The 57,671-nt window shown below is 58.2% G+C and carries 50 protein-coding genes and 1 pseudogene (1 of these 51 running past the window's edge); 35 read left to right on the top strand and 16 right to left on the bottom strand.

The features are described 5' to 3' along the window. Nucleotides 1-1,425 carry the 5' portion of a glycerol-3-phosphate 1-O-acyltransferase PlsB gene (gene plsB / locus QN377_RS02925; protein WP_095001294.1) on the bottom strand. 1,074 nt of this gene lie to the left of the window's left edge, so 1,425 of the gene's 2,499 nt are visible here — the first part of the coding sequence; it begins with the start codon at nt 1,423-1,425; the stop codon falls past the left edge of the window. 239 nt (nt 1,426-1,664) lie between these two features. Between plsB and QN377_RS02920 the strand changes: the two genes are divergently transcribed. After that, complete coding sequence (locus QN377_RS02920; RefSeq protein ID WP_095001295.1) at nt 1,665-1,874, top strand: cold shock domain-containing protein; 210 nt, start codon at nt 1,665-1,667, stop codon at nt 1,872-1,874. A 127-nt stretch (nt 1,875-2,001) separates the two neighbouring features. Here the strand turns inward: QN377_RS02920 and QN377_RS02915 are convergent, their stop codons facing one another. The 4 genes from QN377_RS02915 to QN377_RS02900 all read right to left on the bottom strand — a co-directional run bounded on the left by QN377_RS02915 (nt 2,002) and on the right by QN377_RS02900 (nt 7,107). Continuing rightward, complete coding sequence (locus QN377_RS02915; protein WP_095001296.1) at nt 2,002-2,379, bottom strand: hypothetical protein; 378 nt, start codon at nt 2,377-2,379, stop codon at nt 2,002-2,004. Between the two features lie 80 nt (nt 2,380-2,459). Further along, nucleotides 2,460-3,269 carry a putative RNA methyltransferase gene (locus QN377_RS02910; RefSeq protein ID WP_095018175.1) on the bottom strand — a complete coding sequence of 270 codons (810 nt, stop codon included), beginning with the start codon at nt 3,267-3,269 and terminating at the stop codon, nt 2,460-2,462. Further along, on the bottom strand, nt 3,269-4,420 hold the full coding sequence (gene dapE / locus QN377_RS02905) for a succinyl-diaminopimelate desuccinylase (RefSeq protein WP_095001298.1): 1,152 nt from the start codon (nt 4,418-4,420) through the stop codon (nt 3,269-3,271). The genes QN377_RS02910 and dapE overlap by 1 nt, the downstream gene beginning before the upstream one ends. A gap of 95 nt (nt 4,421-4,515) precedes the next feature. Continuing rightward, complete coding sequence (locus QN377_RS02900) at nt 4,516-7,107, bottom strand: glycosyltransferase (RefSeq protein WP_322212477.1); 2,592 nt, start codon at nt 7,105-7,107, stop codon at nt 4,516-4,518. 276 nt (nt 7,108-7,383) lie between these two features. On the opposite strand from QN377_RS02900, the gene tcdA reads away from it, so the two are divergent. Continuing rightward, nucleotides 7,384-8,202: a tRNA cyclic N6-threonylcarbamoyladenosine(37) synthase TcdA gene (tcdA, locus tag QN377_RS02895; protein ID WP_095001300.1), complete on the top strand. Its 819-nt coding sequence runs from the start codon at nt 7,384-7,386 to the stop codon at nt 8,200-8,202. Between the two features lie 121 nt (nt 8,203-8,323). Here the strand turns inward: tcdA and QN377_RS02890 are convergent, their stop codons facing one another. Genes QN377_RS02890 through QN377_RS02875 form a run of 4 tightly spaced genes read right to left on the bottom strand, consistent with a single transcriptional unit; the run spans nt 8,324 to nt 11,421 of the window. Next, nucleotides 8,324-8,728 (bottom strand): SufE family protein, encoded by a 405-nt coding sequence (locus QN377_RS02890; protein WP_095018174.1) that lies wholly within the window; start codon nt 8,726-8,728, stop codon nt 8,324-8,326. Then, entirely contained in the window at nt 8,725-9,930 is a 1,206-nt protein-coding gene (locus tag QN377_RS02885) for an aminotransferase class V-fold PLP-dependent enzyme (RefSeq protein WP_095018173.1), read from the bottom strand. Before QN377_RS02885 ends, QN377_RS02890 begins: the two co-directional genes overlap by 4 nt. Nucleotides 9,931-9,988: 58 nt before the next feature. Continuing rightward, nucleotides 9,989-11,023, bottom strand: a complete 1,035-nt coding sequence (gene dapD / locus QN377_RS02880; RefSeq protein ID WP_095001303.1) for a 2,3,4,5-tetrahydropyridine-2,6-dicarboxylate N-succinyltransferase — start codon at nt 11,021-11,023, stop codon at nt 9,989-9,991. Between the two features lie 35 nt (nt 11,024-11,058). Beyond that, entirely contained in the window at nt 11,059-11,421 is a 363-nt protein-coding gene (locus tag QN377_RS02875) for an ArsC family reductase (protein ID WP_095001396.1), read from the bottom strand. A gap of 229 nt (nt 11,422-11,650) precedes the next feature. Between QN377_RS02875 and QN377_RS02870 the strand changes: the two genes are divergently transcribed. Continuing rightward, nucleotides 11,651-13,297, top strand: coding sequence for a Na+/H+ antiporter (locus QN377_RS02870; RefSeq protein WP_095001304.1), 1,647 nt, complete (start codon nt 11,651-11,653; stop codon nt 13,295-13,297). Nucleotides 13,298-13,402: 105 nt separating this feature from the next. Here QN377_RS02870 and dapC read toward each other — a convergent pair whose 3' ends face one another. The 3 genes from dapC to map are packed head-to-tail and all read right to left on the bottom strand — an operon-like array spanning nt 13,403 to nt 18,241. Then, entirely contained in the window at nt 13,403-14,602 is a 1,200-nt protein-coding gene (dapC, locus tag QN377_RS02865; RefSeq protein WP_095001305.1) for a succinyldiaminopimelate transaminase, read from the bottom strand. 26 nt (nt 14,603-14,628) lie between these two features. After that, nucleotides 14,629-17,331 carry a [protein-PII] uridylyltransferase gene (locus QN377_RS02860; RefSeq protein ID WP_095020566.1) on the bottom strand — a complete coding sequence of 901 codons (2,703 nt, stop codon included), beginning with the start codon at nt 17,329-17,331 and terminating at the stop codon, nt 14,629-14,631. A gap of 55 nt (nt 17,332-17,386) precedes the next feature. After that, entirely contained in the window at nt 17,387-18,241 is an 855-nt protein-coding gene (map, locus tag QN377_RS02855) for a type I methionyl aminopeptidase (protein ID WP_095001307.1), read from the bottom strand. Nucleotides 18,242-19,108: 867 nt separating this feature from the next. Between map and rpsB the strand changes: the two genes are divergently transcribed. The 23 genes and pseudogenes from rpsB (at nt 19,109) to ispD (ending at nt 45,233) form a co-directional block, all read left to right on the top strand. After that, nucleotides 19,109-19,852: a 30S ribosomal protein S2 gene (rpsB, locus tag QN377_RS02850; protein WP_016781981.1), complete on the top strand. Its 744-nt coding sequence runs from the start codon at nt 19,109-19,111 to the stop codon at nt 19,850-19,852. 206 nt (nt 19,853-20,058) lie between these two features. Next, nucleotides 20,059-20,928, top strand: a complete 870-nt coding sequence (gene tsf / locus QN377_RS02845; RefSeq protein ID WP_095001308.1) for a translation elongation factor Ts — start codon at nt 20,059-20,061, stop codon at nt 20,926-20,928. 208 nt (nt 20,929-21,136) lie between these two features. Continuing rightward, complete coding sequence (gene pyrH / locus QN377_RS02840; RefSeq protein WP_003440426.1) at nt 21,137-21,880, top strand: UMP kinase; 744 nt, start codon at nt 21,137-21,139, stop codon at nt 21,878-21,880. Further along, entirely contained in the window at nt 21,877-22,434 is a 558-nt protein-coding gene (frr, locus tag QN377_RS02835) for a ribosome recycling factor (protein WP_016781983.1), read from the top strand. Before pyrH ends, frr begins: the two co-directional genes overlap by 4 nt. A 15-nt stretch (nt 22,435-22,449) precedes the next feature. Continuing rightward, a complete protein-coding gene (gene uppS / locus QN377_RS02830; RefSeq protein ID WP_095001309.1) occupies nt 22,450-23,205 on the top strand; it encodes a polyprenyl diphosphate synthase in 756 nt (251 codons plus the stop codon). Then, a complete protein-coding gene (locus QN377_RS02825; RefSeq protein WP_095001310.1) occupies nt 23,205-24,011 on the top strand; it encodes a phosphatidate cytidylyltransferase in 807 nt (268 codons plus the stop codon). The genes uppS and QN377_RS02825 overlap by 1 nt, the downstream gene beginning before the upstream one ends. Next, the gene (gene ispC / locus QN377_RS02820) at nt 24,008-25,195 is read left to right on the top strand and encodes a 1-deoxy-D-xylulose-5-phosphate reductoisomerase (RefSeq protein WP_095001311.1); all 1,188 of its coding nucleotides are present in this window, start codon (nt 24,008-24,010) and stop codon (nt 25,193-25,195) included. Before QN377_RS02825 ends, ispC begins: the two co-directional genes overlap by 4 nt. 43 nt (nt 25,196-25,238) lie before the next feature. Continuing rightward, nucleotides 25,239-26,591 carry a sigma E protease regulator RseP gene (gene rseP / locus QN377_RS02815; protein WP_095018172.1) on the top strand — a complete coding sequence of 451 codons (1,353 nt, stop codon included), beginning with the start codon at nt 25,239-25,241 and terminating at the stop codon, nt 26,589-26,591. A gap of 75 nt (nt 26,592-26,666) precedes the next feature. Beyond that, on the top strand, nt 26,667-29,027 hold the full coding sequence (gene bamA / locus QN377_RS02810) for an outer membrane protein assembly factor BamA (RefSeq protein ID WP_095001313.1): 2,361 nt from the start codon (nt 26,667-26,669) through the stop codon (nt 29,025-29,027). Nucleotides 29,028-29,071: 44 nt separating this feature from the next. Continuing rightward, on the top strand, nt 29,072-29,575 hold the full coding sequence (locus QN377_RS02805) for an OmpH family outer membrane protein (RefSeq protein WP_003440444.1): 504 nt from the start codon (nt 29,072-29,074) through the stop codon (nt 29,573-29,575). Between the two features lie 2 nt (nt 29,576-29,577). After that, nucleotides 29,578-30,632, top strand: a pseudogene (gene lpxD, locus QN377_RS02800) (UDP-3-O-(3-hydroxymyristoyl)glucosamine N-acyltransferase). A gap of 109 nt (nt 30,633-30,741) precedes the next feature. Further along, nucleotides 30,742-31,182, top strand: a complete 441-nt coding sequence (fabZ, locus tag QN377_RS02795; protein WP_016781990.1) for a 3-hydroxyacyl-ACP dehydratase FabZ — start codon at nt 30,742-30,744, stop codon at nt 31,180-31,182. Continuing rightward, nucleotides 31,179-31,955 (top strand): acyl-ACP--UDP-N-acetylglucosamine O-acyltransferase, encoded by a 777-nt coding sequence (gene lpxA, locus QN377_RS02790; protein ID WP_095001315.1) that lies wholly within the window; start codon nt 31,179-31,181, stop codon nt 31,953-31,955. Before fabZ ends, lpxA begins: the two co-directional genes overlap by 4 nt. A 2-nt stretch (nt 31,956-31,957) precedes the next feature. Continuing rightward, nucleotides 31,958-33,088: a lipid-A-disaccharide synthase gene (lpxB, locus tag QN377_RS02785; protein WP_095018170.1), complete on the top strand. Its 1,131-nt coding sequence runs from the start codon at nt 31,958-31,960 to the stop codon at nt 33,086-33,088. A gap of 11 nt (nt 33,089-33,099) precedes the next feature. Next, a complete protein-coding gene (rnhB, locus tag QN377_RS02780) occupies nt 33,100-33,708 on the top strand; it encodes a ribonuclease HII (RefSeq protein ID WP_095001317.1) in 609 nt (202 codons plus the stop codon). 78 nt (nt 33,709-33,786) lie between these two features. Beyond that, nucleotides 33,787-37,308, top strand: coding sequence for a DNA polymerase III subunit alpha (dnaE, locus tag QN377_RS02775; protein ID WP_095001318.1), 3,522 nt, complete (start codon nt 33,787-33,789; stop codon nt 37,306-37,308). 184 nt (nt 37,309-37,492) lie between these two features. Then, nucleotides 37,493-38,440, top strand: coding sequence for an acetyl-CoA carboxylase carboxyltransferase subunit alpha (locus QN377_RS02770; protein WP_016781995.1), 948 nt, complete (start codon nt 37,493-37,495; stop codon nt 38,438-38,440). Between the two features lie 130 nt (nt 38,441-38,570). Further along, nucleotides 38,571-39,887, top strand: a complete 1,317-nt coding sequence (gene tilS / locus QN377_RS02765) for a tRNA lysidine(34) synthetase TilS (RefSeq protein WP_095018169.1) — start codon at nt 38,571-38,573, stop codon at nt 39,885-39,887. A 272-nt stretch (nt 39,888-40,159) separates the two neighbouring features. Then, the gene (locus tag QN377_RS02760; RefSeq protein WP_029611550.1) at nt 40,160-41,791 is read left to right on the top strand and encodes a CTP synthase; all 1,632 of its coding nucleotides are present in this window, start codon (nt 40,160-40,162) and stop codon (nt 41,789-41,791) included. 5 nt (nt 41,792-41,796) lie between these two features. After that, nucleotides 41,797-42,642 (top strand): 3-deoxy-8-phosphooctulonate synthase, encoded by an 846-nt coding sequence (gene kdsA / locus QN377_RS02755; RefSeq protein WP_016781998.1) that lies wholly within the window; start codon nt 41,797-41,799, stop codon nt 42,640-42,642. A gap of 153 nt (nt 42,643-42,795) precedes the next feature. Then, entirely contained in the window at nt 42,796-44,085 is a 1,290-nt protein-coding gene (gene eno, locus QN377_RS02750; protein ID WP_095001321.1) for a phosphopyruvate hydratase, read from the top strand. 168 nt (nt 44,086-44,253) lie between these two features. Continuing rightward, nucleotides 44,254-44,532, top strand: a complete 279-nt coding sequence (ftsB, locus tag QN377_RS02745; protein WP_016782000.1) for a cell division protein FtsB — start codon at nt 44,254-44,256, stop codon at nt 44,530-44,532. Next, entirely contained in the window at nt 44,529-45,233 is a 705-nt protein-coding gene (gene ispD / locus QN377_RS02740; protein ID WP_095001322.1) for a 2-C-methyl-D-erythritol 4-phosphate cytidylyltransferase, read from the top strand. Before ftsB ends, ispD begins: the two co-directional genes overlap by 4 nt. Before the next feature lie 115 nt (nt 45,234-45,348). On the opposite strand, the gene QN377_RS02735 is transcribed toward ispD, so the two are convergent. Next, nucleotides 45,349-46,254: a LysR substrate-binding domain-containing protein gene (locus QN377_RS02735; RefSeq protein WP_095001323.1), complete on the bottom strand. Its 906-nt coding sequence runs from the start codon at nt 46,252-46,254 to the stop codon at nt 45,349-45,351. A 108-nt stretch (nt 46,255-46,362) separates the two neighbouring features. Between QN377_RS02735 and QN377_RS02730 the strand changes: the two genes are divergently transcribed. The 8 genes from QN377_RS02730 to rpoS all read left to right on the top strand — a co-directional run bounded on the left by QN377_RS02730 (nt 46,363) and on the right by rpoS (nt 53,545). Then, nucleotides 46,363-47,475: an S-(hydroxymethyl)glutathione dehydrogenase/class III alcohol dehydrogenase gene (locus tag QN377_RS02730; RefSeq protein WP_016782003.1), complete on the top strand. Its 1,113-nt coding sequence runs from the start codon at nt 46,363-46,365 to the stop codon at nt 47,473-47,475. A gap of 84 nt (nt 47,476-47,559) precedes the next feature. Beyond that, nucleotides 47,560-48,411 (top strand): S-formylglutathione hydrolase, encoded by an 852-nt coding sequence (gene fghA, locus QN377_RS02725; RefSeq protein ID WP_176464271.1) that lies wholly within the window; start codon nt 47,560-47,562, stop codon nt 48,409-48,411. Between the two features lie 43 nt (nt 48,412-48,454). Then, on the top strand, nt 48,455-48,928 hold the full coding sequence (gene ispF / locus QN377_RS02720) for a 2-C-methyl-D-erythritol 2,4-cyclodiphosphate synthase (RefSeq protein WP_095001325.1): 474 nt from the start codon (nt 48,455-48,457) through the stop codon (nt 48,926-48,928). Next, complete coding sequence (gene truD, locus QN377_RS02715) at nt 48,925-49,983, top strand: tRNA pseudouridine(13) synthase TruD (protein ID WP_095001326.1); 1,059 nt, start codon at nt 48,925-48,927, stop codon at nt 49,981-49,983. Before ispF ends, truD begins: the two co-directional genes overlap by 4 nt. Then, nucleotides 49,971-50,720, top strand: coding sequence for a 5'/3'-nucleotidase SurE (gene surE, locus QN377_RS02710; RefSeq protein ID WP_095001327.1), 750 nt, complete (start codon nt 49,971-49,973; stop codon nt 50,718-50,720). The genes truD and surE overlap by 13 nt, the downstream gene beginning before the upstream one ends. Before the next feature lie 41 nt (nt 50,721-50,761). Continuing rightward, entirely contained in the window at nt 50,762-51,397 is a 636-nt protein-coding gene (locus QN377_RS02705; RefSeq protein ID WP_169916772.1) for a protein-L-isoaspartate(D-aspartate) O-methyltransferase, read from the top strand. Between the two features lie 209 nt (nt 51,398-51,606). Further along, the gene (locus QN377_RS02700) at nt 51,607-52,434 is read left to right on the top strand and encodes a peptidoglycan DD-metalloendopeptidase family protein (RefSeq protein WP_095001329.1); all 828 of its coding nucleotides are present in this window, start codon (nt 51,607-51,609) and stop codon (nt 52,432-52,434) included. A 106-nt stretch (nt 52,435-52,540) separates the two neighbouring features. Further along, nucleotides 52,541-53,545, top strand: coding sequence for an RNA polymerase sigma factor RpoS (rpoS, locus tag QN377_RS02695; protein WP_095001330.1), 1,005 nt, complete (start codon nt 52,541-52,543; stop codon nt 53,543-53,545). A 629-nt stretch (nt 53,546-54,174) separates the two neighbouring features. Here the strand turns inward: rpoS and QN377_RS02690 are convergent. From QN377_RS02690 to QN377_RS02680, 3 genes are read right to left on the bottom strand one after another with little or no spacing between them, the layout of a single operon-like run. After that, the gene (locus QN377_RS02690; RefSeq protein WP_095001331.1) at nt 54,175-55,224 is read right to left on the bottom strand and encodes an alkene reductase; all 1,050 of its coding nucleotides are present in this window, start codon (nt 55,222-55,224) and stop codon (nt 54,175-54,177) included. 20 nt (nt 55,225-55,244) lie between these two features. After that, nucleotides 55,245-56,411, bottom strand: coding sequence for an MFS transporter (locus QN377_RS02685; RefSeq protein WP_095001332.1), 1,167 nt, complete (start codon nt 56,409-56,411; stop codon nt 55,245-55,247). Nucleotides 56,412-56,421: 10 nt separating this feature from the next. Next, nucleotides 56,422-56,724, bottom strand: a complete 303-nt coding sequence (locus QN377_RS02680; RefSeq protein WP_095001333.1) for an ArsR/SmtB family transcription factor — start codon at nt 56,722-56,724, stop codon at nt 56,422-56,424. A gap of 154 nt (nt 56,725-56,878) precedes the next feature. Here QN377_RS02680 and QN377_RS02675 point away from each other — a divergent pair, with 154 nt between their 5' ends. Further along, a complete protein-coding gene (locus QN377_RS02675) occupies nt 56,879-57,466 on the top strand; it encodes an ACP phosphodiesterase (protein WP_322212490.1) in 588 nt (195 codons plus the stop codon). The last annotated feature ends 205 nt before the right edge of the window (nt 57,467-57,671 follow it).

Here is a 57,671-nt window from a genome sequence, read left to right as displayed (position 1 = left end):
GAAGTTGACTGCGACCTGACCGAACTTCTGTTTTTTCAGCGCACCGATCACTTTGAAAATGTCAAAAATCGACTCTTTTTTCTTGCTGGCGCCGCGCAACTCACCCAGGTAGGTGCGGCCTTCAAGAACGCGTTCGTAACCGATGTATACGGGTACGAACACGATCGGCGTGCGTGATGAACGCAGGAAACTGCGCACGGTGATGGCCAGCATCCCGGTTTTCGGTTGCAGCATGCGTCCGGTGCGCGAGCGGCCACCTTCGACGAAGTACTCTACCGGGAAACCCTTGGTGAACAGGGTGTGCATGTATTCGTTGAACACCGAGGTGTACAACGGGTTGCCCTTGAAGGTGCGGCGCATGAAAAATGCCCCGCCACGGCGTAGCAGCGGGCCCAGCACCGGCATGTTCAGGTTGATCCCGGCGGCAATGTGCGGCGGGGTCAGGCCGTTGCGAAACAGCAGATAGGACAGCAGCAGGTAGTCGATATGGCTGCGGTGGCACGGCACATAAATGATCTCATGGCCCTGGGCGACCTTTTGCACGCTCTCGATCTGGTTGACCTTGACCCCGTCGTAAATCTTGTTCCAGAACCAGCTCAGCAGCACTTCAAAAAAACGGATCGCGGTGTAGGTGTAGTCCGAGGCGATTTCATTGGCGTAGCGCAGCGCAAGGGCACGGGCCTTGTCGGGCGAAATATTCTCGCGCTCGGCTTCATCGAGGATCGCCTGGCGCACGGAAGGCTCGTTGACCAGGCCCTTTACCAGCGTACGCCGGTGCGACAGGTCGGGGCCGATGGTCGAGATTTTCAGGTTGCGAAAGTGCACCCGTAAAATGCGCTGGGCCATGCGCACGGTGCGTTCGTGGCCCTTGTTGAGGTCGACCAGCTCTCGCATATGGATAGGGGCCGAGAACTGCACGCGGGTTTTACGGCCCAGAATCAGGATGCGCAGCATGCGCCGCAAACGCCCGGTCACGGCCCAGCTGTCGGCGAACAGCAGTTTCCAGGGGCTGGACTCGCTGTCGGGGGACTGGCCCCAGAATACGCTGACCGGGATGATTTGCGCGTCTTCCCCCGGGTGCTGGCTCAAGCCGTCAACCAGTCGGGTCAATACCGGCGGTGCGCCACGCTTGTCCTGACGCCCCAGCCAGTCCGGCTCGGGGGTCAGGTAGAAGAAGGCAGCTGGCTCTATCATCTCGCCTACGGCAACTGGCAGCACCGGGCGCGGCAGGCCGGCTTTGGAGCACTCGGCGTCGACAACGGCCAGCTCGGTCAGCGAGGGCGATTGCAGTACATAGAACACCGGTCGGCTGCGATCCAGGTTCAGGGTCAGCGAAGACTGGTTGATGGTCTCCGAGCGCACCCACAGGTACAGCAAGCGACGCAGGGCGCCAAATACAAGGCGGCGGAATGGGGAGGGGGTCATACGGCTTCTGCGTTAGTGAATTAAACGAGCGTTTACTCGGTCGGGTAGTTTGCAGTATCAGCGCAAAATCGGCAAAAAAGCGCTGAACTAATATTGATTGAGTGTTTTTTTGCCTGACCTATACTCGGTGGTCTTTCGCGATACTGCGTCAGACAGAGTTTTGCAGAGTCAGGTTCAAACGATAGTTCTCAAAGGGCCAGTTAACGAGCCCGATCAATAATAAAAAGGGGGGATGTTCCATGACTGCACGTGTAACGGGCAATGTGAAGTGGTTTAACGACGCAAAGGGCTACGGCTTTATCCAGTGCGAAGACGGGGCTGATGTGTTTGTGCATTACCGTGCCATTCGCGGTGAAGGCCATCGCAGCCTGGCCGAAGGTCAGCAGGTCGAATACACCCAGGTCTCGGGCGCCAAGGGCCTGCAGGCCGAGGATGTAGTGGGGTTGTAAGGCACTGCTTGCCCTCCCTGTGGGAGCGGGCTTGCTCGCGATTGCATCAGCGCATGTGCACATAGACACCGCGTCGGTCGCATCGCAGGCAAGCCAGCTCCCACAAGGGATCTATGGCCGGTCCGAATCAGGAACCGGTTTTCCAGGTGATTTCTTCCTGGCCGTCTTCGCTGATGCGGATCCAGCGGTCGGCGTCTGCCTCGCCCTGTTCTTCAACCCAGCTGCCCGGCGCGCAGCGCACTTCGATGTGCAATGCCTCAAAAGCAGCCTTGGCGCAGGCGATGTCGTCTTCCCACGGCGTCTGGTCACTGTCCAGGTACAGGCTATTCCATTTGCCTACAGCTTTTGGCATCCAGGTTACGGGCACGTTGCCGGCCATGCACTTCCAGGTTTCGCCTTTCTTTTTCCATTCCGTGCACGGTCCCAGCACGTTTGCCAGCCAGGCTTCGACGTCTTTGTAAGTGACGGCTTCTTTCAGGTAAATCTCGATATCGGGTTGGCGCATGGATGTCCTCACTGCGTGTCTGAAAAATCCATTCGCGGATTAGTCGGGCCAAGGGCATGTGCACCTGGCCGTAAAATGGGTTATTGAAGTACGAAGTAATCGTAGCGCATCGACACGGTCACCACTAAAGGCTCGGGGTGCTCGATGACCTCGGCGCGCCGCTCGGCACTGGCACGCCAGCCGTGAGGGGTCATGGCCAGCAGGTTGGCGCGATCCTGGGGTTCGCTCAGGCTGAGGGTGAACTCCAGTGTTTCACTGTGCTGTAGCGACATGCCTTCGGGCACCAGGGCCAGATGCTTGTCGTCGGCGTAATCCCGGACTTCGTCGTACAGGCGTTCGCGCAATTCCATCAAGTGACCGCGGGTCGGGCCTACACGCATCAGGCCGCCACCGGGGGTGAGCAGGCGCTTGGCTTCGAGCCAGTCCAGCGGGCTGAACACACTGGCCAGGAACTGGCAGCTGGCGTCAGCCAGTGGCACGCGGGCCATGCTGGCGATCAACCAGGTCAGTTGCGGGCTGCGTTTACAGGCACGCTTGACCGCTTCGCGGGAGATATCCAGCGCGTAGCCATCGGCGTTGGGCAGCGCGTCGGCGATTTGCGCGGTGTAGTAACCCTCGCCACAGCCGATGTCGAGCCAGCGCTGCGGCGCGCGTTCGGCGGCCAGTTCGGCCAGGCGTTTGGCCACAGGGGCGTAATGCCCGGCGTTTAGAAAGTCGCGGCGGGCTTCAACCATAGCCTGGTTGTCGCCTGGGTCACGGCTGTTCTTGTGTTGCACCGGCAGCAGGTTCAGGTAGCCCTGGCGGGCACGGTCAAAGCGATGGCCGGCAGGGCACACCACACCATTGTCTGCCGCGTTGAGCGGCTCGGAGCAGATCGGGCAGGCGAGCATCAGGCGAGCAACTTGATCAGGGTCTGATAGTAGATTTCGGTCAACACGTCGAGATCGCTGGCCAGCACCCGTTCGTTGACCTGGTGAATGGTCGCGTTGACCGGCCCCAGCTCTACCACCTGGGTGCCCAGGGTCGCGATAAAGCGACCGTCGGATGTGCCACCGCTGGTGGAAGCCTTGGTTTCGCGACCGGTCACCTGCTTGATGCTCGACGACACGGCATCCAGCAGCGCCCCCGGCTCGGTCAGGAACGGCAGGCCGGACAGCGCCCAGTCGATGTGCCAGTCCAGGCCGTGCTTGTCCAGGATGTCCGCGACGCGCTTTTGCAGGCCCTCAACGGTGGACTCGGTGGAGAAGCGGAAGTTGAACACTGCAACCAGATCACCCGGGATGACGTTGGTCGCGCCTGTGCCTGAGTTGAGGTTGGAAATCTGGAAGCTGGTTGGCGGGAAAAAGGCATTGCCGTTGTCCCAATGCTCGGCGGCCAGCTCGGTCAGCGCAGGCACGGCCAGATGAATCGGGTTCTTGGCCAGATGCGGGTAGGCCACATGGCCTTGAACGCCGCGAACGGTGAGCTTGGCCCCCAGAGAACCGCGACGGCCGTTCTTGACCACATCACCCACCAGGGAAGTGCTCGACGGCTCGCCGACGATGCACCAGTCCAGACGCTCGTTACGTGCGGCGAAACGTTCGATCACGGCCTTGGTGCCGTGATGGGCCGGGCCTTCTTCGTCACTGGTGATCAAAAATGCGACCTTGCCCTTGTGGTCCGGGTAGTCGCAGACAAAGCGTTCAGCGGCCACCAGCATGGCTGCCAGGCTGCCTTTCATGTCGGCCGCGCCACGGCCGCAGAGCATGCCGTGCTCATCGATCAGCGCGTCGAACGGGTCGTTCTGCCAGGCCTGTACCGGGCCGGTCGGTACCACGTCAGTGTGGCCGGCGAAGCACAGCACCGGGCCTTCGTGTTTGCCGTGGGTGGCCCAGAAGTTGTCGACGTCTTCGATGCGCATCGGCTCAAGCATGAAGCCGGCATCGCCCAGGCGCTGCATCATCAGCTTCTGGCAGTCAGCGTCGATCGGCGTCACGGAAGGGCGACGGATCAGATCGCAGGCGAGTTGCAGGGTCGGCGAAAGGTCGGCGTGGGCCGTCATGGTAGGGACTCCGAAGCGGGACACAAGGCACAAAAGGGCGGTTATCTTAAAGCAAAACGGCGGCCAGAGGCCGCCGTTTAGTGGTTGCAGTCGATTTATGCAGCGGGTTGCTCTTGTGCTTCTTCGACCGGTTTAGGCAACGAAGACATAAAGGCCATGATCAGCGCTGCCAGATACGGCAACGATTGCACCAGCAGCATCACCACCCAGAAACGCATGTCGTTGCTCGGCAGGCCTTGTACGAAGAAAATCCCCACAGCCGCGCCCCAGAGCAGCAGCATGATGAACACCTCTTCGCGGGCTTCCGAGATCGCTACCCAAAAGCCGTGGTTATCGGCGTTTTTAGGCGTCCGGAAGAACGGGATGCTGGTGGTGAAGAACCCGTACAGCACGGCTTTGGCGATGGTGTGGGACAACGCCAGCCCGGCCAGTGCCGCGGCGAAGGCGTCCTTGAGGTTGACCCCCACTGCACGGCGGTACAGGAAAATGATCTTGCCCACCTTGAACACAAATAGCGCCAGTGGCGGAATGGCGAAAATCAACAGTGGCGGGTCGACCCGCGTTGGCACGATGATCATCGCCGCCGACCACAACAGGGCACCGACAGTGAAGAAAATATTCATGCCGTCGGCCACCCATGGCAGCCAGCCTGCGAGGAAGTGATAGCGCTGGCCACGGGTCAGCTCCGTGTCTTTGCCCAGCAACAGGCTGGAGGTGTGACGCTTGATAATCTGAATCGCACCGTAGGCCCAGCGGAATCGCTGTTTCTTGAAGTCGATAAAGGTATCGGGCATCAGGCCCTTGCCATAGCTGTTGTGGGAATACGCGGCGGAATACCCTTTTTCAAATACCCGCAGGCCCAGTTCGGCGTCTTCACAGATGCACCAGTCTGCCCAGCCCAGTTCTTCGAGCACTGAACGGCGGGTCATGGTCATGGTGCCGTGCTGAATGATCGCATCGCGGTCGTTACGGGTGACCATGCCGATATGGAAAAAGCCCTTGTATTCGGAGTAGCAGAGCTTTTTGAAGGTGCTTTCGTTCTGGTCGCGGTAGTCCTGTGGCGATTGCACGATGGCGATTTTCGGGTCGGCAAAGTGCGGCACCATATGCTTGAGCCAGTTGCGGTCCACGCAGTAATCAGAGTCGATCACGGCAATCACTTCGGCATCCGGCGCGGTATGCGGGATCAGGTAGTTCAGCGCGCCGCCCTTGAAACCGGCCAGGGGCGCGACGTGGAAGAACTTGAAGCGCGGGCCGAGGGTGGCGCAGTAATCGCGCACCGGCTCCCAGACTGCCGGGTCCTTGGTGTTGTTGTCGATGATCAACACTTCGAAATCGGGGTAGTCGAGGTTGGCCAGGGCGTCGAGGGTCTGTTTGACCATCTCCGGCGGCTCGTTGTAGCACGGCACATGGATCGAGACTTTCGGACGGTAGGCATCGTCGGCTTCTACCGGTAAAAACTCCCTTCGCCGCTTGCGAATCCATACTGCTTCGGCCAGTTCATGGGCCTCGGTGAGCAGCACGATAAACACCCCGAGCGCACCTAAGCCAAGCAGAAAGCCCACAGTCAGGCTGAACCAGGTGCTGTATTGCTGGCTGTAGTCATAGGCGATCCACACCAGCACCGAGCCGCAGAGGAAAGCGGTAAAGGTCAGGAAGGTGCGGCCACGCTGGCGCAGGGCAGAACCGTCGATCAGCAGCAGTGCCAGCGACAGCAGGCCCATGACCACCGAGCCGATGGCCAGTACGCGCCACTGTGGAATCGCCACCACCGGCCCCTCAAAATTGAATTTTTGCTGGCGGGCAGCGTTGTACACGCCCCAGTACGCGCCCACTGAACCTTCGTCGCTGGCCTTCCACGGCTGGTCGAAGGCTTCGATCACAAAATAGTTGTAGCCCCGGCGGTTGAGGGTATTGACCAACGTACGCAGATAAATCGCCTGGTCGGCCGGGGTAGCGTCAGCGCCACCGCGCATGCGGCCATTGCTCGGCCAGCCAACTTCCGACAGCAGCAGCGGTTTTTTCGGGAACTTTTTTTTCAGGTCGCGGGCACGGTCCAGGACGAATTCGCCGGCCTTGTCCACCGGGATAAATTCCCAGTAGGGCAGGATGTGCGCGGCGATCAGGTCAACGTGCTTGGCCAGTTGCGGGTACTTTTCCCAAATATGCCATTGCTCGGACGTGGTGACCGGCACCTTGACCGCGGCACGCACCCGATCCAGCAGCACGATCAGGTCTTCGGGCGTGATTTCTTCGCGGAACAGGGCTTCGTTGCCCACCACAACCCGCACCACGCTGCGTGAGTTGTTGGCCAGCTCGATGGCTTTCTGGATTTCCCGCTCGTTGCGCTCCAGATCAGGGCTGATCCAGATCCCGATGGTCACGCGCAGGCCGAATTCTTCGGCCAGCTTGGGAATGTCGCCCAGGGTGCCGTCAACCGAGTAAGTCCGGATGTTGTCGGTCAGCTTGCTGATGATTTCCAGGTCGCGACGCATTTCGTCGTCGGTCGGGTACTGGTCTTTCTGTGGGTACTGCCCTTGCTGGAACGGCGAGTACGAAAAACCGGAGATTTGCTCGGGCCAGTTGGGCGCAGAGACCGGGCGATTGATCAGCGCCCAGAAGCCTGTGAAGAGCGCGGCGATGGCCAGGACCACCACCAGATTGAGTCCAAATTTACGCGATGACATAACTATTTCGGGTTCCAAAGGGAGTGGAACGAAGATCGGTCGGCGGGTGCCAAACGGCGCGCATCCTACACTGTGCTTTGACCAATCGTATAGCGGACGGAATTGAGTCTGGCGTTTGGCACTTACAGCCGACTTAAGTTCTTTCTTTATTAGTTGTAGCTCTTATCTTCTTCCGTAGCAGGCTATTAAAGCAGGCTTGGTCGCATAGCTTGTAGGAAAGATACTCAATGCAATGTAAGAACCCTATAATGCGCGCCGGTTTTTGGGGTGTTGGTCATGAGTACAGAAGATCCACGTTTTGCCGGTGTAGCCCGGTTATATGGGCTGGAAGGCCTTGAACGACTGAAGGCGGCGCATGTGGCGATCGTCGGTGTAGGCGGCGTCGGGTCGTGGGCAGCGGAAGCGATTGCGCGCTGCGGTGTCGGCGAAATTTCGCTGTTTGATCTGGATGACGTGTGCGTCAGCAACAGCAACCGCCAGTTACACGCCTTGAGTACGACCATTGGTCGGGACAAGGTTGAGGTGATGGCCGAACGCCTGCGTCAGATCAATCCTGACTGCAAGGTTCATGAGGTGGCCGATTTCGTGACGCGCGAAACCATGGCCGACTACATCACCCCCGATATTGATTGCGTGATCGACTGCATCGACAGTGTGAATGCCAAGGCGGCGCTGATTGCCTGGTGCAAGCGGCGCAAGATACAGATCATCACCACCGGTGGCGCGGGCGGGCAAATTGACCCGACGCTGATTCAGGTCTGTGACTTGAACCGTACCTTCAATGACCCTCTGGCCTCCAAGGTGCGTTCGACCTTGCGCCGCGATTATGGATTTTCGCGCACCATGACCCGTCACTACAGCGTGCCGTGTGTGTTTTCCACCGAGCAGCTGCGCTACCCAAAGCCGGACGGCAGCATTTGCCTGCAGAAGAGTTTTGTCGGTGACGGGGTGAAGCTGGACTGTGCTGGCGGGTTTGGCGCAGTGATGATGGTGACGGCCACCTTCGGCATGGTGGCGGCGACCAAGGCGGTGGACAAGATCGTGGCGGGCGTGCGCCGGCCTTCGGAGAAGGTAAAGCCTGCACCACAGGAATAAGGCTCGCCTCGGACCTGGCCTGTGGGAGCGGCCTTGCTCGCGATAGCACCGGCGCGGTGTTTCAGATGAACCGAATCGCCCGCATCGCGAGCAAGCCCGCTTCCCCAGGGGGCGGCAATGGTCAGGCTGCCAATTCCCGCATCCGCACCAGCACCGCATTGAGCCCATTGCTGCGCGATGGCGACAACTGCCGGCTAAGCCCCAATTGCTTGAACCATCCCGGCAAATCGACCTGCAGCAGCTCTTGCGTGGTCAAGCCGTTCACCCGCACCAGCAGCAACGCCACCAGCCCGCGAATCAGTCGCGCTTCACTGCTGGCAGCAAACTGCCAATGGCCATCGACCTGCTCACCCACCAGCCACATCTGGCTTTCACAGCCATGCACCCGGTTGGCGTCGGTTTTGTCGGCTTCGCTGAGTTCCGGCAAGCGCTGGCCCCATTGCATCAGCAGGCGTGCACGCTGTTCCCAGCCGGTGCAATGCTCAAAGCTGTCGAGCGCCGCCTGGGCGTCGGCGGGCAGGGTCATTGCAGCAACTCCAGCGCCTGATCGAGGGCGAGGAAAAAACGCTCCAGATCTTCTGAGTCATTGTACAGCGCCAGCGAAACACGGATGGCACCAGCCAGACCAAGGCTTTTAAGCAGTGGCATGGCGCAATGATGCCCGGCGCGAACGGCAATCCCCTGTTCGGTCAGCAGATGGGCCAGATCGGCGTTGTGGACGCCCTCGACTACAAAACTGACCAGGGCCAGTTGCGGGGCGCCCAGCAGACGAATGCCCTGGCGCTGCTGCAAACCCTCGACGAGCAATCGGTGCAGTGCTGTTTCGTGGGCCTGGACTGCGCCCTGGTTGAGGTTGGCCAGATAGTTGAGGGTTGCCCCCAGTCCGATCACGCTGGCAATCGGCGGGGTACCAGCCTCAAATCCCAGCGGTGCCGGGCGAAAGGTGGCGTGCTGATAGTCGGCGTCCTGCACCATCTCGCCGCCAAACTGCCAGTGTTGCAAGCGGGCCAGGGCTTCATGACGGCCAAACAGCACGCCCAGCCCGTCGGGGCCATAGAGCTTGTGGGCGGAAAACACATAGAAGTCACAACCCAGCGCCTGAACGTCCTGGCGACCGTGGACAACACCCTGGGCGCCGTCAACCACGGTCAGTGCATTCTGTGCCCTGGCCAGCGCCAACAGTTCGGGCAGGGGCTGCCACACACCAAGGACGTTGGATAGCTGGCTTACGGCCAACAGGCGGGTGCGCGGGGTGATCAGGCGTGCGGCGGCCACGAGGTCGATCACGCCGTCGGCATCCAGAGGCAAGATCACCAGATTCAGCTTTTTACGCTGTGCGAGCTGCTGCCATGGCAGCAGATTGGCGTGGTGTTCCAGGGCGCTGATAACAATGTCATCGCCCGTATTGAATTGGTGCTCCAGGCCGTAGGCCAGAAGGTTCAGCGCTGACGTGGCGCCGTGGGTGAACACGATTTGCCCGCACTCGCCGGCATTGAGCCATTGCGTCACTTTGTGGCGGGTGTTTTCGAATGCCTGGGTCGCGTGGGCGCCCGGCAGATGTTGGGCCCTGTGTACATTGGCTGCGCCGTTGGCGTAGTAATGCGTCAGTGCGTCGAGCAGGGCTTGGGGTTTTTGCGTGGTAGCAGCGCTGTCCAGATACGTCTGGTCCTGACGTTGCAAGGCGGCGATGGCGGGAAAGTCAGCGCGCCAGGGAGAAGGCAAAAGCATGGTGTTCGGGCTCTGTTGACGAGGCCGGAAGCCGGCCCCGTCAGTTGCAGACAGACGCTTAGTTGTGAGCGTGCAGTGCTTCGTTCAGCTCGATGGCCGACTTGTGGGTTTTGCATTCCACAGCGCCGGTTTCCGAGTTGCGGCGGAACAACAGGTCAGGCTGGCCAGCCAGGTCACGGGCCTTGACCACTTTGACCAACTGGTTGTTTTCGTCCAGCAGGGCCACTTTGGTACCTGCGGTCACGTACAGGCCGGACTCGACGGTGTTGCGGTCACCCAGCGGGATGCCGATACCGGCGTTGGCGCCGATCAGGCAGCCTTCGCCGACCTTGATCACGATGTTGCCACCACCCGACAGCGTGCCCATGGTCGAGCAACCGCCACCCAGGTCCGAACCCTTGCCGACAAACACGCCTGCCGATACACGGCCTTCGATCATGCCCGGGCCTTCGGTACCAGCGTTGAAGTTGACGAAACCTTCGTGCATCACGGTGGTGCCTTCGCCGACGTAGGCGCCCAGGCGAATACGCGCCGCATCAGCGATGCGCACACCGGCCGGAACCACGTAGTCGGTCATTTTCGGGAACTTGTCGACCGAGAACACTTCCAGCAGATCGCCACGCAGGCGCGCTTCGAGTTGACGCTCGGCCAGTTCGCCCAGATCGATGGCGCCCTGGCTGGTCCATGCCACGTTTGGCAGCAGCGGGAACACGCCCGCCAGGCTCAGGCCGTGGGGCTTGACCAGGCGATGGGACAGCAGGTGCAGCTTGAGGTAGGCCTCTGGCGTCGAGGTCAGAGTGGCGTCTTCGGCCAGCAGGGTGGCAACCAGTGGCTTGTGGCTTTCGGCCAGGCGGGTCAGCAGGGCAGCCTGGGCGGCGTCGACCGGTTTGGCGGCTTCAGCCATCTGTGCGGCTTGGGCGGTAGTAAAGGTGATTGCCTGATTGCCACCGGTGTAGCCCAGAATCGGTGCGATGGCTGCAATCAGCTCGGCCGATGGATTGACCAGGGGTTGTGCGTAGAACACTTCCAGCCATGCGCCTTGGCGGTTTTGGGTGCCGACGCCGAAGGCTGCGCTGAACAGGGTAGTAGACATGCAATTACCTCTTACAAAAATAAATGGGCGGGCGCTTACAGAAGGGCCGCCGCATAAAGATCTGGCTTGAAGCCAATCAGGGTTTTGTCACCGAGATCGAGCACCGGGCGCTTGATCATCGAGGGTTGGGCGAGCATCAGTTCAATGGCTTTGGCTTGGTCGAGATCGGCTTTGCGTTCGTCGTCGAGCTTGCGAAAGGTTGTACCGGCGCGGTTGAGCACCACTTCCCAGCCGTGCTCATTGCACCAGCGGGTCAGGTGTTCACGGTCAATGCCGCTGCTTTTGTAGTCATGGAAATCGTAGTGCACTGCATGTTCATCGAGCCAGGTGCGAGCCTTTTTCATGGTGTCGCAGGCTTTGATGCCGAAAAGGTGCAACGTCTTGCTTGAATCGGTCACGGAAATTGCCCCCCCTTTGGAGATGCGGTAAATGAGCAGTCGCGGATTATGCCATGCGCAGCGCCCTTGGGCGTGATTGGCTGCGAGCTTGGCACAGACTTGTGACATGTCGTCGCACTGCTACTTTTGTTCAGGCTCGGCTTTTACGGTTAGACGCTACTATGGAGCGCAATGGGAAATTGTTGCTATTTATTTAGTTTAAAACTGATCGTTCGGGAACTCTGCTGATATGCAAACCGCCTATACCGTCCTTATCCTGCTGATGCTGGTGGGGATTTCGCGTCTGTTGGGGCGTGTCATACCTCTGCCTTTGCCGCTGGTGCAGATTGCCGCCGGTGCCGTACTGGCCTGGCCGACACTGGGCCTGCATGTGGCGCTGGAACCTGAGCTGTTCCTGTTTCTGTTCTTGCCGCCGCTGCTGTTCTCGGATGGCTGGCGCATGCCCAAGCGTGAGTTCTGGCGCCTGCGCGGGCCGATTCTGACCCTGGCAGTAGGGCTGGTTTTGTTTACGGTGGTGGGTGCGGGTTATTTCATCCATTGGCTGTTGCCGACCATCCCCTTGCCGGTGGCATTTGCCCTGGCAGCAGTACTGTCACCCACTGATGCGGTGGCGGTATCGGCCATTGCACAGAATCGCTTGCCCGCACCCTTGATGCACATGCTGCAAGGCGAGGCGCTGATGAATGACGCCACGGGCCTGGTGACCTTCAAGTTCGCCCTGGTGGCTGCCATTACCGGGGTGTTTTCCCTGGCCAATGCCAGCCTGACCTTCATTTTGGTGGCCTGTGGCGGGCTGGCCATTGGCGTCGCCCTGAGCTGGCTGGTGGGGCGTTTGCGCGCGTGGATGATCGCCCGTGGCTGGGATGACCCGGCCACCCATGTGGTGTTTATGTTGCTGCTGCCTTTTGCCGCCTATGTACTGGCCGAACGCTTGGGTGCTTCGGGCATCCTGTCGGCGGTGGCGGCGGGGATGATGCAGAGCTGGCTGGACCTGTTGCCGCGTCAGACCAGCACCCGCCTGCTTAATCGCAGTGTGTGGTCGCTGCTGGAGTTTGCCTTCAACGGGTTGATCTTTTTGCTGTTGGGCCTGCAATTGCCGGACATCATCAAGGCGGTGGTCAGCCACGAAACGACTCTGTGGCCGACTTTGATGTATCGCTGCCTGGATGTGGTGGCGATTTTCCTGGTGCTGCTGGCGCTGCGCTTCATCTGGGTGCAGAGCATCTGGCGGCTGTCCGGCCTGTTGCGCCGCTGGCGTGGCAAGGGCGAGCTGACGATGGTGCCGACAGCCCGCTCCTGCTGGCTGCTGACCGTGGGCGGGGTACGCGGTGCGGTGACCCTGGCGGGCGTGATGTCGGTACCGCTGCTGGTCAGCGAGGGTTTGAATTTTCCTGAGCGTGATTTGCTGATCTTTATTGCTGCCGGGGTGATTTTGCTGTCGCTGGTGGCAGCCTGCATCGCCTTGCCGGTGTTGTTGCGCGGTATTCCAAAAAGCCCGGACGATGCCATGCGCAAAGAAGTGCGCGAAGCCTGGCGGCGCACCGCAGAAGCGGCGATTCACGCGCTGGAAGCAGAAGAGGTGGTGGAGGCCGATGGTCAGCAGGATGCGGCCCAGGCGGCTCTGGCGGCTGAGCTAAAGGCGCGGATCATGTCTGAGTACCGTCATCAGCTTGAGGTGTACAACGACTCGGCGGAGGCCCAGGCACTGGCTTCGCAAATGGACCAGCTGGAAAGCCGCTTGCGGCTCAAGGCGCTGCGGGCGCAGCGGCTGGAACTGTACAGCTTGCGCCGCCATCACGAAATCGGCGACGACGCCCTGAGCGAAATCCTCAAGGACCTGGACTTGAGCGAGGCCAACCTGGGAACGGTGAAATAACCCAGCTTTATGTGGGAGCGGGCTTGCTCGCGATGGCATCGCAGCGGTTCGTCTGGCAGACCGCATCGCTTGCATCGCGAGCAAGCCCGCTCCCACAGGGGCGGTTTAGCCGCGACGCTGAATAAAGTCGCGGATCCGCCCGGCGGCTTCCACGCACTCAGCCAGTGGCGCAACCAGGGCCATGCGTACGCGACCAGCGCCGGGGTTGAAACCGTCTACTTCGCGGGACAGATAAGAGCCCGGCACTACGGTGACGTGCTCTTGGGCAAACAGATCGCGGCAGAATTCAGCGTCGTCGCCTTCAACCCTGGGCCACAGGTAGAAGCCGCCATCCGGGCGCTGCACATCCAGTACCGGGGTTAAAATCTCCAACACCGCATCAAACTTCTCGCGATACAGGTCACGGTTGCTACGTACGTGGTCTTCGTCGTTCCAGGCGGCAATGCTTGCCAGCTGGGTTTGTACCGGCATTGCGCAGCCATGGTACGTGCGGTACAGCAGGAACGCCTTGAGGATGTCGGCATCGCCGGCCACAAAACCGGAACGCAAACCCGGCAGGTTGGAGCGCTTGGACAGGCTGTGGAACACCACGCAACGCTTGAAGTCTTCACGGCCCAGGGCCACACAGGCGCTGAGCAGGCCGACCGGTGGTGTCTTCTCGTCGAAGTACAGCTCGCTGTAGCACTCGTCTGCGGCGATCACGAAGTCGTGTTCGTCGGCCAGTGCGATCAGTTTTTTCAGGGTTTCAAGCGGGATCAGCGCACCGGTCGGGTTACCCGGCGAGCACAGGAACAGGATCTGGCAGCGTTTCCAGGTGTCGACGGATACGGCGTCGAAATCCGGGTTGAACCCATGCTCGGCCAGGCACGGCAGGTAGTGCGGCTGAGCGCCTGCCAGGAAGGCGGCCCCTTCATAGATCTGGTAGAACGGGTTCGGGCTCACCACCAGAGCGTCGTCACCACGGTTGACCACGGTCTGGGTGAAGGCAAACAGGGCTTCACGGGTGCCGTTGACCGGCAGGATATTGCGCGCCGGGTCAAGCCAGCCTTTTGGCACGTTGAAACGACGCTCGGCCCAGTCGGCGATAGCTTCGCGCAGCGCCGGGATGCCCAGGGTGGTCGGGTAGACCGCCATCTGGTCGAGGTTGTCAGCCAGTGCCTTGGCCACGAAGTCCGGCGAGCGGTGCTTGGGTTCGCCAATCGACAGCGCGATCGGGCGCTTGTCGGCGTTGGGCTGCACGCTGCCAAGCAGGGCGCGCAATTTTTCGAACGGGTAAGGCTGCAGCTGGTTTAGAGCGTTGTTCATGGGGTGCGGGTCTCACTCGGCGGCGGTTAAATGCTCAGGCGCCACGGTTCTGGGGTTGAATCCTGATTGACCGTCAGTTGCTCGACGATCGCTTCCTGCAAACGCATGCACAGCTGCGGGTCGGACAGCGGCTGGTTGTTTGCATCGGTAATGAAAAAGACGTCTTCGACGCGTTCACCCAGGGTGGCAATCTTGGCGTTCTGCAGCGACAGATCAAACTCCAGAAAGATCATTCCGATGCGAGCCAGCAGGCCCGGGCGGTCGGGGGCGCTGAGCTCCAGCACGGTCACCGGGCGCTGGGCGTCGTTATGGATCGTGACCTGGGGCGCAAAGGCAAAGTGCTTGAGCTGGCGCGGCACGCGGCGCTGGATGATGGTCGGGTAGTCGTCCGGGTTGCGCAGGGCTTCGGTCAGCCCCTTGCGGATTTTTTCGATACGCGCCGGGTTGTTACCAATCGAGCCGCCATCGTTGTCGAGCACGATATAGGTGTCGAGGGTGAACTGGCTGCTGGAGGTGATAATGCGTGCGTCATGGATGTTCAGGTTGAGCTGGTCCATGGCGGCCACTGTCACGGCGAAGAAGTCGTGCTGGTCGGGTGCATAGATGAAGATCTGCGTGCCGCCCTCGAACTCCCGCTGGGTGGTTTCCTTGATCAGCACCAGCGGGCCGCCATCGGCAGGCTGCTGCAGGATGGCTTCGGTATGCAGGGCCACGTCGGCAGAGGAGTGTCGCAGGAAATAGTCGTCGCCCAGCTGTGACCAGAGCTGTTCCACGTCATCCTGGTCGGTACCCCCGCGCACCAGAATATCCAGCGCCGCACTTTGCGTCTGGCGGATCTGTTCTTCGCGGTCCACCGGGTTTTCCAGGCCTCTACGCAAGGCACGCTTGGTCTCGGTGTAGAGCTGGCGCAACAGGCTGGCGCGCCAGGAATTCCACAGCGTCGGGTTGGTGGCGTTGATATCGGCGACAGTCAGCACATAGAGGTAGTCGAGGTGGGTTTCGTCCACCACAATCTGGGCAAAATCATGGATGACCTGCGGGTCGGACAGGTCCTTGCGCTGGGCGGTGGTGGACATCACCAGGTGGTTTTGTACCAGCCACACGATCAGGCGCGTGTCCCACTGCGGCAACTGATGACGGATGCAGAACGCTTCTGCATCCACGGCACCGATTTCGGAATGGTCGCCGTGGCGGCCCTTGCCGATATCGTGGTACAGCCCGGCCAGGTAGATCAGCTCGGGCTTGGGCAGCTTGGCCATCAACTTGCTGGCGAGCGGGAATTTCTCCGATACCTGGGTGTATTGCAGCTTACGCAGGTGTTTGATCAGGTTCAGGGTGTGGGCATCGACCGTATAAATGTGGAACAGGTCATGCTGCATTTGCCCGACGATAAAACCAAACTCGGGCAGGTAACGGCCCAGGATGCCGTAACGGTTCATCCGGCGCAGGTTGCGGTGGATGCCGATCTTGCACTTGAACAGTTCGATAAACAGGCTGGTGTTGCGGATGTCTTTGCGGAAATCTTCGTCGATCAGGTAGCGATGTTCGCGTAGCAGGCGGATGGTGTCGGCCCGCACGCCCTTGATCTCGGGGTGCTGTGCCATCAGCAGGAAGATTTCCAGCATGGCGAAGGGGGTGCGCTTGAACACGTGGTCGCTGGTGGCTTCGATATAGCCATCGTGCAACTGGAAGCGCGAGTTCAACGGGGTTGGCGGCGCTTCGTCCTCGGGGGCGAGGATCACCTCTTCGAAGTGCTGGATGATCAGGTCGCTGAGCTGGGCAATGCTCATGACCACCCGGTAGTACTGCTGCATGAAATTTTCGATGGTCTGCTTGGCGTCTTCGCCGGTAAAGCCGAGCAGTTCGCCGATGCTGCGCTGGTGGTCGAACAGCAGACGGTCTTCGGCACGCCCGGCAAGCATGTGCAGGGCGTAGCGCACCTTCCACAAAAATTCCTGGGACGAGGCCAGCAGGGCGTGCTCGCTTTCTACCAGAAAGCCTTCGCCGGCAAGGGCGCGCAAATTCAGGGTGCCGTACTGGCGGCGGGCTACCCACAAAATGGTCTGGATATCGCGCAGGCCGCCGGGCGAACCCTTGACGTTAGGCTCCAGGTTGTACTCGGTGTCGTTGTACTTGTGGTGGCGGGCCTTTTGCTCGGCGCGCTTGGCCAGGAAAAACTCCTTGCTGGGCCACATGTGGGCGGTGCTGGTGACGTCCAGCATGCGCTGGCGCAAATGCTCGGGGCCCGCCACGGTGCGGCTTTCCATCAAGTTGGTGATGATGGTCAGGTCGGCGCGGGCCTGCTCTGCGCACTCATCCACCGAGCGCACGCTCTGACCTACTTCTAGGCCTATGTCCCAAAGAAGTGTCAGAAAACGCTCAATGGAATCACGGAAAACTTCGTGATCTGCGTTGTCCAGCAGGATCAGCAGATCGATGTCGGAATAAGGGTGCAACTCGCCGCGGCCATAGCCGCCGACGGCGACCAGCGCGATGTCGGCCTCAGCGCTCCAGCTGAACTGGTCCCACGCCTGTTGCAGGATGTTGTCGACGAACCATGCACGGTCTTCGATCAGGCGGCGAATATCACGCCCCTTTTTGAAGCGTTCGTCGAGTACCTCCCGAGCCTGGCGGATCGCCTTTTTGAAAGCGGCAATGGGGCTCGCCTTTAATGCCAGCTCGGCCTGGAACTGGCCGCGGTCAAAAAGTTCTGGATCCACCTGCGGCATCGATTGGCATTCCTGTGCTGGGTTTTACGGGCTAAACGGTGAAAACACGCAAGTTTCAGGCCGAAACGCGGGGGATGGTGTCATCGCTGCGCAGGGTGAAAATTTCGTAACCGGTGTCGGTGACCAGCAGGGTGTGTTCCCACTGGGCAGACAGCTTGCGGTCCTTGGTGATGGCGGTCCAGCCGTCGCCCAGCACCTTGGTGTCGGCCTTGCCCTGATTGATCATCGGCTCGATGGTGAAGGTCATGCCGGCCTTGAGCTCCATACCGGTGCCAGCGCGGCCGTAGTGCAGGATCTGCGGCTCTTCGTGGAATACCTTGCCGATACCGTGGCCGCAGAACTCGCGTACGACAGAAAAACCGTTCTTTTCAGCGTGCTTCTGGATCACTTCGCCGATATCGCCCAGGCGGCAGCCCGGTTTAACGATTTCGATAGCCTTGTACATGCATTCCTGGGTCACTTGCGACAGGCGCTCGGCCCATACCGGAACCTTGCCGACGTGGAACATGCGGCTGGTGTCGCCGTGGTAGCCGTCCTTGATCACGGTGACGTCGATGTTCAGGGTGTCGCCGTCCTTCAATACCTTGTCGCCCGGGATGCCGTGGCATACCACGTGATTGATCGAGGTGCAGATCGACTTGGGAAAGCCTTTATAGTTGAGCGGGGCAGGGATGGCCTTTTGCACATTGACGATATAGTCATGGCAGATGCGATCCAGCTCTTCAGTGGTGACGCCGGGTTTTACGTACTCGGCGATCATTTCCAGGACTTCGGCGGCCAGTTTGCCGGCGATACGCATTTTTGCGATGTCCTCTGGGGTTTTGAGGGTGACGGTCATTCGGGCTCTCTTCGCGCGTTGGCGCTCATCATCAGGATTGCGGGCGTGCTGTGAATCGCGGCACGCCGTCATAAAAGTACGATTCTAACAGACGGTCGGCGTTAGTCGTGGGCCTGTAGCCATCGCTTCTCTTAATAGATAGGAGCATCCTGGTTCTATTCCAAGGCCCCGCGCGAATAAGGTAAGCGGCCGAAGCCCGCGCTTTTGATTTTTTCGCCCTTCGTGAGGCCGAATAGGTATGTACTCGGTAGTTTTAAATGGCATTGCGCGTACATATCCAGCATTTGTGTCTAACTGAGACTATGGTTTCGACCTTACGTCGAGTCCCTTTTGGAAGGACCCAAAAGGAACCAAAAGGTCCTCGCCCCATCGTACGGCCTTCGCTGCGCTCAGGTTCCCTCGCTCCGGCTCTGCTCCGTGGGCCCGCCGCCACGGGCCATCCATGGCCCATCGCGGCTCTCCCGGCATCCATGCCGGTCGACCCACTCCGCAGAACCTCCTCTCGGCCTCCCGGGAGGGCAGGCAGATCAAAAGCACTGCGCCCCGAGGCGGCCGACCGGCCGGCCTGTTCGGTCAATTCAGAAGCGGCCCTGGCCCAGGTGTCAGACTTGTTGTGTTGTGCGGCCGTCTGGCTCCGACGCTGTTATGGGCTTGCTCGGTGTTTGGAATATTTTGCTGGTGGAAGTGGTATTGTTGGACAAGAAGCAAGAGCAAGCCAGGCGTAAGCCCTTGCAGGGCAACGCTTTAGCAATAAAGTCTGAATTCACACTTCGTTTTTAATGCATCTTGTGGTATAAAATGCGCCGCTTTGCGGGTATAGCCCGCAGAGCACAAACCCACACACGTGTCGACACGATGACCTGGGTGCCTTCAGCTTTGAAGCTGCTGGTTGGTCGTTGGGATACGTGGAGGCCTAACCCGACTTATTAAGGAACTATCATGTCCCAAGTCAACATGCGCGATATGCTGAAGGCCGGTGTGCACTTCGGTCACCAAACCCGTTACTGGAACCCGAAGATGGGTAAATACATCTTTGGCGCGCGTAACAAGATCCACATCATCAACCTTGAAAAAACCCTGCCAATGTTCAACGAAGCTCTGACTTTCGTTGAGCGCCTGGCCCAGGGCAAAAACAAGATTCTGTTCGTCGGCACCAAGCGTTCCGCTGGCAAGATCGTTGCTGAAGAAGCAGCACGTTGCGGTTCGCCGTACGTGGATCACCGCTGGTTGGGCGGCATGCTCACCAACTTCAAAACCATTCGTGCTTCGATCAAGCGTCTGCGTGACCTTGAAATCCAGGCAGAAGACGGTACTTTCGCCAAGCTGACCAAGAAAGAGGCGCTGATGCGCACTCGCGATCTGCAGAAGCTGGATCGTAGCCTGGGTGGTATCAAGGACATGGGCGGTCTGCCAGACGCTCTGTTCGTTATCGACGTTGACCACGAGCGTATCGCGATCACCGAAGCTAACAAGTTGGGTATCCCGGTAATCGGCGTTGTCGATACCAACAGCAGCCCAGAAGGTGTTGACTACATCATCCCGGGTAACGATGACGCAATCCGCGCTATCCAGCTGTACATGGGTGCGATGGCTGATGCTGTGATCAAAGGCCGTAACCACGTTGCTGGCGGCACCGACGTTTTCGTCGAAGAAGCTCCAGCTGCAGCGGTAGTTGAAGGCTGAGTAATTAACGCCTAGCGTTTACTCAGTACGCAAAAAGGGGGCTTGGCCCCCTTTTTGCCACCTCGAAATCCATTTGTTGTAACCCTGTTTGTTGTATCTGTATCAGATGGCGACCTGCACGGTTGATTCGGGGTGCGCTTCAAACGAATTGAACGCCCGTTCGGTCGGGTGGAATGGTTGAAAACCTATCCAAGAGGAATTTTGAAATGGCAGAGATTACTGCAGCGTTGGTTAAAGAACTGCGTGAGCGTACTGGCGAAGGCATGATGGACTGCAAGAAAGCCTTGACCAAGGCTGGCGGCGACATCGAAAAAGCCATTGATGACATGCGTGCTTCGGGCGCCATCAAGGCAGCCAAAAAAGCAGGTAACGTTGCTGCTGAAGGCGCTATCGCAGTTAAAGTTGCAGACGACAACAAGTCGGCTGTAATTCTTGAAGTCAACTCGCAAACCGACTTCCTGGCTCTGCAAGACGACTTCAAAAAATTCGTTGCTGACAGCGTTGAAAAAGCGTTCGCTGACAAACTGACCGACGCAGCTCCGCTGATCGCTGCTCAAGAAGCTGATCGTCTGGTTCTGGTTGGTAAAGTAGGCGAAAACGTCAACATCCGTCGTCTGGCCCGCATCGAAGGTGACGTTGTTGATGCTTACCTGCACGGCAACAAGATCGGTGTGGTTGTTGCTCTGAAAGGCGGCAACGCTGAGCTGGCTCGTGACATCGCCATGCACGTAGCTGCAAGCAACCCTGAGTTCCTGCTGCCATCGCAAGTTTCCGCTGATGCCATCGAACGCGAAAAAACCGTGTTCATGAGCCTCAACGAAGACAAGATCAAAGGCAAGCCAGCCGAAATCGTTGAAAAAATGGTTGCCGGTCGTATCAGCAAGTTCCTGGCTGAAGCCAGCCTGGTTGAGCAAGCGTTCGTCAAGAACCCGGAAATCAAGGTCGGCGATCTGGCCAAGAAAGCCGGCGCTGAAATCGTTTCCTTCACTTACTTCAAAGTAGGTGATGGCATCGAGAAGCCAGTTGACGACTTCGCTGCTGAAGTTGCTGCTCAAGTGGCTGCAAGCAAGCAATAAGACGGTTCTAAACTGTCGACCCGAAGAGGCTGCCCGCTCACGCGCGCAGCCTCTTTTCAAATGGGAGGGGATTTTTCCTTCTCGGCGGAACCGGTTTGCAAAATCGTGTTCCGATGGTGCTGCTGTGCAGTGCCACAGCTAGAACAAGCGCGGGTTGAAAAATGACCTCGCACAGATTATCTATAAAACGCGGCAGGAGAGATTCGCAATGGCTCAGCAGGGCAGTGGTTATCAAGCTCGCTATAAACGCATTCTACTCAAGCTAAGCGGCGAAGCCCTGATGGGCTCTGAAGAGTTCGGGATCGATCCCAAGGTGCTCGACCGCATGGCGCTGGAAGTGGGCCAACTGGTCGGCATCGGCGTTCAGGTAGGACTGGTGATTGGTGGTGGCAACCTGTTCCGTGGTGCTGCATTGAGCGCCGCCGGTATGGATCGTGTGACTGGCGACCATATGGGCATGCTGGCTACCGTGATGAACGCCCTGGCCATGCGCGATGCGCTGGAACGTGCGAATATCTCCGCCATCGTTATGTCGGCCATTTCCATGGTTGGTGTGACCGATCATTACGATCGTCGCAAGGCCATGCGCCACCTGAATGCCAAGGATGTGGTGATTTTCGCTGCAGGCACCGGTAATCCTTTCTTCACGACGGATTCGGCAGCATGCTTGCGTGCCATTGAAATCGACGCTGATGTCGTGCTCAAGGCAACCAAGGTTGACGGCGTGTACACCGCAGATCCATTCAAAGACCCGCATGCCGAGAAGTTCGATCATCTGACTTACGATGAAGTACTGGATCGCAAACTGGGTGTTATGGACCTGACGGCCATCTGTCTGTGCCGCGACCATAAAATGCCATTGCGTGTATTTAATATGAACAAGCCCGGCGCCCTGCTTAATATTGTCCATGGCGGCGCTGAAGGTACTCTGATCGAGGAAGGTCAACAATGATCAACGAAATCAAGAAAGACGCTCAAACGCGTATGCAGAAGTCGCTGGAATCCCTGGCCCATGCATTTGGCCAGATCCGTACCGGCAAGGCTCACCCGAGCATTCTGGGCAGCGTGATGGTGCCTTACTATGGCTCGGATACTCCGATCAGCCAGGTCGCCAACATCACCGTCAAAGACTCCCGCACCCTTCAAGTTGTAGCGTTCGAGCGCAACATGCTGGGCGCAGTCGACAAGGCCATCCAGAGCGCCGGTCTGAACCTGAACCCGACCAACCTGGGTGAGCTGCTGCTGATCTCCATGCCGGCCCTGACTGAAGAAACCCGCAAGGTTTTCGCCAAGCAGGCCCGTGATGCAGCTGAAGATGCCCGTATTGCCGTGCGCAATATCCGTCGCGACGCCTTGAGCCAATTGAAAGACCTGGTCAAGGAAAAGGAAATCAGCGAAGACGAAGAGCGTCGTGCTGCTGATGATATCCAGAAGCTGACCGACAAGGCCGTGGCGGATATCGAAGTTGCCACCAAGCAGAAAGAAGCGGACCTGATGGCCGTATAAGGGTCAGGGCGTTTTATGGAAAAGACGAAGCAGGCTGACCCGTCATCTGTTCCGCGACATGTCGCGATCATCATGGACGGTAATAATCGCTGGGCAAAAAAACGCTTTCTGCCAGGTGTTGCCGGGCATAAAGCGGGTGTGGATGCAGTTCGCGCGGTCATTGAAGTGTGTGCCGGGGCCGGGGTCGAGGTACTGACCCTGTTCGCGTTTTCCAGTGAAAACTGGCAGCGGCCCGCCGCTGAAGTCAGTGCCTTGATGGACCTGTTTTTCAGGGCGCTGCGTCGTGAGGCCAAGCGCCTCAACGAAAACGAGATCAGCCTGCGGATCATTGGCGACCGCTCGCGCTTTCATCCCGATTTGCAAAAGGCGATGCGTGAAGCGGAAGCAATGACAGTGGGCGAAGGCCGCTTTGTCTTGCAGATTGCCGCCAATTACGGTGGCCAGTGGGATATCGCGCAGGCCGCGCAGCAGTTGGCGCGTCAAGTCCAGACAGGGCACTTGCAGCCGGAGGATATCACTCCGGGTTTGCTGCAAACCTGTCTGGTAACGGGTGATCTGCCATTGCCCGATCTGTGTATCCGCACCGGTGGCGAGCACCGCATCAGCAATTTCTTGCTGTGGCAGCTGGCCTATTCCGAGTTGTACTTCTCCGACCTGTTCTGGCCGGACTTCAAACACGAGGCCATGCAGCACGCATTGGCTGATTTCGCTTCTCGCCAGCGCCGCTTCGGTAAAACGAGCGAGCAGGTTGAGGCTGGAGCCCGGATTTAATGCTTAAACAAAGAATCATCACTGCACTTATCTTGCTGCCAATAGCCTTGTGCGGCTTTTTCCTGCTCGAGGGCAGCGGCTTTGCGCTGTTTATTGGCCTGGTCGTGACCCTGGGTGCCTGGGAGTGGGCGCGTCTTGCCGGCTTTGAGGCGCAAGGTGCACGGGTGCTGTTTGCTGTAGTAGTGGCCGCGCTGCTGTTGGGGCTGCATATATTCCCCGATCTGGCGCCCTGGGTGCTGGGCGCGGCGGTGTTGTGGTGGGCGACAGCGACCTTTCTGGTGCTGACCTTTCCGCAATCGGCTGCGCACTGGTCGAGTATTGCGGCCAGGCTGGTGATCGGTCTGTTGATCCTGCTGCCGGCCTGGCAAGGGCTGGTCCTGATCAAGGCGATGCCGCTGGGCAACTGGCTGATCATGGCGGTGATGGTTCTGGTATGGGGCGCAGATATTGGTGCCTATTTTTCCGGGCGCAAATTCGGCAAGCGCAAGCTTGCCCCCAAGGTCAGTCCGGGCAAAAGCTGGGAAGGTGTATTTGGCGGTCTGTTGCTCAGCCTGCTGATCACCGCGGTCGTGGGTATAGTGCGTGACTGGAGCGCTTCGCAGATGTTTGTTGCACTGCTGGGCGCTGCTGTGATCGTCCTGATTTCGGTGGTGGGCGACCTCACGGAAAGCATGTTCAAACGCCAGGCCGGGGTCAAAGACAGCAGTAACCTGCTGCCGGGCCATGGTGGTGTACTGGATCGTATCGACAGCCTGACGGCGGCGATCCCGGTATTTGCTGTATTGCTGTGGATGGCGGCTTCATGAGCCGTCCACAACAGATTACTGTTCTGGGGGCTACGGGTTCCATTGGCCTGAGCACCCTGGATGTTATTGCGCGTCACCCTGACCGCTATCAGGCCTTTGCCCTGACAGGCTACAGCCGTCTCGCCGAACTGCTGGCCTTGTGCATCAAGCACCGGCCGCAGGTTGCCGTGGTGCCGGATGAGCGTGCTGCCAGCCAGTTACAGGCGGATTTGCGCGCAGCCGGGCTCAATACCGAAGTATTGGTAGGTGAGGAGGGGTTGTGTCAGGTTTCGTCGGCTCCTGAAGTGGATTCGGTGATGGCGGCAATTGTCGGTGCCGCAGGCCTGCGCCCGACACTGGCGGCGGTCAATGCCGGCAAGAAGATCCTGCTGGCCAACAAAGAAGCGTTGGTGATGACCGGCGACCTGTTTATGCAGGCCGTGCGTCGCAGCGGTTCGGTATTGCTGCCCATCGACAGCGAACACAACGCGATTTTCCAGTGCTTGCCCCGGGACTTTTCCCGTGGCCTGGGTAATGTCGGTGTTCGTCGGATTTTGCTGACAGCCTCTGGTGGTCCATTCCGTGAGACGCCGCTGGCAGAGCTTGAACACGTCACGCCGGATCAAGCCTGTGCTCATCCCAATTGGTCGATGGGGCGCAAGATTTCGGTTGATTCGGCCAGCATGATGAACAAAGGCCTGGAGCTGATCGAGGCCTGCTGGCTGTTTGATGCACGCCCGGAACAGGTCGAGGTGGTGATCCATCCGCAAAGCGTGATTCACTCGCTGGTCGATTATGTGGATGGCTCGGTGCTGGCCCAGTTGGGCAACCCCGATATGCGTACGCCGATTGCCAATGCCCTGGCCTGGCCTGAGCGGATTGACTCGGGTGTTGCGCCGTTGGACCTGTTTGCAGTGGCGCGGCTGGACTTCCAGCGCCCTGACGAGCAACGCTTCCCTTGTTTGCGTCTGGCTCGCGAGGCTGCCATGGCGGGCAATAGCGCGCCAGCGATGCTCAATGCGGCAAACGAAGTTGCCGTGGCCGCCTTTTTGGACGGGCGAATCCGTTATCCGCAGATCGCGCGTATTATCGAAGACGTATTGAACAGCGAGCCCGTTGTGGCCGTCGACGAATTGGAAGCGGTATTTGCCGCAGATAGCAAAGCCCGGATGCTGGCTGAACAGTGGTTGAGTCGTAACGGCTGAAAGTGATGTGAGCCGGAACCGGACAGAATCGCGGAGAAAGTAGATGAGTGCGCTCTATATGATTGTTGGCACCCTGGTGGCATTGGGTGTGCTGGTCACTTTTCATGAATTCGGTCACTTTTGGGTGGCGCGCCGTTGTGGCGTCAAGGTTCTGCGCTTCTCCGTGGGCTTCGGTACGCCTCTGCTCCGCTGGCATGACCGCCAGGGCACCGAGTTTGTAGTTGCTGCCATTCCGTTGGGTGGCTACGTCAAGATGCTCGATGAGCGCGAAGGCGAAGTGCCCGCCGAGCAGCGCGATCAATCGTTTAACCGCAAGACCGTAGGCCAGCGCATTGCCATCGTTGCGGCCGGGCCAATTGCCAACTTCATGTTGGCCATGGCGTTCTTCTGGGTGCTGGCAATGATGGGCAGCCAGCAGGTGCGGCCGGTCATCGGTGCAGTGGAAAGCGGCAGCCTGGCGGCTCAGGCCGGGCTGACTGCCGGTCAGGAAATCGTCTCCATTGATGGCGAGCCAACCACGGGCTGGTCAAACGTCAACCTGCAGCTGGTTCGCCGTCTGGGCGAAAGCGGTTCGTTGCAGGTGGTGGTGCGTGAGCCGGGTACAACGGCTGAAACGTCCCGTCAGTTGGTATTGAAAGACTGGCTCAAGGGCGCTGATGAGCCGGATCCGATCAAGTCGTTGGGGATTCGCCCATGGCGTCCCGAGTTGCCAGCCGTTCTGGCAGAACTCGACCCTAAAGGCCCTGCCCAGGCTGCCGGGCTTAAAACCGGTGACAAGCTGCTGGCCATCGACGATCAGCCGGTCAAGGACTGGCAGCAGGTCGTGGACTGGGTGCGGGTACATCCGCAAGCCCGTATTGTTTTGCATGTCGAGCGCGACGGTGTGCCGGTAGAGATTCCGGTCACGCTGGCTGCGCGTGGCGAAGGCAAGGCAGCAACCGGTTATCTGGGGGCCGGCGTCAAAGGTGTCGACTGGCCACCATCGATGATCCGTGAAGTCAGCTATGGCCCGCTCGCGGCAATCGGGGAGGGGGCCAAACGCACCTGGACCATGAGCATATTGACGCTCGACTCACTCAAGAAAATGTTGTTCGGCGAGCTCTCGGTAAAAAACTTGAGTGGACCGATAACCATTGCTAAAGTGGCGGGCGCTTCTGCCCAGTCGGGTGTTGCTGATTTCCTGAATTTCCTGGCTTATCTGAGTATCAGCCTCGGGGTTCTGAATTTGTTGCCCATACCTGTACTGGATGGGGGACATTTGTTGTTTTATCTGATCGAGTGGGTGCGTGGTCGCCCCTTGTCGGATCGGGTGCAGGGTTGGGGAATGCAGATCGGTATCAGCTTGGTGGTCGGGGTGATGTTACTTGCCTTGATCAACGATCTGGGCCGTCTGTAAACGCTTCGCTGAATTGCGAATCTGCCGCATTTTGCGGCAGTTTGTTTATTGCCAGTTGGAATAAGAAAGGACTTCATGAAACGTCTGCTGCTAACTGCGGTTCTCGCCGTACTGATGATCGCCGAAGTTCACGCCGAGTCCTTCACTATCTCTGATATCCGTGTCAACGGCCTCCAGCGGGTTTCCGCCGGTAGCGTGTTTGGCGCGTTGCCTCTGAACGTGGGTGAAGTAGCGGATGACCGCCGTCTGGTGGAATCCACTCGTGCGTTGTTCAAAACCGGGTTCTTTCAGGACATCCAACTGGGTCGTGATGGCAATGTGCTTGTTATCACGGTTGTCGAACGTCCTTCCGTCTCCAGCATCACCATTGACGGCAACAAGGCGATCTCCACTGATGACCTTATGAAAGGTCTTAAACAGTCGGGCCTGGCCGAAGGTGAAATCTTCCAGCGCGCCACCCTTGAAGGCGTGCGCAACGAACTGCAACGCCAGTATGTTGCCCAGGGCCGCTACTCGGCGACGGTAGACACCGAAGTGGTGCCCGAGCCGCGTAACCGGGTTGCCTTGAAGGTCAATATCAACGAGGGCACGGTTGCCGCGATCCAGCACATCAACGTGGTGGGCAACACGGTTTTCCCTGAGTCCGACCTGGTTGACCTGTTTGAACTCAAGACCACGAACTGGCTGTCGTTCTTCAAGAACGACGACAAGTACGCACGTGAAAAACTGTCGGGTGACCTTGAGCGTCTGCGCTCCTACTACCTCGATCGCGGCTATATCAATATGGATATTGCTTCGACCCAGGTATCGATCACGCCTGACAAGAAAAGCGTCTACATCACCGTAAACGTGAATGAAGGCGAAAAATACAATGTTGGCGAAGTGAAACTGAGCGGTGACCTCAAGGTTCCGGAAGATCAGATCAAGTCGCTGCTGCTTGTTCAGCCGGGCCAGGTGTTCTCGCGCAAGCTGATGACCACCACCTCGGAGCTGATCACCCGTCGTCTGGGTAACGAGGGCTATACCTTCGCCAACGTCAACGGCGTACCTCAGCCAAACCCTGAAGATCACACCGTGGCCATCACCTTTGTGGTCGATCCGGGCAAGCGTGCTTACGTCAACCGCATCAACTACCGCGGCAACACCAAGTCGGCTGACGAAGTGCTGCGTCGCGAAATGCGCCAGATGGAAGGTGGCTGGGCATCGACTTACCTGATTGACCAGTCCAAGGTCCGCCTTGAGCGTCTGGGCTTCTTCAAGGAAGTCAACGTCGAGACTCCGGCAGTGCCAGGCACTGACGATCAGGTTGACGTGAACTATGCAGTAGAAGAGCAGGCGTCGGGTTCCATTACCGCCAGCGTCGGTTTTGCCCAGAGCGCAGGTTTGATCCTGGGCGGTTCGATTACCCAGAACAACTTCCTGGGTACGGGCAACAAGGTCAGCATTGGCCTGACCCGCAGCGAATACCAGAGCCGCTACAACTTCAGCTATGTCGATCCGTACTGGACAGCTGATGGTGTGAGCCTGGGTTACAACGCTTTCTACCGTACTACCGACTACAAAGACCTCGACGTTGACGTAGCAAACTACTCGGTGGACAGCCTGGGTGCTGGTATCACCATGGGCTACCCGATCAGCGACACATCGCGCCTGACCTATGGCCTGACTGTGCAGCAGGATGAAATCAGCACCGGCCAGTACACCGTTGACGAGATTTTCGACTTCGTAAACCGTGAAGGCGACAAGTACCTCAACTTCAAGGCATCGGTCGGCTGGTCTGAATCGACCCTGAACAAAGGCGTATTGCCGACTCGCGGCAGCTCGCAGAGCCTGGTGTTTGAAACCACCATTCCAGGCAGCGACCTGCAGTTCTACAAGCTGGACTACCGTGCCCAGCTGTTCCAGCCGTTGACAGACACCTACACCATGCGCCTGCACACCGAGTTGGGCTATGGTGATGGCTATGGTTCCACCGAAGGCCTGCCGTTCTATGAAAACTATTACGCGGGTGGCTTCAACTCGGTACGTGGCTTCAAGGACAGCGCTCTGGGCCCACGCAGCACCCCAAGCCGTGGTGCTGGTGTAACCGGTAACGTAGGCACCATCGCCGACCCGGATCAGGATCCACTGCCATTCGGTGGTAACGTGCTGATCCAGGGTGGTGTGGAAGTGTTGTTCCCTATGCCGTTCGTCAAAGACCAGCGTTCCCTGCGCACCTCCGTGTTCTGGGATGTGGGTAACGTGTTCGACACCAACTGCAAGGGCGATACCAAGGATTGCGATATCGGCTTCAGCAACCTGGCCAGCTCTGTGGGTGTTGGTGTGACCTGGGTGACTGCGCTTGGCCCGCTGAGTTTCAGCTTGGCCATGCCGATCAAGAAACCGGATGATGCCGACACTCAAGTGTTCCAATTCTCCCTCGGCCAGACTTTCTAAAGCCTGACTTCAGATACAGACAACGGATTTTTTAGGAGTGCATCGTGCGTAAGTTGACTCAATTGGTTCTCCTGGCTTCGGTTCTAGTGGCTGGCCCGGCTTTCGCCGACATGAAAATTGCCGTGCTGAACTATCAGATGGCATTGCTTGAATCGGATGCCGCCAAGCGTTACGCCGTAGATGCCGAGAAGAAATTTGGCCCGCAACTGACCAAGCTCAAAAGCCTGGAAAGCAGCGCCAAGGGTATTCAGGACCGTCTGGTAAAAGGCGGCGACAAGATGCAGCAGGGCGAGCGTGAGCGTCTGGAGCTTGAATTCAAGCAAAAGGCCCGTGACTTCCAGTTCCAGTCCAAGGAACTGAACGAAGCCAAAGCCGTTGCTGACCGTGAAATGCTGAAACAGCTGAAGCCGAAACTGGACAGCGCTGTTGAAGAAGTCATCAAAAAAGGCGCCTTTGACCTGGTGTTCGAGCGTGGTGCTGTGATTGATGTTAAACCTCAGTACGACATCACTCGCCAAGTTATCGAGCGCATGAATCAGCTGAAGTAATTATGACTGCGACTATAAAACTCGGCCAATTGGCCGAGTTCCTCGGGGCCACCTTGCGTGGCTCTGCGGAGAAAGAAATCACTGGGCTAGCCACTTTACAAGAGGCTGGCCCAGCTCAGTTGAGCTTTCTGGCCAACCCCCAGTACCGAAAATTCCTTGTCGACTGCCAGGCCGGAGCTGTATTGCTCAAGGCTGCTGACGCCGAAGAGTATCCCGGTGATGCCCTGGTTGTGCCGGATCCTTACCTGGCTTATGCGCGGATTTCCCATCTGTTTGATCCCAAGCCCAAAGCCACTGCCGGCGTTCATCCATCGGCAGTGATTGCTGCTGACGCGGTGGTTGACCCTGCGGCGAGCATTGGTGCGTTTGCCGTCATCGAAAGCGGTGCGCGCATCGCTGCCGGTGTCACGGTGGGCCCTCATTGCTTTATCGGGGCGCGTTGCGAAATCGGTGAAGGCGGCTGGCTGGCTCCACGCGTGACGCTTTATCACGATGTTCGTATCGGCAAGCGTGTGGTCATTCAGTCGGGCGCAGTGCTGGGCGGTGAAGGCTTTGGTTTTGCCAACGAAAAAGGCGTGTGGCAAAAAATCGCGCAAATCGGTGGTGTGACCATTGGTGATGATGTCGAAATCGGTGTCAACACGGCCATCGACCGCGGCGCCCTGGCCGATACCGTAATCGGTAATGGGGTCAAGCTGGATAACCAGATCCAGATCGCGCACAACGTTCAGGTCGGTGACCATACGGCCATGGCCGCATGTGTCGGGATCTCGGGCAGCACCAAGATCGGCAAGCACTGCATGCTGGCAGGTGGTGTCGGTTTGGTGGGGCACATTGAAATTTGTGACAATGTATTCTTGACTGGCATGACAATGGTGACCCACTCGATTACCGAGCCTGGCGCCTACTCTTCCGGTACCGCGATGCAGCCGGCCGCCGAGTGGCGCAAAAGTGCGGCACGTATTCGTCAGCTGGACGATATCGCCCGGCGATTGAAACAACTGGAAAAGCACGTCGGTAAGTGACCCCCGGCGGTAAAGCTTCTTCAAAAGGTTAATACAATTTCCATATCAAGCGTGCAGAGCCATTGGTTTGCTTCCTTGATTTGCTAGAGGAGCGCGCCTTAGTCGCGCGCGCCCAATCTTTATTACAGGCTTCCCCACGAAATGATGGACATCAACGAGATTCGCGAATATCTGCCCCACCGTTACCCGTTCCTGCTGGTGGACCGAGTGGTGGATCTGGATGTCGAGAACAAGCGCATTCGTGCCTACAAGAATGTCAGCATCAATGAGCCTTTTTTCAACGGTCACTTCCCGGCCCACCCGATCATGCCGGGCGTGTTGATCATCGAGGCCATGGCTCAGGCAGCCGGCATCCTTGGTTTCAAGATGATGGACCTCAAGCCGGCTGACGGTACACTTTATTACTTCGTAGGTTCCGACAAGCTACGCTTTCGTCAGCCTGTGCTGCCAGGTGATCAACTGATCCTTGAGGCCAAGTTCTTGAGCTGCAAGCGTTCCATCTGGAAGTTCGAGTGCCAGGCAACGGTTGACGGCAAGCCGGTATGCTCGGCTGAAATCATTTGTGCGGAACGCAAACTATGAGTTTGATTGACCCTCGCGCAATCATCGATCCGACGGCCATTTTGGCCGACGACGTCGAGGTCGGCCCTTGGTCGATCATCGGCGCTGGTGTGGAAATCGGCGAGGGGACTGTGATTGGGCCGCATGTGATTCTCAAGGGCCCAACCAGGATCGGTAAGCACAATCGCATCTACCAGTTTTCTTCGGTAGGCGAGGACACCCCTGATCTGAAGTACAAGGGTGAGGAAACTCGCCTGGTGATCGGTGACCACAACGTGATTCGTGAAGGTGTCACCATTCATCGCGGCACCATTCAGGACCGCTCTGAAACCACGCTGGGTGATCACAACCTGGTAATGGCCTATGCCCATATCGGCCATGACAGCGTTATTGGCAATCATTGCATCCTGGTCAATAACTCTGCGTTGGCAGGCCATGTGCACATGGGTGACTGGGCCATCCTGTCCGGTTTTACCCTGGTCCATCAGTTCTGCCACATCGGTGCGCACAGCTTTTCGGGCATGGGCACTGCCATTGGCAAGGACGTTCCTGCATTTGTAACCGTGTTTGGCAGCCCTGCCGAAGCACGCAGCATGAACTTCGAAGGCATGCGTCGTCGCGGCTTCAGTGACGATGCCATCCATGCCTTGCGTCGTGCCTACAAGGTGGTTTACCGCCAGGGGTTGACTGTTGATCAGGCGCTTGCAGAATTGGCCGAGCCTGCTGCGCAGTTCCCGGAAGTTGCCATGTTTGTAGAGTCCATTCGCTCTTCCACTCGCGGCATCACGCGCTAGTCATGGCCAGATTGCGTATCGCGCTGGTAGCGGGTGAGGCCTCGGGCGACATATTGGGTTCGGGGTTGATGCGGGCACTCAAGGCCCAGCATTCTGATATCGAATTTATCGGCGTGGGTGGTCCATTGATGGAAGCAGAGGGCATGAGCTCCTACTTCCCGATGGAACGTCTGTCGGTGATGGGCCTGGTTGAAGTGCTGGGTCGCCTGCGTGAATTGCTCAAGCGCCGCAAGCTGTTGGTTCAGACCCTGATCGCCGAAAAGCCCGACGTGTTTATCGGCATCGACGCCCCCGATTTCACCCTCAATATCGAACTTCAATTGCGTCGTGCCGGGATCAAGACCGTGCATTATGTGAGCCCGTCCGTGTGGGCGTGGCGGCAGAAGCGCGTGCTGAAAATCCGCGAAGGTTGCGATTTGATGCTGACGTTGCTGCCATTCGAGGCGCGCTTTTACGAAGAGCACGGTGTGCCCGTGCGTTTTGTCGGGCATTCGCTGGCAGACACCATTCCTCTTGAGGCCGACAAGGCCGGTGCGCGCGCCGAGTTGGGCCTGCCTGACGGGCCGTTGGTCGCCTTGATGCCGGGTAGTCGTGGTGGTGAAGTTGGCAAGCTTGGCGGGTTGTTTCTCGATGCCGCGCAAATAATCCGCCAAGCTCGCCCTGATGTGCGCTTTGTGTTGCCTTGCGCGAGCGCAGCGCGTCGTGAGCAGATCGAACAGTTGCTGGTGGGGCGCGACTTGCCGCTGACCTTGCTCGACGGCCAGTCGCACCTCGCGCTAGCGGCCTGTGATGCGGTCCTGATCGCATCGGGCACGGCCACTCTTGAAGCCTTGCTGTACAAGCGGCCGATGGTGGTGGCTTATCGTCTTGCGCGTCTCACGTTCTGGATTCTCAAGCGTCTGGTCAAAAGCCCGTATGTGTCGCTGCCCAACTTGCTGGCCCAGCGCATGCTGGTGCCCGAGCTGTTGCAGGATGCAGCCACGCCTGAGGCACTGGCCCGCACCTTGCTGCCTTTGCTTGAGGGTGGTGAAGAGCAGACCCGCGGCTTTGACGAAATTCATCGCACCTTGCGTCTCGACGCTTCCAATCAGGCCGCCAAAGCGGTACTGGGCCTGATTGCACAATCCAAATGAGTAAAGTAACCATGCAAATCGGCTTGGACTTCAATCTGGTCGAAGACCTCGTGGCGGGTGTCGATGAAGTGGGTCGTGGCCCCTTGTGCGGTGCCGTGGTAACGGCCGCCGTGATTCTCGACCCCAATCGGCCTATCGCCGGGCTCAATGATTCGAAAAAGCTCACTGAAGCCCGTCGCGAAAAGCTCTTCGACGAAATTCGTGAAAAAGCACTGAGCTGGTGCATTGCCCGGGCCGAAGTCGAAGAAATCGACGAGCTGAACATTCTGCACGCCACCATGCTGGCCATGCAGCGCGCTGTTGAAGGACTGAGCATTACCCCGAAACTGGCCATGATCGACGGTAATCGTTGCCCCAAGCTGGCCATGCCAGCCGAGGCCGTGGTCAAGGGCGATAGCAAGGTACCGGCAATTGCCGCGGCATCGATTCTGGCCAAGGTCAGCCGTGACCGCGAAATGGCTGCATTCGAGCTGCAGTACCCTGGCTATGGCATTGGCGGGCACAAGGGTTACCCAACGGCCGTTCATCTTGCAGCCCTCGAGCGCCTGGGGCCTACACCGATACATCGCCGTTCGTTTGGTCCGGTGCGTCGTGCTTACGAGGCCCTTGAAGGCCTTTAGCCATAAGGCTGATGTTTTTGCCAAGGCCCGGTACAATCCGGGCCTTGTTGTTTCTCAAAGCTTATAGACAGGATCACCATGCCGGCTTCATTCGTTCACCTGCGCCTGCACACTGAATACTCCCTGGTCGATGGCCTGGTGCGGATCAAACCGCTGATCAAAACTCTGGCCGGCATGAATATGCCCGCTGTCGCGGTGACCGATCAGAACAACATGTGCTCCCTGGTCAAGTTCTACAAGGCGGCCATGGGCGGCGGCATCAAGCCGATCAGTGGTGCAGACCTGTGGCTGTCGAACAAGGACCCTGAAAACCCCCTCAGCCGTATCAGCCTGTTGGCGATGAACCCGTTGGGCTATCGCAACCTGACCGAGCTGATCTCCCGTGGTTACATCGATGGCCAGCGCAATGGCCAGGTCATCATCGAGCGCGAGTGGGTAGCCGAGGCCGCCGATGGCCTGATCATGCTGTCGGCTGCGAAAGAGGGCGAGATCGGTGTCGCGCTGATCAGTGGCAACACTGAAGAAGCCGAGACCCTGGCCCGAGAATGGATGACGGTGTTCCCTGACCGCTTCTATATCGAAGTGCAGCGTACCAAGCGTCCCAATGACGAAGAGCATCTGCATGCGGCTGTGGCCCTGGCAGACAAGATCGGCGCGCCGCTGGTGGCAACCAACGATGTGCGCTTTATCAGGCAACAGGACTTTGAGGCTCACGAAACCCGCGTCTGCATTGGTGAGGGCCGGGCACTGGACGACCCGCGTCGCTCCAAGAATTACAGCGATCAGCAGTATCTGAAAAGCGCCGAGGAAATGGCCGAGCTGTTCAGTGACTTGCCTGATGCTTTGGCAAACACGGTTGAAATTGCCAAACGCTGCAATATCGAAGTAAAGCTGGGCACTCACTTTTTGCCCAACTTCCCGATCCCTGATGGCATGACCATCGATGAATATTTCCGCAAGGTGTCATTTGACGGCCTGGAAGAGCGCCTGAGCGTTCTGCTGCCCAAAGACACCACCGAGGATTACGACACCAAGCGTCAGGTGTATGTCGACCGGCTGAATTTCGAACTGGATATCATCATCCAGATGGGGTTCCCGGGTTACTTCCTGATCGTGATGGACTTTATTCAGTGGGCCAAGAGCAATGGCGTACCGGTAGGGCCGGGCCGGGGGTCGGGTGCCGGCTCGCTGGTGGCCTATGTACAGAAGATCACCGACCTTGATCCGCTGGAATACGACCTCCTGTTCGAACGATTCCTTAACCCGGAACGGGTATCGATGCCCGACTTCGACGTCGACTTCTGCATGGATGGTCGCGACCGGGTAATCGAGTATGTGGCCGAAAAATACGGACGCAACGCGGTAAGCCAGATCATCACTTTCGGTTCGATGGCCGCCAAGGCGGTAATCCGTGACGTGGCGCGGGTGCAGGGCAAGTCCTACGGCCTGGCGGATCGTCTGTCGAAGATGATTCCGTTTGAAGTCGGTATGACCCTGGAAAAAGCCTTCGAGCAGGAGGAAATCCTGCGCGACTTTATCAAGGTCGATGAAGAAGCGGCCGAAATCTGGGAAATGGCCCGCAAGCTTGAAGGCGTTGTACGTAACGTCGGCAAGCACGCCGGTGGTGTGGTGATCGCACCGACCAAACTGACTGACTTCTCGCCGATTTACTGCGACGAAGAGGGTGGTGGTCTGGTTACCCAGTTCGACAAGGATGACGTTGAGTCTGCTGGCCTGGTGAAGTTCGACTTCCTCGGTCTGCGGACCCTGACAGTGATCGACTGGGCGTTGAAAACCATCAACCGCGATCGCGCCAAGGTCGACGAGCCACCGCTGGATATCGCCTTTATCCCGCTGGACGACAAGCCGACCTACCAGTTGCTGCAAAAGGCCGAAACCACCGCGGTGTTCCAGCTCGAGTCGCGCGGTATGAAAGAGCTGATCAAAAAGCTCAAACCCGACTGCCTGGAAGACTTGATCGCACTGGTGGCCCTGTTCCGTCCAGGGCCGCTGCAGTCAGGCATGGTTGATGACTTTATCAACCGTAAGCACGGCCGTGCCGAACTGGCGTACCCGCACTCCGATTATCAGTACGAAGGCCTCAAGCCGGTATTGGCACCCACTTACGGCATCATCCTGTATCAGGAACAGGTGATGCAGATTGCCCAGGTCATGGCCGGGTATACCCTCGGCGGCGCAGACATGCTGCGTCGGGCCATGGGTAAGAAAAAACCTGAAGAAATGGCCAAGCAGCGCGGTGGCTTTATTGAAGGTTGCGCCAATAACAATATTGACGCTGACCTGGCCGGTAACATTTTCGACCTGGTGGAAAAATTCGCCGGTTACGGTTTCAACAAATCCCACTCCGCTGCCTACGGCCTGGTGTCGTACCAGACCGCCTGGCTGAAAACCCACTACCCGGCGCCATTTATGGCCGCGGTACTGTCGGCGGATATGCACAACACCGACAAGGTGGTGATCCTGATCGAAGAGATTCGCAGCATGAAGCTGCGTCTCGATGCGCCGGATGTGAATGCCTCGGAGTTCAAGTTCACGGTGAACGATGAAGGCCGGATCATTTATGGCCTGGGGGCGATCAAGGGGGTGGGCGAGGGGCCTGTCGAGGCCATTACCGAGGCGCGTCAGGACGGCCCGTTCAAGGATTTGTTCGATTTCTGCGCCCGGGTTGACCTCAAACGTATCAACAAGCGTACTCTTGATGGCCTGATCCGCAGCGGTGCCCTTGACCGCCTGGGGCCGTTTTTCCATGACGAGCCCAAGGCCTGGCAAGCCAACATCGACCAGAACCGTGCGGTGTTGCTGTCGGCGCTGGAAGAAGCGATCAAGGCAGCCGAACAAACTGCGCGCACCCATGACAGCGGGCACGCCGACCTGTTTGGCGGGTTGTTTGTCGAGGCTGATGCGGACGTCTATGCCCACCACCGCAAGGCCAGGGAACTGACGCTCAAGGAGCGACTCAAAGGCGAGAAGGACACTCTGGGCCTGTACCTGACCGGCCATCCGATTGACGAGTACGAGGGCGAGATCCGCCGCTTTGCCCGCCAGCGCATTATTGATCTCAAGCCAGCCCGTGATACCCAGACCGTTGCCGGGATGATTATCGCGTTGCGGGTGATGAAGAACAAAAAAGGCGACAAGATGGGCTTTATCACTCTCGATGACCGTTCGGCGCGCATTGAAGCGTCGTTGTTTGCCGAGGCGTTTCATTCGGCGCAGTCGCTGTTGCAGACTGATGCGATGGTGGTGGTCGAAGGTGAAGTCAGCAATGACGACTTCTCCGGTGGCCTGCGCCTGCGGGTCAAACGGGTGATGAGCATGGAAGATGCACGCACCAGTCTGGCCGAGAGCTTGCGCCTGAAAGTGAACCGGGACGCGCTCAAGGGTGATCAGTTGCGTAATCTGGGCGAGTTGCTGAAAAAACATCGCGGAGCCTGCCCTGTCACCATGGAGTACACGGGCGAAGAGGCCAAGGCCATGTTGCAGTTTGGCGAGACCTGGCGGATCGATCCGGCAGACAGCTTGATTCAAGCCCTGCGTGACCAGTTCGGGCGAGACAACGTCTTCCTCCAATACCGTTGACGGTCAGGGGCCATAGCTGCGCCCTGACCTCGACCTGAATTTTTAATCTCGACCTGAGAGCGCCTGTCCCTTAAGGTAGGCGCGATACAGATCAACCGGCTGCCCCAGCTCGGTTAGAAACGCCAGCAATTGCTGGGTTTCAGACCCTCTGGCATGCTTTGCCGCCGACCCAAGACGGATGCTTATGAACCCGAATTTTCTTGATTTCGAACAGCCGATTGCTGACCTGCAAGCCAAAATCGAAGAGTTGCGCTTGGTTGGTAATGACAACTCGCTGAATATCAGTGATGAAATCTCTCGTCTGCAAGACAAAAGCAAAACGCTGACTGAAGATATTTTCGGCAAGCTGACCAGCTGGCAGATTGCCCGTTTGGCCCGTCACCCGCGTCGTCCCTACACGCTGGACTACATCGATCACATCTTCACCGAGTTCGATGAGCTGCATGGCGACCGCCACTTTGCCGATGACGCTGCCATTGTTGGCGGTATTGCCCGTCTGGACGATCAGCCAGTGATGGTGATTGGTCATCAGAAAGGCCGTGAAGTGCGTGAAAAGGTACGACGCAACTTCGGTATGCCGCGCCCTGAAGGCTACCGCAAGGCCTGCCGTCTGATGGAAATGGCCGAGCGCTTCAAGATGCCGATCCTGACCTTTATCGACACGCCGGGTGCTTACCCGGGTATCGACGCCGAAGAGCGCAACCAGAGCGAAGCCATTGCCTGGAACCTGCGCGTCATGTCGCGCCTGAAAACCCCTATCATCGCCACCGTTATCGGCGAAGGCGGTTCGGGCGGTGCATTGGCCATTGGCGTGTGCGACCAGTTGAACATGCTGCAGTACTCGACCTACGCGGTGATCTCGCCGGAAGGTTGCGCCTCGATTCTGTGGAAAACCGCCGAAAAAGCGCCGGACGCAGCTGAAGCCATGGGTATCACTGCAGAACGTCTGAAAGGCCTGGGCATCGTCGACAAGGTGATTGGCGAGCCATTGGGCGGCGCGCACCGTGACCCGGCTGCGGCTTCTGCGAGCATTCGTGCCGATCTGATTTCCCAGCTCGACATGCTCAAGAAGCTGGATCACGAAGCCCTGCTCAAACGTCGTTATGATCGTTTGATGAGCTACGGTCTCTGATACCTGATTAAAACCGGCCCTCACCCCAACCCTCTCCCGGAGGGAGAGGGAGCTGATTGGTGGTGTTCTCGCTACCGCGTGCGGTCAGTCCCCTCTCCCTCCGGGAGAGGGCTAGGGTGAGGGGCTTTTAATGGCTGACATGTCAACTCTACTTCTGCAAGCCCTCGGCCCCTGGCGCAACGCCAAGGCCTGGCACGTCGCGCTCTCCGGCGGACTCGATTCCACCGTTCTGCTGCACCTTCTCGTTCAATTACGTAAAACCCACTCATTACCGCCTATCACCGCTGTCCATGTGCATCATGGCCTACAGGCGGCGGCCGATGCGTGGCCAGCCCATTGTCAGGCACTGTGTAAGGGGCTTGGAGTGCCCTTGCAGGTGATTGCCGTGCAGGTGCAGGCGGGCGCAAGTGTCGAGCGTGCAGCGCGGGATGCGCGCTATCAGGCGTTTGCGGCGATCAGCGGTGCCGGGGAGGTGCTGCTGCTCGGGCAGCATCGCGATGACCAGGCTGAAACCCTGTTGTTTCGCCTGTTGCGCGGGGCGGGGGTCGGCGGCCTGGCGGGCATGCCGCGCCAGCGTCGCCTGGGCGCAGGACATCTGTGCCGGCCTTTGCTGGACGTGTCCCGCGCCCAGCTTGAGTCATATGCCCGAGCACAAGGGCTGAGCTGGATTGAAGATCCGTCCAATAGCCAGACAGACTTTTCCCGCAACTTCCTGCGCCATGAAGTCCTTCCGGTCCTCGCTCGGCGCTGGCCCCAGGCGGCTGCCAGCATGGCCCGCAGCGCAGCGCACTGTGCCGAGGCGCAGGGTTTGCTGGATGAACTGGCCCAGCAGGATTTGCACGCTGCGGGCTCTACCAGCGAGTTTGCCTGGCTTGGCTTGCCCTCCCTGGAACTGACCGCCATCGCCGGCCTGTCACCTGCCCGTCAGCGCAATGCCTTGCGTCACTGGCTGTCAGCCTTCACGTCATTGCCGGACACCGACCATTGGGCGGGGTGGGATGCCCTGCGGGATGCCCGCATCGATGCGCAGCCGGTGTGGAAGCTCGCAGACGGCGAGTTGCATCGTGCCGGTGGACGTATCTGGTGGCTGGCCGGCGAATGGTTGCACCAACCGATCGCCCCGGTGTTGTGGCCCTGTCCTGATCAGGCCCTGGCGCTGCCGGGTAATGGTCGTGTGCATTTTGTCGGGGATATCCCGGATGGCCCTTTGCAAGTGAGCTATCGTCTAGGGGGCGAAGTGATGGCGCAGGCACAGCGCGGTCATCGTGATCTCAAGCGGCTGCTCAACGAGCGAGGTGTTCCGTTGTTTGCCCGTGGCAGATTGCCGCTTCTGTACCGCAATGAGCAGTTATTGGCCGTGGCAAACCTCCCTGGACTGGACTCCAGCCCCTGTGGGCGCTGGAAATTGCAGTGGCTGCCAACTTCGAGCGATCAAGGTTTGAGCTGAAAGGGGGTTTCCGGTAGACTACGCTCCCTTCTTGATACAACTTCTGTGGATTCACCAGAATTGCAGATGTTGCCGATTACCAAGCAGTCTTTGCTGGGCGATTTTAAAAAAATGTGTGGCTTGCATCGAACCGGTGGTTTCCATCGGTCTGTTTCAACGCAGCAGTTTTTCGAAAGGTGCACTGTGACTAATGCTGGTGATTGGGGGCTTCGGCCTTCCTTCGCTTTCCCCGGCGGCTCTGACCGCTTTAACGCAGACTTCTAGGGTTTTTCATGACGCGCTACATCTTCGTCACGGGCGGTGTTGTTTCTTCATTGGGGAAAGGCATTGCCTCGGCTTCATTGGCAGCCATCCTGGAGGCGCGGGGACTTAAGGTCACCATGCTGAAGCTGGACCCCTACATCAACGTTGATCCGGGCACCATGAGCCCGTTCCAGCACGGTGAAGTGTTCGTCACGCACGACGGCGCCGAAACCGACCTGGACTTGGGCCATTACGAGCGGTTTATCCGCACGACCATGACCCAGAACAACAACTTCACCACGGGCCGCGTTTACGAACACGTCCTGCGCAAGGAGCGCCGTGGTGATTACCTGGGTGCAACCATTCAGGTAATTCCGCACATCACCGACGAAATCAAACGTCGGATCATCAAGGGCGCCGGCGATGCCGACGTAGCGATGGTTGAGATTGGCGGCACTGTGGGTGACATTGAGTCGCAACCGTTCCTCGAAGCTATCCGTCAGCTGCGCATCGAAGTGGGCGCCAAGCGCGCCATGCTGATGCACCTGACTCTGGTTCCGTACATTGCCACCGCTGGCGAAACGAAAACCAAACCTACACAGCACTCGGTTAAAGAGCTGCGTTCCATCGGCCTGCAGCCAGACGTACTGATCTGCCGCTCCGATCACCACGTTGATGTGTCTTCGCGTCGCAAGATCGCGCTGTTCACCAACGTTGAGGAACGTGCTGTCATTTCGCTGGAAGACGCCGACACCATCTACAAGATCCCGGGCATGCTGCACGCTCAGGGCCTGGATGATTTCGTCGTTGAGCGCTTTGGCCTGGAATGCAACAGCGCCGACCTGTCCGAATGGGACAAGGTCGTCGACGCCAAGCTGAACCCGGAGCACGAAGTCACCATCGCGATGGTCGGCAAGTACATGGAACTGCTGGACGCGTACAAATCGCTGATCGAAGCGATGAGCCACGCCGGTATTTCCAACCGTACCAAGGTCAACCTGCGCTATATCGACTCCGAAGACATCGAAAACAAAGGCACCGAGCTGCTTGAAGGCTGTGATGCCATTCTGGTTCCGGGCGGCTTCGGTCTGCGCGGCGTCGAAGGCAAGATCACTGCCGTTCAATATGCACGCGAGAACAAGGTGCCATACCTGGGTATCTGCCTGGGCATGCAAGTAGCGGTTATCGAGTTCGCACGTAATGTGCTGGGCTGGAAAGACGCCAACTCCACCGAATTCGATCGCAGCAGCGGCCATCCGGTTGTCGGTCTGATCACCGAGTGGGAAGACGCCACCGGTGCAGTCGAAACCCGTACCGAAACTTCCGACCTGGGCGGCACCATGCGTCTGGGCGCGCAGGATTGCCAGCTGCAAGCCGGTTCCCTGGTTCACGATTGCTATGCCAAGGACGTGATTGTTGAACGTCATCGTCATCGCTATGAAGTGAACAATAACCTGCTGCCGCAACTGACCGAAGCAGGCCTGAAAGTGACCGGTCGTTCCGGTGACGGCGCGTTGGTAGAAGTGGTTGAAGCTCCGGATCATCCTTGGTTTGTCGCTTGCCAGTTCCACCCGGAGTTCACCTCCACGCCACGTGATGGCCATCCATTGTTCACCGGTTTCGTCAAAGCTGCACTGGCGCAACACGAGAAGAAGGCGTAATCAGAATGGCGCAAAAGATTATCCGTGTAGGCAATATCGAAATTGCCAACGACAAGCCAATGGTCTTGTTCGGTGGCATGAACGTGCTGGAAAGCCGTGATATGGCCATGCAGGTGTGCGAAGAGTACGTACGGGTCACCGAAAAGCTTGGTATTCCTTACGTGTTCAAGGCCAGTTTCGACAAGGCCAATCGTTCATCTGTCAGCTCTTACCGTGGCCCAGGCCTCGAAGAAGGCATGCGGATTTTTCAGGACATCAAGGCCGCCTTCGGTGTGCCGCTGATTACCGACGTCCACGAGCCTGCGCAAGCGGCCGTGGTCGCCGAGGTCTGCGACATCATCCAGTTGCCGGCTTTCCTGTCGCGTCAAACTGACCTGGTCGTGGCCATGGCCAAGACCGGCGCCGTGATCAACATCAAAAAAGCCCAGTTCCTTGCGCCTCAGGAAATGAAACACATCCTGAGCAAATGCGAAGAAGCGGGCAATGATCAGTTGATCCTCTGCGAACGTGGCTCCAGCTTTGGCTACAACAACCTTGTTGTCGACATGCTGGGCTTCGGCATCATGAAGCAGTTCGAATACCCGGTGTTTTTCGACGTGACCCATGCGCTGCAAATGCCTGGCGGTCGCTCGGACTCTGCCGGTGGTCGTCGTGCCCAGGTAACCGACCTGGCCAAGGCTGGTATCAGCCAGAGCCTGGCCGGTCTGTTCCTGGAAGCACACCCGGATCCTGACAACGCCAAGTGCGACGGCCCTTGTGCCTTGCGCCTGGACAAGCTGGAGCCATTCCTGGCTCAGCTGAAGTCGCTGGATGAGTTGGTTAAAAGTTTTCCGACAATAGAAACCGCGTAACCCTCGTTTCTCCGGTAAAGTACCGCACGATTTCTCGGGCCTCAGGGCCCGAGCCTTATCGCCCGCAAGGCTGCCCGCTATTTGACCCTTGCCGCCGATAACAATATTTCCCTCAGCTGCGTCGTTTTCGTCAACTTTGGAGTATTTACAACAATGGCAAAGATCGTCGACATCAAAGGTCGTGAAGTTCTCGACTCCCGTGGCAATCCCACTGTGGAAGCGGACGTGCTTCTCGACAACGGCATCATCGGCAGCGCTTGCGCGCCGTCCGGTGCTTCCACCGGTTCCCGTGAAGCGCTGGAACTGCGTGATGGCGACAAAAGCCGTTACCTGGGCAAAGGCGTGCTGAAAGCCGTTGCCAACATCAACGGCCCGATTCGTGATTTGCTGCTGGGTAAAGACCCGGTTGACCAAAAGGCGCTGGACCACGCGATGATCGCGCTGGACGGTACTGAGAACAAAGGCTCCCTGGGCGCCAACGCCATCCTGGCCGTGTCTTTGGCTGCTGCCAAAGCTGCTGCCCAGGACCAGGACCTGCCGCTGTACGCACACATCGCCAACCTGAACGGTACTCCGGGTGTTTACTCGATGCCGGTTCCGATGATGAACATCATCAACGGTGGCGAGCACGCCGATAACAACGTCGACATTCAAGAGTTCATGGTTCAGCCGGTTGGCGCCAAGACCTTTTCCGACGCGCTGCGCATGGGCACCGAAATCTTCCATCACCTCAAAGCAGTGCTCAAGGCCCGTGGCCTGAACACCGCAGTGGGCGACGAAGGCGGTTTCGCACCTAACCTGGCGTCCAACGAAGATGCTCTGAAAGTCATTTCCGAAGCCATCGCCAATGCCGGTTACACCCTGGGCACCGACGTGACCCTGGCGCTGGACTGCGCGGCCAGCGAATTCTACGAAGACGGCAAGTACAACCTGTCGGGCGAAGGCCAAGTGTTCAGCTCCGAAGGTTTTGCTGAATACCTCAAAGGTCTGACCCAGCGTTACCCGATCATCTCCATCGAAGACGGTCTGGACGAGTCTGACTGGGATGGCTGGAAAATTCTGACCGACAAAATCGGTGAGAAAGTACAGCTGGTAGGCGACGACCTGTTCGTTACCAACACCAAGATCCTGAAAGAAGGCATCGACAAGAGCATCGCCAACTCGATCCTGATCAAGTTCAACCAGATCGGCACCCTGACCGAAACCCTGGAAGCCATCCAGATGGCCAAGGCTGCAGGTTACACGGCTGTGATCTCGCACCGCTCCGGCGAAACCGAAGATTCCACCATTGCCGACCTGGCCGTGGGTACCGCCGCTGGCCAGATCAAGACCGGCTCGCTGTGCCGTTCCGATCGCGTTTCCAAGTACAACCAATTGCTGCGTATCGAAGAGCAACTGGGTGCAAAAGCCAAGTACAACGGCCGTGGCGAGTTTCGCGGCTGAGTACTTAATGGTAAAAAGTCAGCAGGTAGTGTCGGAAAGCTCGCCAAGTCGGGTCTTTTGACACTAATCTGATGCTTCTGTATACAAGCCTGGTTCGTCCAGGCTTTGTATTATTCGTTGTTTACGTTTGTCGGCATGGCTGTCTTTTCACTGGATACCTGATATTCGATGCGCAGTCCCAATTGGTTGTTTCTAATCTTGCTCTTGCTGCTGGCAGGCCTGCAGTATCGCCTGTGGGTGGGTAATGGCAGTTTGGCGCAGGTTACTGACCTGACCCAGCAAATAGCCGATCAACGTGCTGAAAACGAAATCCTGCTTGAGCGCAACCGCGTGCTGGATGCGGAAGTGCTGGAGCTGAAAAAAGGCATGGAGACCGTTGAAGAACGTGCTCGCCATGAGTTGGGCATGATCAAAGAGGGTGAAACCCTCTATCAGTTGGCCCAATGAGTCATTTGTCACCGGCCTTCTGGGCCGTGATTCCTGCCGCGGGTGTAGGTGCCCGTATGGCCGCGGACCGTCCCAAACAATATTTGCAGTTGGGCGGACGCAGTATTCTGGAACACAGCATCAGCTGTTTCCTCGACCACCCGGGCCTGAAGGGGCTGGTGGTCAGTGTCGCTTTTGATGATCCTTTCTGGCCGTCCTTGCCTTGTGCTGCCGACCCTCGGGTTGTACGGGTAGACGGCGGGCGTGAGCGCGCCGACTCGGTACTCAACGCGTTGTTGCACCTGCATGCGCAGGGCGCGGCAGATGACGATTGGGTGTTGGTGCATGATGCCGCGAGGCCCAACCTGTCTCGGGAAGACCTTAACAAGCTGCTGAGTGAATTGGCTGACGACCCTGTAGGTGGTTTGTTAGCCGTTCCAGCGCGGGACACGCTCAAACGGGTGGACAAGCAGGGGCGTGCGGTTGAAACCGTGGATCGCAGCTTGATCTGGCAGGCCTATACGCCGCAGATGTTCCGCTTGGGGGCGTTGCATCGTGCTTTGGCTGACAGTCTGGTGGCCGATGCAACCATCACCGATGAATCTTCAGCGATGGAGTGGGCAGGTCTGGCGCCGCGTTTGATCGAAGGGCGTTCGGACAACATCAAGGTCACCCGCCCCGAAGACCTTGAGTGGTTGCGTTTGCGTTGGGCCAAGCGCTGATCAGAACCTGCTGAGGTTCTTGTGGGAGCGGGCTTGCTCGCGATGGTATCAGCTGAATTTGCCTGACAGACCGAGTCGTCTGCATCGCAAGCAAGCCCGCTCCCACTGTTAAAAACTACTGCTCCCTCTCCTGATATTCCTCCCGCCTGGCCAACCCCTCCTTCAAGTAATCAACCAGCTTTCTGACCTTGGGCGACAAGTGCCGCTGTTGCGGGTACAGCGCCCAGACGGCGGTGTTGGGTGGCTGGTGGGTGTCGAGCAACGACACCAGCGTCCCGGTCTTCAAGTGCTCCAGCACGTAATAGTCCGGCAACTGACAAATCCCTACACCCTGTAACGCAGCATCCAGTACAGCCTGCCCACTGTTGCATCGCCAGTTCCCTTGCACCCGTTGCGAAAATTCGCGGCCGTCCTGCTGCAATTGCCATAGATCTGAACTGCCAATCAGACAATTGTGCCGGCTCAATTCCGACAGGCTATGGGGGCGCCCGTAACGTTCCAGATAGGAGGGCGAGGCGCACATATACATGCGCCTGGGAGCCAGGCGAGTGGCTACCAGTCTTGAGTCCTGCAAGCGCCCCAGGCGGATCGCCAGATCCAGGCTTTCATGCACCAGGTCCAATGGCCGGTTGCTCAGTTCGATGTCCACCCGCAATTGCGGGTACAGCCCCATAAAGCGCGTAACCAGCGGCACGATAAAACGTTCGCCATAGGCCACGGCACAGGTCATGCGCAACATGCCCTTGGGTTCGCTGGCCAGATCACCGATGGCACGCAGTGCTTCTTCACGTCCGTCTTGCAGGCGCTGGCAATGCTGCAAAAAAGTTTGACCGGCTTCGGTCAGCGTCACCTTGCGGGTACTGCGATAAAACAGGCGGGTCTGCAATCGCTCTTCAAGTCGCGCTACCTGGCGGCTGATATGGGATGAAGAGACGCCAAGACGTTCGGCCGCCGCTGTGAATTGGCCACATTCGGCCACAGCGACAAATTCGTCTATACCTTCCCAGCGGTTCTCATTCATGGTTGATTATCCCTGCATGGCAATAATGTTTTGCTTTTGCCTGGATTATTAATCACCTGGCGCTGATTTACACTCTGCGTCTTGTTTTTACTTTGCTGGAGACGATCGATGATCAAGTCACGTGCCGCCGTTGCGTTCGAAGCCAAAAAGCCGCTGGAAATCGTGGAAGTAGACGTTGCCATGCCTAAGGCTGGCGAAGTGCTGCTGCGGGTTGTGGCCTCGGGTGTTTGCCATACCGATGCCTACACCTTGTCGGGCGCAGACCCGGAAGGCATCTTCCCGTCGATCCTGGGCCATGAAGGCGGTGCCATCGTTGAAGCCATCGGCGAAGGCGTGACCTCGGTTGCGGTCGGCGATCATGTCATCCCGCTGTACACCCCTGAATGTGGCAAGTGCAAATTCTGCCTGTCGGGCAAGACCAACCTGTGTCAGGCCATTCGTGCCACCCAGGGCAAGGGCTTGATGCCTGATGGCACTACGCGCTTCTCCTACAAAGGTCAGCCGATTTTCCACTACATGGGCACTTCGACCTTTTCCGAATACACCGTGCTCCCTGAGATTTCGGTCGCAAAAATTCAGAAGGACGCTCCTCTGGAGAAAGTGTGTCTGCTGGGTTGCGGCGTGACGACCGGGATCGGCGCGGTGCTGAACACGGCCAAGGTCAAGCCGGGCGACACCGTGGCCATCTTCGGTCTGGGCGGTATTGGCCTGTCTGCGGTAATCGGTGCGGTGAAAGCGAAGGCGGCGCGGATCATTGCCATTGATATCAACCCGGCCAAGTTTGAAATCGCCCGACAGCTGGGTGCTACTGATTGCGTGAACCCGAAAGACTTCGATCGCCCGATTCAGGAAGTGATAGTCGATATGACCGATGGCGGTGTCGATTTTTCCTTTGAGTGCATCGGCAATGTGCAGTTGATGCGTGCGGCACTGGAGTGCTGCCACAAGGGATGGGGCGAGTCGGTGATTATTGGCGTGGCAGGTGCGGGGCAGGAAATTTCCACCCGTCCGTTCCAGCTGGTGACCGGTCGCGTCTGGCGCGGTTCGGCATTTGGTGGCGTGCGCGGCCGCAGCGAATTGCCAAGCTATGTAGATATGGCACAAAGCGGCGAGATCCCGCTGGATACTTTCATCACCCACACCATGGGCCTGGAAGATATCAATAAGGCTTTTGACCTGATGCATGAAGGCAAAAGCATCCGCACTGTCATCCATTTCTAAATAACTGCGGCAAGTCGAACGCCATAAAATACCTGTGGGAGCGGGCTTGCTCCCACAGGGGGGTGTTTGTCTTGTGGTCTGGAGTTGCCCATGTCTCTTGAGAACATTTCCTGCCAGAAGAGCTTTGGCGGTTGGCACAAGCGTTACAAGCACCGGTCCGAAGTGCTGGGCTGCGACATGGTGTTTGCCGTGTACTTGCCGCCGCAGGCGGAGCAGGGCGCAAAGCTGCCTGTAGTGTATTGGTTGTCGGGTTTGACCTGTACCGACGAAAACTTCATGCACAAGGCCGGGGCTATGAAGATGGCTGCCGAATTGGGCCTTATCATCGTCGCACCGGACACCAGCCCCCGTGGCGAAGGCGTGCCCGATGACCCGCAGGGGGCGTGGGATTTCGGCCTGGGTGCAGGGTTCTATCTGAATGCCACTCAGCAGCCGTGGGCCCAGCACTATCAGATGCACGATTATGTGGTGCAGGAATTGCCGGCTCTGGTCGAAGCGCATTTCCCGGCTTCGCAAAAGCGTGGCATCAGCGGACACTCGATGGGTGGGCACGGGGCATTGGTTTGCGCGTTGCGTAATCCGGGGCGTTACCTGTCGGTGTCGGCGTTTGCGCCCATCAGCAATCCGACGGATTGCCCGTGGGGGCAAAAGGCATTCTCCCATTACCTGGGAGAAGAGCGGGCGCGCTGGCGTGAGTGGGATGCCAGTGTGCTGATTGGCGAGGCCAGTGAAAGGCTGCCGTTGCTGGTCGATCAGGGAGATCGCGATGACTTCCTGGCTGTTCAGCTCAAGCCTGAAGTGCTGCAACAGGCCGCCAGGCTAGCCGATTACCCGCTGACCTTGCGTTTGCAACCGGGCTACGACCATAGCTATTTCTTCATCGCCAGCTTTATTGACGACCACTTGCGTCACCACGCAAGCGCACTAAGTGCTTAATAGTAGGTAGAATCACGCCCTGACTTAATCGGGGCGTTTTTTTATGCGTATTGGCCACGGCTATGATGTGCACTGTTTCGCTGAAGGCGATTTCATTACGTTGGGCGGCGTGCGGATCTCCCATAAATTCGGGCTGTTGGCCCACTCTGATGGCGATGTGCTGTTGCACGCCCTGAGCGACGCCTTGCTGGGCGCTGCAGCGCTTGGCGATATCGGCAAGCATTTCCCGGACACCGATCCGACCTTCAAGGGCGCTGACAGTCGCGTTCTGTTGCGTCATGTCGTCGGTCTGATCCATGCCAAGGGCTGGAAAGTCGGCAATGTCGACAACACCATCATTGCCCAGGCACCAAAAATGGCGCCGCATATTGAAACGATGCGTGCGCTGATTGCCGCGGATCTAGAGGTTGATTTGGACCAGGTAAACGTAAAGGCCACGACCACCGAGAAGCTCGGCTTCGTTGGGCGTGAAGAAGGCATCGCAGTGCATTCCATTGCCTTGTTGGTTCGCTCATGAACGAGTTCGATCTGCTGGGCCCGCTCGCTTATGGCGAGGCATTGGGCACGGCTGTGCTCAAGGCCACGGCTGAAGATTTTCAAGTCGACGAAGTGCTTGATATACCGCTGTCCGGAGATGGTGAACACCTGTGGTTGTGGGTCGAGAAGCGCGGCCTGAATACCGAGGAGGCGGCCCGGCGCCTTGCCAAGGCGGCAGGCGTGCCACTGCGCACCGTCAGCTATGCAGGCCTCAAGGACCGCCAGGCATTGACCCGCCAGTGGTTCAGCGTGCAACTGCCGGGCAAGGCAGACCCTGATCTGTCGGGCGCCGAAAACGACACGCTGAAGATTCTCAAGACCTCGCGACACAAGCGCAAATTGCAGCGTGGAGCCCATGCGGCCAATGGTTTCACCTTGCGCCTGACGCAACTGAACGCCGACAAGGACGCGCTGGAGCAACGCCTGCAACTGATCGCCAAGCAGGGTGTACCGAACTATTTCGGTAGCCAGCGCTTTGGCTGGCAGGGCGGCAATCTGGGCGAAGCCCGTGATTATGCGGCGCGCAAGGCCTTGCCTGAGCAGCGCAACGTTCGTTCGCGGCTGCTGTCCACCGCGCGCAGCTATCTGTTCAATCAGGTGCTGGCCGCACGGGTGGCCGATGGCAGCTGGCAACGGGCGCAAGTTGGCGATTTACTGGCTTTTACCGACAGCCGCAGCTTTTTCCCGGCGGGCGAGGCTGAATGCAGCGACCCGCGCCTGGCCATTCTCGATCTGCACCCCACCGGCCCGCAGTGGGGCGAGGGCGAATCACCGACCACTGGCGCCACCCACGCGCTGGAGCAGTCAATTGCAGAGCGTGAAGCCGACTTGCGTGACTGGCTGGTACGCGCCGGCATGAGCCATGAGCGACGCATCCTGCGACTGCCCATTGGCCGGTTGACGTGGCATTATCCTCAGCCTGACATTCTGCAACTGGAATTTGTTCTGCCGCCAGGATGCTTCGCCACTGTTCTGGTGCGCGAGCTTGTTGATCTGGTGACGTTGGATCAAGCGGACACCTTATGCGTATTCTGATTTCAAACGATGACGGGGTAACAGCTCCGGGCCTGGCCGCGCTTTATGGTGCGCTGGCCGACTACGCCGAGTGCGTGGTAGTTGCCCCCGAGCAGGACAAAAGTGGCGCCAGCAGTTCGCTGACGCTGGACCGTCCCCTGCATCCTCATACCCTGGCCAATGGCTTTATCAGCATCAACGGTACACCTACCGATTGCGTGCATCTGGCTATTCACGGCTTGCTCGAGCAGCAGCCGGACATGGTGGTGTCGGGCATCAACCTGGGTGCCAACCTGGGTGATGACGTGTTGTACTCGGGCACTGTGGCGGCGGCACTCGAGGGCCGCTTCCTGGATCGTCCTTCTTTTGCCTTTTCGTTGGTCTCCCGCCAGGTGGACAACCTGCCGACGGCGGCGTTTTTTGCCCGCAAGCTGCTTGAAGCCCACGCATCGCTGAACTTGCCGCCGCGTACGGTCCTCAATGTGAACATTCCCAACCTGCCGTTGGCGAAGATTCGTGGCATTCAACTCACCCGTCTCGGCCATCGTGCCCGTGCTGCTGCACCGGTACGGGTGGTTGATCCGCGCGGCAAGGCAGGTTACTGGATTGCTGCGGCAGGCGATGTCGAAGACGGTGGCCCGGGCACGGACTTCCATGCCGTGATGCAGGGTTATGTATCGATCACGCCGCTGCAACTGGATCGCACCTTTGGTGATGGTTTCAACAGCCTCAATGACTGGCTGGAGGGCATGGGCTGATGGCGCGCGAGCAGGATGGCATGATGCACCGCGGCATTGGCATGACCTCTGAGCGCACCCGTGAGCGGCTGATTCAGCGCCTGCGTGAAGAGGGCATCGTTAACCAGAACGTGCTCGAGGTCATTCGCCGCACGCCACGTCATCTGTTTGTGGATGAAGCCCTGGCGCACAGGGCGTACGAAGATACGGCGCTGCCGATCGGCAATAACCAGACCATCTCCCAGCCTTACATGGTGGCGCGCATGAGCGAGCTGTTGCTTGAGGACGGGCCGCTGGACAAGGTCATGGAGATCGGCACCGGTTCGGGGTACCAGACCGCCGTGCTGTCGCAGCTGGTCGAGCGGATTTTTTCGGTCGAGCGCATCAAGGTGCTGCAGGACCGGGCCAAGGAACGATTGCTTGAGCTCAACCTGCGCAATGTGGTGTTCCGCTGGGGCGATGGGTGGGAGGGCTGGCCTGCGCTGGCGCCTTACAACGGCATTATCGTCACCGCTGTAGCCACTGATGTGCCGCAGGCACTGCTCGACCAACTGGCCCCTGGCGGGCGCCTGGTGATCCCGGTGGGTGCCGGCGAGATGCAGCAATTGATGTTGATCGTGCGCGAAGAGCACGGTTTCGCCCGGCGGGTGATCGGTAATGTACGCTTTGTGCCGCTGCTCAACGGGCCGCTGGCCTGAGTCTTTGTACGTATCGGGTGAATTTTGGGGCAGGGTACGGGTCATAAAGCCCATCACCCGGGCTCTGCCCGGTATGTGTGTATGTTTTATACGCTGTGTTTATCAATCGGCTTTACAGTCTGTAAAAGCCCTATAGCCAGTTATACTTGCTGCAAACCATGGCCAGTACTGGCGTTTTACTATTTAGCCATCTTCAAAGGGAGCGGCGGGTGAGTCTCACAGTCATTGCGCAGCGTAAGAGCAGCAAAAGCTTTCAGAGACTGGTGGTCGGTCTATTTCTGAGTACCACACTGGCTTTGTTGGCAGCGTGCTCCAGCACCCCCAAAAATGGCGTGAATGTCGTTGACCGTAACGGCGTGGCCCAGCGCCCGGCCGTGACCACCGGGCAATACGCGGTGCGTCGCGGCGACACTTTGTTCTCGATTGCCTTTCGTTATGGGTGGGACTGGAAGGCCCTGGCTGCACGCAACAATATTGCCGCCCCGTTCACCATCGTCCCGGGCCAGGTCATCCGCTTTGACGGGCGCTCAGGCACCCAGCCTGCAGGCGGCTCGACCACCACCGTTGTGTCATCCTCTTCGGGCAGCAAAACCACGGTTATCAAGCGTTCCGCCACGGCTGCAAGTGCCCCCGCAGCGGTTGCCCCGATGCCGGCAGGCCCTGCTCCCAAGGGGTGGGGATGGCCCTCAAATGGCATTTTGATCGGAAAATTCTCTTCAAACGGTAGTTTGAATAAAGGTATTGATATCGCCGGCGATTTGGGACAGCCTGTTTTAGCTGCGTCTGATGGTTCGGTTGTATACGCTGGCAGTGGATTGAGGGGCTACGGCGAACTGATCATCATCAAACACAGTGATACCTACGTCAGTGCCTACGGTCACAACCGCAGGCTTTTGGTTCGGGAGGGGCAGCAGGTCAAGGTCGGACAGACAATTGCCGAAATGGGGTCAACTGGTACAGACCGGGTGAAACTTCACTTTGAGATTCGCCGCCAAGGTAAACCTGTAGATCCATTGCAATTCCTTCCTCGCCGTTGATCGGTTACCAGCCTGTTCCTGATGTGGATAAGGAACAGGCTCCAGCGTTGCCAGGGATTAAGGCGAGGCTTGAGCTTGAGGTCGAACTCAACAAAGGACTATTGCAATGGCTCTCAACAAAGAAGCGCCGGGGTTTGACATCGACGATGAGGTGCTCCTTATGGACTCCAGCATCGATAGCGACTTGATGTCAGAAGAAGACGATTCGCCCCCTACAGCTAGAACCAAGTCCAAAAAAGCAGCTGCTACAAAACAGCACAAGTACATTGACTACACGCGGGCCCTTGATGCGACCCAGTTGTACCTCAATGAAATCGGCTTTTCCCCGTTACTCTCTCCGGCAGAAGAAGTCCATTTTGCGCGTTTGTCGCAAAGCGGCGACCCGGCCGGGCGCAAGCGAATGATAGAAAGCAACCTGCGGCTGGTGGTGAAAATTGCCCGACGTTACGTCAACCGTGGTTTGTCATTGCTTGACCTGATCGAAGAAGGCAACCTGGGCCTGATCCGGGCTGTCGAGAAATTCGATCCCGAACGAGGGTTTCGCTTCTCGACCTACGCCACCTGGTGGATACGCCAAACGATTGAACGGGCGATCATGAACCAGACCCGCACCATCCGTTTGCCGATCCACGTTGTAAAAGAGCTGAACGTCTACCTGCGAGCCGCGCGCGAACTCACGCAAAAGCTCGATCACGAACCCTCTCCTGAAGAAATCGCCAATCTGCTCGAAAAACCGGTCGCCGAGGTCAAGCGCATGCTTGGGCTTAATGAACGCGTGTCTTCGGTAGACGTGTCTTTGGGGCCGGACTCTGACAAAACCCTGCTTGATACCCTGACGGATGACAGGCCCACAGACCCTTGTGAGCTGCTTCAGGACGATGACTTGTCGCAAAGTATCGATCAGTGGTTGTCCGAGCTCACAGACAAGCAGCGTGAAGTGGTGATTCGCCGTTTCGGGCTGCGTGGCCATGAGAGCAGCACTCTTGAGGATGTAGGGCTGGAAATTGGCCTGACCCGTGAGCGTGTGCGCCAGATCCAGGTTGAAGGGCTCAAGCGCTTGCGAGAAATTCTTGAACGCAACGGCCTGTCGAGCGAGTCGCTGTTCCAGTAATCCGCGAACGGCTGACAAAAAACCCCGAACTAATCGGGGTTTTTTGTGGGTGTTTGTTTTGAGTGATGCCCGGTAGTGCGAATTTGACAACAATATGGACCTTGTTGTTATACAAACTTGAACTAATTGTTTATTTAATCGGCTTTGAAATGGAATGTCACGGACGAGATAGGTTATTGCCTGTGGCTTGCTGTAAGCCTTTACTTACTTTTTACGTAAGCCAAGGGCTTGGCAATAAAGGGCAAACGCCTTTGTGTAACAGTGCTTAACTCATAAGTCATTGAAATATAACGTATTTATATTTTTAGTTGGGCAGTTTGTGTAATAAATACTCATAACATCCGCGCTTGCAGCAATCCTATAAAACTCTAGTATTTGAACTGTATCGACGGATCGATACGGCGCTCAAGGAAGAACGCAGACGGACATCGCGGGAAGCGATTCATCAGGATGATGAGAAGGAACAAAAGGGACTAGGGAAAAAATGTGGGCGGGTCAAACCGCCCCTTTTTTTTGCCCGCAAAAAAGGTCCGGGCGGTGATGTTTAAACGGTTATAGCAAAACGCCCAAGGCCATTGGTCTCGGGCGTTTTGCGTGGTGCAGTCACCTGGCCGTGCCAGGCTCAGTACTTAGAGTACTGGATAGTCGATATAGCCCACTGCGCCATTGACGTAGAAGGTTTCCGGGTGCGCCTCATTCAGCGGCGCATCGGCCTTCAAGCGTGCGGGCAGATCAGGGTTGGCGATAAACGGCACGCCGAATGCGACGGCATCGGCCTTGCCTGCTGCCAGCCAGGCATTGGCACTGTCTTTGGTGAAGCTCTCATTGACGATGTACGGGCCACCGAAGGCTTGCTTGAGTTGCGGGCCCAGGCTGTCGGCAGCTTCATGCTCGCGCGCACAGATGTAGGCAATACCGCGCTTGCCCAGTTCGCGGGCGACATAACCAAAGGTTTCGGCCAGGTTTTCATCGCCCATGTCGTGCAGGTCGGCCCGTGGCGACAAATGCACGCCAACCCGGCCGGCACCCCAGACTTCAATGGCGGCGTCGGTAACTTCCAGCAACAGGCGCGCACGGTTCTCTATGCTGCCGCCGTACTGGTCGGTACGTTTGTTGGTGCTGCTTTGCAGGAACTGGTCGAGCAGGTAGCCATTTGCACCATGGATCTCGACGCCATCAAAACCGGCAGCCTTGGCGTTTTCTGCGCCTGTGCGGTAGGCCTCGACAATATCGGCGATCTCGGCAGTTTCCAGCGCGCGAGGCGTCGGGAAATCAACCTTCGGGCGCACCAGGCTAACATGGCCCTTGGCCGCAATGGCGCTGGGTGCAACCGGCGTTTCACCGTTCAGGTACATCGGATGCGAGATGCGGCCTACATGCCACAACTGCAGCGCAATCCGGCCACCGGCGGCGTGTACGGCCCGGGTGATGTTGGTCCAGCCGCGTACCTGGTCGTCGGCCCAGATGCCCGGAGTGTCAGGGTAGCCGACGCCCATAGGCGTGACCGATGTGGCCTCGCTCAGGATCAGGCCGGCAGAGGCGCGTTGAACGTAGTATTCAGCCATCAGGGCATTAGGTACCCGACCTTCGCTGGCGCGGCAGCGGGTCAGCGGAGCCATGATGATGCGGTTGGGCAGTTCGAGGTCGCCCAACTTGATCGGATCGAAAATCGTCGTCATTTATGCAGCCCTCTCAAGGATCAGTTAGTAGCAGTAGCCAGTTCGGAATTGCCGCCCTGGCGGAAAGTGATCAGCGTCACCAGCAGTGCCAGTATTGCCAGTGCGGCAGCGGCCAGTGGAACGCTGGTGAGGCCGAAGCCGTGGGCGATGACACTGCCGCCAACCCAGGCGCCGAGTGCATTGCCGACGTTGAATGCGCCGATATTCAGGGTTGAAACCAGGTTCGGGGCAGCCTTGCCGAAGGTCACGACATTGATTTGCAGCGCCGGTACGGCAGCGAATGAAGCCGCAGCCCACAAAAACAGGGTGATTTCAGTCGGGATCACCGCGACGCTGGTCCAGGTCAGTACGGTGGACATCACCGCCATCGCGATAAACACACCGATCAGCGTTGCGGCCAGGCGTTTGTCCGCCAGCTTGCCACCGATGATATTGCCCACCGTCAGGCCAAGGCCGATCAGCAGCAGAGTCCAGGTCACGCCGCTTGGCGAAACGCCGGTGACATCACCGAGCAGGGGCGCGACATAAGTGAACAGGGTGAACATCGACGCGGAAAACAGCGCAGTCATGCTCAGCGACAGCCAGATGCCTGCGCCTTTGAGCGCGGCCAGTTCGGCACGCATGTCGAGTTTTTCCTCGTCACGCTTGGCTGGCAGAAAGCGGATCAGGCCGATCAATGCCACGACACCGATCACGGTGACGGCAAAAAACGTCGAGCGCCATCCTGCTGCCTGGCCCAGAGCAGTGCCCAGGGGAACGCCGAGCACGTTGGCCAGGGTCAGGCCGGTAAACATCAGGGCCACGGCAGACGCGCGCTTGTTGGCAGGTACCAGGCCTGCGGCCACGACCGAACCAATACCGAAGAACGCGCCGTGGCACAGGGCAGTGACAACACGGGCAAACATCAGCACGTTGTAATCACTGGCCAGGGCACAGAGCAGGTTGCCGATGATGAATATCACCATCAACGCTACCAGGGCGGCCTTGCGCGGCAACCTGGCCGTGGCCAGCGCCATAAACGGCGCACCGATGGCTACACCCAGCGCGTAGCCGGTTACCAGCCAGCCGGCACCGGGAATGGATACACCAAGGTCGGTTGCGACATCAGGCAGCAAGCCCATGATCACAAACTCGGTGGTCCCGATGGCGAAAGCGCTGAGCGCCAGAATGAGTAGCGAGAGGGGCATGGAAGTCCTTTTAAAGCTCTTGGCTGATTTTTTCGAGGAAGACCTTGATGGTTTCCTCATTACGTTTGAAAAAGTGCCACTGACCGTGTTTTTGGCTGGTAATCAGGCCCGCTCGCTGCAGCGTTGCGAGATGGGCAGAAACCGTGGACTGCGACAGGCCGCAGAGCTGATCAAACTGCCCGGCACACACACCATGTTCGGTGGAGTGAACCTGGTCAGGGAACGAGGCATCAGGGTTTTTCAGAGCGTTGAGAATTTCTCGGCGTACTGGGTGTGCCAGGGCTTTTATTATTTCGTCGAGGTCGATCGTCATGGTTGCAGTGCTCATTGGGTACAACGTTATATCGCGATGAGGCGAACTTTAAATCGTTATATCGCGATATACAAATATGATTTCGATCTTAGATCAGCTCAAATCGATATATCGGGTTATAACGATATTGGTGTGGCAGTGCTAAACTGCGCCCATGAATTATCTCGCACATCTGCACCTTGGCGGTCAGCGCCCGGAAGAAATGCTGGGCAGTCTTTATGGCGATTTTGTCAAAGGGCGGCTGCATGGCCAATACAGCGCGGACATTGAACACGGTATAGCGCTGCACCGCAGCATTGATGTCTTTACTGACAACCACCCCCTGGTTGATCAGTCGTTGTCGCGATTTGCCCATACTCGCCGGCGGTATGCGGGTATTGTCCTCGATGTGTTTTTTGACCATTGCCTGGCGCGGGACTGGGGGCAGTATGCCGACGGACCGCTGGAACGTTTTACCGCGGATTTTTACCGGGTGCTGGTGGCCGAACAACAGCTGCCACGGCGGCTTGCCACGATTGCGCCGCATATGGCGGCCCATGACTGGTTGGGTTCGTATCGGGATTTTGCCGTGCTGGAGCAGGTGTTCAATGGTATAGCCCGGCGCTTGTCGCGCCCCGAGGAACTGGCCGGGGCGATGCAGGACTTGAAGGCGTTGTATGAACCTCTGAGCGAGGATTTTCGGGCGTTTTATCCGCAGTTGCAGGTGTATGCGGCGGGTTGTTACCGGAAGGGATGTCCGTAGCCGCTGACGAGGGGCGAAGTCGTCGCAAAATCAGGCAATGGGTTGTGTCAGTTACACCAGGTTCTCAGGGTTTACGGCTGTTTGATCTTGTTTGACTGGTGTGTTGAGTACATATCCGGCATTCGTGCCTAACTGGGATATTGGTTTCGCTCTTACAGCGAGTCACTTTTTCCAGACGCCGAAAAAGTAACCAAAAAGGCTTGCC

The sequence above is a fragment of the Pseudomonas sp. CCC4.1 genome, from assembly GCF_035019225.1.
GTDB classification, from domain to species: Bacteria; Pseudomonadota; Gammaproteobacteria; order Pseudomonadales; family Pseudomonadaceae; genus Aquipseudomonas; species Aquipseudomonas bubulae.
Note: the sequence above shows the minus strand (reverse complement) of the source record. Positions and strands in the feature narration are given on the sequence as shown.

Excerpts from the sequence above, each read along its gene's own strand:
- QN377_RS02920 (WP_095001295.1), top strand. The coding sequence starts at position 1,665 with ATGACTGCACGTGTAACGGGCAATGTGAAGTGGTTTAACGACGCAAAG.
- QN377_RS02915 (WP_095001296.1), bottom strand. The coding sequence starts at position 2,379 with ATGCGCCAACCCGATATCGAGATTTACCTGAAAGAAGCCGTCACTTAC.
- QN377_RS02910 (WP_095018175.1), bottom strand. The coding sequence starts at position 3,269 with ATGCTCGCCTGCCCGATCTGCTCCGAGCCGCTCAACGCGGCAGACAAT.
- dapE (WP_095001298.1), bottom strand. The coding sequence starts at position 4,420 with ATGACGGCCCACGCCGACCTTTCGCCGACCCTGCAACTCGCCTGCGAT.
- QN377_RS02900 (WP_322212477.1), bottom strand. The coding sequence starts at position 7,107 with ATGTCATCGCGTAAATTTGGACTCAATCTGGTGGTGGTCCTGGCCATC.
- tcdA (WP_095001300.1), top strand. The coding sequence starts at position 7,384 with ATGAGTACAGAAGATCCACGTTTTGCCGGTGTAGCCCGGTTATATGGG.
- QN377_RS02890 (WP_095018174.1), bottom strand. The coding sequence starts at position 8,728 with ATGACCCTGCCCGCCGACGCCCAGGCGGCGCTCGACAGCTTTGAGCAT.
- QN377_RS02885 (WP_095018173.1), bottom strand. The coding sequence starts at position 9,930 with ATGCTTTTGCCTTCTCCCTGGCGCGCTGACTTTCCCGCCATCGCCGCC.
- dapD (WP_095001303.1), bottom strand. The coding sequence starts at position 11,023 with ATGTCTACTACCCTGTTCAGCGCAGCCTTCGGCGTCGGCACCCAAAAC.
- QN377_RS02870 (WP_095001304.1), top strand. The coding sequence starts at position 11,651 with ATGCAAACCGCCTATACCGTCCTTATCCTGCTGATGCTGGTGGGGATT.
- dapC (WP_095001305.1), bottom strand. The coding sequence starts at position 14,602 with ATGAACAACGCTCTAAACCAGCTGCAGCCTTACCCGTTCGAAAAATTG.
- QN377_RS02860 (WP_095020566.1), bottom strand. The coding sequence starts at position 17,331 with ATGCCGCAGGTGGATCCAGAACTTTTTGACCGCGGCCAGTTCCAGGCC.
- map (WP_095001307.1), bottom strand. The coding sequence starts at position 18,241 with ATGACGGCGTGCCGCGATTCACAGCACGCCCGCAATCCTGATGATGAG.
- rpsB (WP_016781981.1), top strand. The coding sequence starts at position 19,109 with ATGTCCCAAGTCAACATGCGCGATATGCTGAAGGCCGGTGTGCACTTC.
- tsf (WP_095001308.1), top strand. The coding sequence starts at position 20,059 with ATGGCAGAGATTACTGCAGCGTTGGTTAAAGAACTGCGTGAGCGTACT.
- pyrH (WP_003440426.1), top strand. The coding sequence starts at position 21,137 with ATGGCTCAGCAGGGCAGTGGTTATCAAGCTCGCTATAAACGCATTCTA.
- frr (WP_016781983.1), top strand. The coding sequence starts at position 21,877 with ATGATCAACGAAATCAAGAAAGACGCTCAAACGCGTATGCAGAAGTCG.
- uppS (WP_095001309.1), top strand. The coding sequence starts at position 22,450 with ATGGAAAAGACGAAGCAGGCTGACCCGTCATCTGTTCCGCGACATGTC.
- QN377_RS02825 (WP_095001310.1), top strand. The coding sequence starts at position 23,205 with ATGCTTAAACAAAGAATCATCACTGCACTTATCTTGCTGCCAATAGCC.
- ispC (WP_095001311.1), top strand. The coding sequence starts at position 24,008 with ATGAGCCGTCCACAACAGATTACTGTTCTGGGGGCTACGGGTTCCATT.
- rseP (WP_095018172.1), top strand. The coding sequence starts at position 25,239 with ATGAGTGCGCTCTATATGATTGTTGGCACCCTGGTGGCATTGGGTGTG.
- bamA (WP_095001313.1), top strand. The coding sequence starts at position 26,667 with ATGAAACGTCTGCTGCTAACTGCGGTTCTCGCCGTACTGATGATCGCC.
- fabZ (WP_016781990.1), top strand. The coding sequence starts at position 30,742 with ATGATGGACATCAACGAGATTCGCGAATATCTGCCCCACCGTTACCCG.
- lpxA (WP_095001315.1), top strand. The coding sequence starts at position 31,179 with ATGAGTTTGATTGACCCTCGCGCAATCATCGATCCGACGGCCATTTTG.
- lpxB (WP_095018170.1), top strand. The coding sequence starts at position 31,958 with ATGGCCAGATTGCGTATCGCGCTGGTAGCGGGTGAGGCCTCGGGCGAC.
- rnhB (WP_095001317.1), top strand. The coding sequence starts at position 33,100 with ATGCAAATCGGCTTGGACTTCAATCTGGTCGAAGACCTCGTGGCGGGT.
- dnaE (WP_095001318.1), top strand. The coding sequence starts at position 33,787 with ATGCCGGCTTCATTCGTTCACCTGCGCCTGCACACTGAATACTCCCTG.
- QN377_RS02770 (WP_016781995.1), top strand. The coding sequence starts at position 37,493 with ATGAACCCGAATTTTCTTGATTTCGAACAGCCGATTGCTGACCTGCAA.
- tilS (WP_095018169.1), top strand. The coding sequence starts at position 38,571 with ATGGCTGACATGTCAACTCTACTTCTGCAAGCCCTCGGCCCCTGGCGC.
- QN377_RS02760 (WP_029611550.1), top strand. The coding sequence starts at position 40,160 with ATGACGCGCTACATCTTCGTCACGGGCGGTGTTGTTTCTTCATTGGGG.
- kdsA (WP_016781998.1), top strand. The coding sequence starts at position 41,797 with ATGGCGCAAAAGATTATCCGTGTAGGCAATATCGAAATTGCCAACGAC.
- eno (WP_095001321.1), top strand. The coding sequence starts at position 42,796 with ATGGCAAAGATCGTCGACATCAAAGGTCGTGAAGTTCTCGACTCCCGT.
- ftsB (WP_016782000.1), top strand. The coding sequence starts at position 44,254 with ATGCGCAGTCCCAATTGGTTGTTTCTAATCTTGCTCTTGCTGCTGGCA.
- ispD (WP_095001322.1), top strand. The coding sequence starts at position 44,529 with ATGAGTCATTTGTCACCGGCCTTCTGGGCCGTGATTCCTGCCGCGGGT.
- QN377_RS02735 (WP_095001323.1), bottom strand. The coding sequence starts at position 46,254 with ATGAATGAGAACCGCTGGGAAGGTATAGACGAATTTGTCGCTGTGGCC.
- QN377_RS02730 (WP_016782003.1), top strand. The coding sequence starts at position 46,363 with ATGATCAAGTCACGTGCCGCCGTTGCGTTCGAAGCCAAAAAGCCGCTG.
- ispF (WP_095001325.1), top strand. The coding sequence starts at position 48,455 with ATGCGTATTGGCCACGGCTATGATGTGCACTGTTTCGCTGAAGGCGAT.
- truD (WP_095001326.1), top strand. The coding sequence starts at position 48,925 with ATGAACGAGTTCGATCTGCTGGGCCCGCTCGCTTATGGCGAGGCATTG.
- surE (WP_095001327.1), top strand. The coding sequence starts at position 49,971 with ATGCGTATTCTGATTTCAAACGATGACGGGGTAACAGCTCCGGGCCTG.
- QN377_RS02705 (WP_169916772.1), top strand. The coding sequence starts at position 50,762 with ATGACCTCTGAGCGCACCCGTGAGCGGCTGATTCAGCGCCTGCGTGAA.
- rpoS (WP_095001330.1), top strand. The coding sequence starts at position 52,541 with ATGGCTCTCAACAAAGAAGCGCCGGGGTTTGACATCGACGATGAGGTG.
- QN377_RS02690 (WP_095001331.1), bottom strand. The coding sequence starts at position 55,224 with ATGACGACGATTTTCGATCCGATCAAGTTGGGCGACCTCGAACTGCCC.
- QN377_RS02685 (WP_095001332.1), bottom strand. The coding sequence starts at position 56,411 with ATGCCCCTCTCGCTACTCATTCTGGCGCTCAGCGCTTTCGCCATCGGG.
- QN377_RS02680 (WP_095001333.1), bottom strand. The coding sequence starts at position 56,724 with ATGACGATCGACCTCGACGAAATAATAAAAGCCCTGGCACACCCAGTA.
- QN377_RS02675 (WP_322212490.1), top strand. The coding sequence starts at position 56,879 with ATGAATTATCTCGCACATCTGCACCTTGGCGGTCAGCGCCCGGAAGAA.